The organism is Nitrincola tapanii (genome assembly GCF_008368715.1).
GTDB classification, from domain to species: Bacteria; Pseudomonadota; Gammaproteobacteria; order Pseudomonadales; family Balneatricaceae; genus Nitrincola; species Nitrincola tapanii.
In genome coordinates this window covers 1-57,671 of record NZ_SMRS01000004.1, presented here as the reverse complement: position 1 = coordinate 57,671, position 57,671 = coordinate 1, and the positions used below count along the sequence as shown (strand labels likewise).

At 51.2% G+C, this 57,671-nt stretch carries 51 protein-coding genes (1 of these 51 running past the window's edge); 23 read left to right on the top strand and 28 right to left on the bottom strand.

From position 1 onward, the window contains the following. A protein-coding gene (thrS, locus tag E1H14_RS06110) for a threonine--tRNA ligase (RefSeq protein WP_149390574.1) crosses the window boundary here: on the bottom strand, positions 1-1,311 show its 5' portion. It extends 606 nt beyond the left edge of the window; 1,311 of the gene's 1,917 nt are visible here — the first part of the coding sequence; the start codon lies at positions 1,309-1,311; its stop codon lies beyond the left edge, outside the window. Between the two features lie 146 nt (positions 1,312-1,457). Then, on the bottom strand, positions 1,458-1,928 hold the full coding sequence (locus tag E1H14_RS06105) for an Lrp/AsnC family transcriptional regulator (RefSeq protein WP_149390573.1): 471 nt from the start codon (positions 1,926-1,928) through the stop codon (positions 1,458-1,460). Between the two features lie 177 nt (positions 1,929-2,105). Between E1H14_RS06105 and leuA the strand changes: the two genes are divergently transcribed. Then, complete coding sequence (gene leuA / locus E1H14_RS06100; protein WP_200834047.1) at positions 2,106-3,779, top strand: 2-isopropylmalate synthase; 1,674 nt, start codon at positions 2,106-2,108, stop codon at positions 3,777-3,779. A 38-nt stretch (positions 3,780-3,817) separates the two neighbouring features. Here leuA and E1H14_RS06095 read toward each other — a convergent pair whose 3' ends face one another. Then, complete coding sequence (locus tag E1H14_RS06095; protein WP_149390571.1) at positions 3,818-4,555, bottom strand: FadR/GntR family transcriptional regulator; 738 nt, start codon at positions 4,553-4,555, stop codon at positions 3,818-3,820. Positions 4,556-4,667: 112 nt separating this feature from the next. Between E1H14_RS06095 and E1H14_RS06090 the strand changes: the two genes are divergently transcribed. The 3 genes from E1H14_RS06090 to E1H14_RS06080 are packed head-to-tail and all read left to right on the top strand — an operon-like array spanning position 4,668 to position 7,560. Beyond that, positions 4,668-5,459: a (Fe-S)-binding protein gene (locus E1H14_RS06090; protein ID WP_149390570.1), complete on the top strand. Its 792-nt coding sequence runs from the start codon at positions 4,668-4,670 to the stop codon at positions 5,457-5,459. A 23-nt stretch (positions 5,460-5,482) separates the two neighbouring features. Continuing rightward, on the top strand, positions 5,483-6,901 hold the full coding sequence (locus tag E1H14_RS06085; protein WP_149390569.1) for a LutB/LldF family L-lactate oxidation iron-sulfur protein: 1,419 nt from the start codon (positions 5,483-5,485) through the stop codon (positions 6,899-6,901). Continuing rightward, on the top strand, positions 6,898-7,560 hold the full coding sequence (locus E1H14_RS06080; RefSeq protein WP_149390568.1) for a LutC/YkgG family protein: 663 nt from the start codon (positions 6,898-6,900) through the stop codon (positions 7,558-7,560). The genes E1H14_RS06085 and E1H14_RS06080 overlap by 4 nt, the downstream gene beginning before the upstream one ends. On the opposite strand, the gene E1H14_RS06075 is transcribed toward E1H14_RS06080, so the two are convergent. The 10 genes from E1H14_RS06075 to E1H14_RS06030 form a co-directional block, all read right to left on the bottom strand. Then, entirely contained in the window at positions 7,557-9,881 is a 2,325-nt protein-coding gene (locus tag E1H14_RS06075; protein ID WP_149390567.1) for a DNA polymerase II, read from the bottom strand. The two genes, E1H14_RS06080 and E1H14_RS06075, sit on opposite strands and share 4 nt — an antisense overlap. Next, positions 9,871-10,866 carry a diphosphomevalonate decarboxylase gene (gene mvaD / locus E1H14_RS06070; protein WP_149390566.1) on the bottom strand — a complete coding sequence of 332 codons (996 nt, stop codon included), beginning with the start codon at positions 10,864-10,866 and terminating at the stop codon, positions 9,871-9,873. Before mvaD ends, E1H14_RS06075 begins: the two co-directional genes overlap by 11 nt. After that, on the bottom strand, positions 10,853-11,806 hold the full coding sequence (locus E1H14_RS06065; RefSeq protein ID WP_235017401.1) for a mevalonate kinase family protein: 954 nt from the start codon (positions 11,804-11,806) through the stop codon (positions 10,853-10,855). Before E1H14_RS06065 ends, mvaD begins: the two co-directional genes overlap by 14 nt. Further along, positions 11,784-12,776 carry a mevalonate kinase family protein gene (locus E1H14_RS06060; RefSeq protein WP_149390565.1) on the bottom strand — a complete coding sequence of 331 codons (993 nt, stop codon included), beginning with the start codon at positions 12,774-12,776 and terminating at the stop codon, positions 11,784-11,786. Before E1H14_RS06060 ends, E1H14_RS06065 begins: the two co-directional genes overlap by 23 nt. Then, positions 12,776-13,942 (bottom strand): hydroxymethylglutaryl-CoA synthase, encoded by a 1,167-nt coding sequence (locus E1H14_RS06055; protein WP_149390564.1) that lies wholly within the window; start codon positions 13,940-13,942, stop codon positions 12,776-12,778. The genes E1H14_RS06060 and E1H14_RS06055 overlap by 1 nt, the downstream gene beginning before the upstream one ends. A gap of 15 nt (positions 13,943-13,957) precedes the next feature. Then, the gene (gene fni, locus E1H14_RS06050; RefSeq protein WP_200834046.1) at positions 13,958-14,989 is read right to left on the bottom strand and encodes a type 2 isopentenyl-diphosphate Delta-isomerase; all 1,032 of its coding nucleotides are present in this window, start codon (positions 14,987-14,989) and stop codon (positions 13,958-13,960) included. Then, positions 14,986-16,026, bottom strand: a complete 1,041-nt coding sequence (locus E1H14_RS06045; protein ID WP_149390563.1) for a hydroxymethylglutaryl-CoA reductase — start codon at positions 16,024-16,026, stop codon at positions 14,986-14,988. The genes fni and E1H14_RS06045 overlap by 4 nt, the downstream gene beginning before the upstream one ends. Before the next feature lie 47 nt (positions 16,027-16,073). Continuing rightward, complete coding sequence (locus E1H14_RS06040; protein ID WP_149390562.1) at positions 16,074-17,648, bottom strand: tetratricopeptide repeat protein; 1,575 nt, start codon at positions 17,646-17,648, stop codon at positions 16,074-16,076. Positions 17,649-17,703: 55 nt separating this feature from the next. Further along, positions 17,704-18,927, bottom strand: coding sequence for an argininosuccinate synthase (locus tag E1H14_RS06035; RefSeq protein ID WP_149390561.1), 1,224 nt, complete (start codon positions 18,925-18,927; stop codon positions 17,704-17,706). Between the two features lie 100 nt (positions 18,928-19,027). Further along, the gene (locus tag E1H14_RS06030) at positions 19,028-19,894 is read right to left on the bottom strand and encodes a flagellar protein MotY (RefSeq protein ID WP_235017400.1); all 867 of its coding nucleotides are present in this window, start codon (positions 19,892-19,894) and stop codon (positions 19,028-19,030) included. Positions 19,895-20,072: 178 nt separating this feature from the next. Here E1H14_RS06030 and rnt point away from each other — a divergent pair, with 178 nt between their 5' ends. After that, complete coding sequence (gene rnt / locus E1H14_RS06025; RefSeq protein ID WP_235017410.1) at positions 20,073-20,690, top strand: ribonuclease T; 618 nt, start codon at positions 20,073-20,075, stop codon at positions 20,688-20,690. A 48-nt stretch (positions 20,691-20,738) separates the two neighbouring features. On the opposite strand, the gene grxD is transcribed toward rnt, so the two are convergent. Then, complete coding sequence (grxD, locus tag E1H14_RS06020) at positions 20,739-21,077, bottom strand: Grx4 family monothiol glutaredoxin (RefSeq protein ID WP_149390559.1); 339 nt, start codon at positions 21,075-21,077, stop codon at positions 20,739-20,741. Between the two features lie 49 nt (positions 21,078-21,126). Next, positions 21,127-21,381 (bottom strand): hypothetical protein, encoded by a 255-nt coding sequence (locus E1H14_RS06015; protein WP_149390558.1) that lies wholly within the window; start codon positions 21,379-21,381, stop codon positions 21,127-21,129. Between E1H14_RS06015 and E1H14_RS06010 the strand changes: the two genes are divergently transcribed. From E1H14_RS06010 to E1H14_RS05990, 5 genes are all read left to right on the top strand, one after another. Continuing rightward, on the top strand, positions 21,380-22,573 hold the full coding sequence (locus E1H14_RS06010) for an aspartate aminotransferase family protein (protein WP_149390557.1): 1,194 nt from the start codon (positions 21,380-21,382) through the stop codon (positions 22,571-22,573). The two genes, E1H14_RS06015 and E1H14_RS06010, sit on opposite strands and share 2 nt — an antisense overlap. A gap of 64 nt (positions 22,574-22,637) precedes the next feature. Then, a complete protein-coding gene (argF, locus tag E1H14_RS06005) occupies positions 22,638-23,558 on the top strand; it encodes an ornithine carbamoyltransferase (protein WP_149390556.1) in 921 nt (306 codons plus the stop codon). 102 nt (positions 23,559-23,660) lie between these two features. Then, a complete protein-coding gene (locus tag E1H14_RS06000) occupies positions 23,661-24,575 on the top strand; it encodes a LysR family transcriptional regulator (protein WP_149390555.1) in 915 nt (304 codons plus the stop codon). A gap of 66 nt (positions 24,576-24,641) precedes the next feature. Continuing rightward, positions 24,642-25,991 carry a class II 3-deoxy-7-phosphoheptulonate synthase gene (locus E1H14_RS05995; protein ID WP_149390554.1) on the top strand — a complete coding sequence of 450 codons (1,350 nt, stop codon included), beginning with the start codon at positions 24,642-24,644 and terminating at the stop codon, positions 25,989-25,991. A 2-nt stretch (positions 25,992-25,993) separates the two neighbouring features. Further along, the gene (locus tag E1H14_RS05990; RefSeq protein ID WP_149390553.1) at positions 25,994-27,022 is read left to right on the top strand and encodes a DUF3549 family protein; all 1,029 of its coding nucleotides are present in this window, start codon (positions 25,994-25,996) and stop codon (positions 27,020-27,022) included. On the opposite strand, the gene E1H14_RS05985 is transcribed toward E1H14_RS05990, so the two are convergent. From E1H14_RS05985 to purU, 4 genes are all read right to left on the bottom strand, one after another. Next, a complete protein-coding gene (locus E1H14_RS05985) occupies positions 27,011-27,679 on the bottom strand; it encodes a replication protein P (RefSeq protein ID WP_149390552.1) in 669 nt (222 codons plus the stop codon). The genes E1H14_RS05990 and E1H14_RS05985 overlap by 12 nt on opposite strands. A 67-nt stretch (positions 27,680-27,746) precedes the next feature. Continuing rightward, positions 27,747-28,583 (bottom strand): DnaT-like ssDNA-binding domain-containing protein, encoded by an 837-nt coding sequence (locus E1H14_RS05980; protein ID WP_149390551.1) that lies wholly within the window; start codon positions 28,581-28,583, stop codon positions 27,747-27,749. 48 nt (positions 28,584-28,631) lie between these two features. Next, a complete protein-coding gene (locus E1H14_RS05975) occupies positions 28,632-29,045 on the bottom strand; it encodes a CBS domain-containing protein (protein ID WP_149390550.1) in 414 nt (137 codons plus the stop codon). 124 nt (positions 29,046-29,169) lie between these two features. Further along, the gene (gene purU, locus E1H14_RS05970) at positions 29,170-30,024 is read right to left on the bottom strand and encodes a formyltetrahydrofolate deformylase (RefSeq protein ID WP_149390549.1); all 855 of its coding nucleotides are present in this window, start codon (positions 30,022-30,024) and stop codon (positions 29,170-29,172) included. Positions 30,025-30,226: 202 nt separating this feature from the next. Between purU and E1H14_RS05965 the strand changes: the two genes are divergently transcribed. From E1H14_RS05965 to nfsA, 3 genes are read left to right on the top strand one after another with little or no spacing between them, the layout of a single operon-like run. Further along, the gene (locus E1H14_RS05965) at positions 30,227-31,771 is read left to right on the top strand and encodes a thymidine phosphorylase family protein (protein WP_149390548.1); all 1,545 of its coding nucleotides are present in this window, start codon (positions 30,227-30,229) and stop codon (positions 31,769-31,771) included. Further along, positions 31,768-32,649 carry a ribose-phosphate pyrophosphokinase gene (locus E1H14_RS05960; RefSeq protein WP_149390547.1) on the top strand — a complete coding sequence of 294 codons (882 nt, stop codon included), beginning with the start codon at positions 31,768-31,770 and terminating at the stop codon, positions 32,647-32,649. The genes E1H14_RS05965 and E1H14_RS05960 overlap by 4 nt, the downstream gene beginning before the upstream one ends. A 17-nt stretch (positions 32,650-32,666) precedes the next feature. Continuing rightward, positions 32,667-33,404 carry an oxygen-insensitive NADPH nitroreductase gene (nfsA, locus tag E1H14_RS05955; RefSeq protein WP_149390546.1) on the top strand — a complete coding sequence of 246 codons (738 nt, stop codon included), beginning with the start codon at positions 32,667-32,669 and terminating at the stop codon, positions 33,402-33,404. Positions 33,405-33,439: 35 nt separating this feature from the next. Here nfsA and E1H14_RS05950 read toward each other — a convergent pair whose 3' ends face one another. Then, positions 33,440-33,892, bottom strand: a complete 453-nt coding sequence (locus tag E1H14_RS05950; RefSeq protein ID WP_149390545.1) for a flavodoxin — start codon at positions 33,890-33,892, stop codon at positions 33,440-33,442. A gap of 160 nt (positions 33,893-34,052) precedes the next feature. Between E1H14_RS05950 and E1H14_RS05945 the strand changes: the two genes are divergently transcribed. Further along, the gene (locus tag E1H14_RS05945; RefSeq protein ID WP_149390544.1) at positions 34,053-35,162 is read left to right on the top strand and encodes a CobW family GTP-binding protein; all 1,110 of its coding nucleotides are present in this window, start codon (positions 34,053-34,055) and stop codon (positions 35,160-35,162) included. Positions 35,163-35,260: 98 nt separating this feature from the next. Here E1H14_RS05945 and E1H14_RS05940 read toward each other — a convergent pair whose 3' ends face one another. Then, positions 35,261-35,470: a cold-shock protein gene (locus tag E1H14_RS05940; protein WP_149390543.1), complete on the bottom strand. Its 210-nt coding sequence runs from the start codon at positions 35,468-35,470 to the stop codon at positions 35,261-35,263. A 533-nt stretch (positions 35,471-36,003) separates the two neighbouring features. Continuing rightward, a complete protein-coding gene (locus tag E1H14_RS05935) occupies positions 36,004-38,238 on the bottom strand; it encodes a YgiQ family radical SAM protein (RefSeq protein WP_149390769.1) in 2,235 nt (744 codons plus the stop codon). A gap of 285 nt (positions 38,239-38,523) precedes the next feature. Here E1H14_RS05935 and E1H14_RS05930 point away from each other — a divergent pair, with 285 nt between their 5' ends. The 6 genes from E1H14_RS05930 (at position 38,524) to E1H14_RS05905 (ending at position 45,110) form a co-directional block, all read left to right on the top strand. Beyond that, positions 38,524-38,748 (top strand): DUF2061 domain-containing protein, encoded by a 225-nt coding sequence (locus tag E1H14_RS05930; protein WP_149390542.1) that lies wholly within the window; start codon positions 38,524-38,526, stop codon positions 38,746-38,748. A 138-nt stretch (positions 38,749-38,886) separates the two neighbouring features. Continuing rightward, positions 38,887-39,993, top strand: coding sequence for an efflux RND transporter periplasmic adaptor subunit (locus E1H14_RS05925; protein WP_149390541.1), 1,107 nt, complete (start codon positions 38,887-38,889; stop codon positions 39,991-39,993). After that, a complete protein-coding gene (locus E1H14_RS05920; RefSeq protein WP_149390540.1) occupies positions 39,993-43,043 on the top strand; it encodes an efflux RND transporter permease subunit in 3,051 nt (1,016 codons plus the stop codon). Before E1H14_RS05925 ends, E1H14_RS05920 begins: the two co-directional genes overlap by 1 nt. Positions 43,044-43,113: 70 nt before the next feature. Then, a complete protein-coding gene (locus E1H14_RS05915) occupies positions 43,114-43,551 on the top strand; it encodes an OsmC family protein (RefSeq protein WP_149390539.1) in 438 nt (145 codons plus the stop codon). A 243-nt stretch (positions 43,552-43,794) separates the two neighbouring features. After that, entirely contained in the window at positions 43,795-44,628 is an 834-nt protein-coding gene (locus tag E1H14_RS05910; RefSeq protein ID WP_149390538.1) for an ion transporter, read from the top strand. A gap of 68 nt (positions 44,629-44,696) precedes the next feature. Next, on the top strand, positions 44,697-45,110 hold the full coding sequence (locus tag E1H14_RS05905) for a DUF3429 domain-containing protein (RefSeq protein ID WP_149390537.1): 414 nt from the start codon (positions 44,697-44,699) through the stop codon (positions 45,108-45,110). 78 nt (positions 45,111-45,188) lie between these two features. Here E1H14_RS05905 and E1H14_RS05900 read toward each other — a convergent pair whose 3' ends face one another. The 4 genes from E1H14_RS05900 to E1H14_RS05885 are packed head-to-tail and all read right to left on the bottom strand — an operon-like array spanning position 45,189 to position 51,650. Beyond that, positions 45,189-46,502, bottom strand: a complete 1,314-nt coding sequence (locus tag E1H14_RS05900) for a DUF1329 domain-containing protein (RefSeq protein ID WP_149390536.1) — start codon at positions 46,500-46,502, stop codon at positions 45,189-45,191. 26 nt (positions 46,503-46,528) lie between these two features. Continuing rightward, positions 46,529-48,205 carry a DUF1302 family protein gene (locus E1H14_RS05895; protein WP_149390535.1) on the bottom strand — a complete coding sequence of 559 codons (1,677 nt, stop codon included), beginning with the start codon at positions 48,203-48,205 and terminating at the stop codon, positions 46,529-46,531. Positions 48,206-48,224: 19 nt separating this feature from the next. Then, positions 48,225-50,660: an efflux RND transporter permease subunit gene (locus E1H14_RS05890; RefSeq protein ID WP_149390534.1), complete on the bottom strand. Its 2,436-nt coding sequence runs from the start codon at positions 50,658-50,660 to the stop codon at positions 48,225-48,227. 21 nt (positions 50,661-50,681) lie between these two features. Beyond that, entirely contained in the window at positions 50,682-51,650 is a 969-nt protein-coding gene (locus tag E1H14_RS05885; RefSeq protein ID WP_149390533.1) for a YCF48-related protein, read from the bottom strand. Positions 51,651-52,020: 370 nt separating this feature from the next. On the opposite strand from E1H14_RS05885, the gene E1H14_RS05880 reads away from it, so the two are divergent. The 3 genes from E1H14_RS05880 to E1H14_RS05870 all read left to right on the top strand — a co-directional run bounded on the left by E1H14_RS05880 (position 52,021) and on the right by E1H14_RS05870 (position 55,358). Then, positions 52,021-53,733, top strand: coding sequence for a sigma-54-dependent Fis family transcriptional regulator (locus E1H14_RS05880; protein WP_235017398.1), 1,713 nt, complete (start codon positions 52,021-52,023; stop codon positions 53,731-53,733). Positions 53,734-53,931: 198 nt separating this feature from the next. Then, positions 53,932-54,777: an alpha/beta fold hydrolase gene (locus E1H14_RS05875; RefSeq protein ID WP_149390531.1), complete on the top strand. Its 846-nt coding sequence runs from the start codon at positions 53,932-53,934 to the stop codon at positions 54,775-54,777. 8 nt (positions 54,778-54,785) lie between these two features. After that, a complete protein-coding gene (locus E1H14_RS05870) occupies positions 54,786-55,358 on the top strand; it encodes an antibiotic biosynthesis monooxygenase (RefSeq protein ID WP_149390530.1) in 573 nt (190 codons plus the stop codon). 81 nt (positions 55,359-55,439) lie between these two features. On the opposite strand, the gene E1H14_RS05865 is transcribed toward E1H14_RS05870, so the two are convergent. Both E1H14_RS05865 and E1H14_RS05860 read right to left on the bottom strand, forming a co-directional pair. Then, positions 55,440-56,996, bottom strand: coding sequence for a methyl-accepting chemotaxis protein (locus E1H14_RS05865; protein ID WP_160142029.1), 1,557 nt, complete (start codon positions 56,994-56,996; stop codon positions 55,440-55,442). Positions 56,997-57,238: 242 nt separating this feature from the next. Further along, on the bottom strand, positions 57,239-57,430 hold the full coding sequence (locus E1H14_RS05860; protein WP_149390505.1) for a 2-hydroxymuconate tautomerase: 192 nt from the start codon (positions 57,428-57,430) through the stop codon (positions 57,239-57,241). Positions 57,431-57,671 lie beyond the last annotated feature (241 nt).

The following is a 57,671-nucleotide window of genomic DNA, read 5'->3' as shown; positions in this document are numbered from 1 at the left end:
TTCCGCTTTATCCCAGCTTTCATCGGAACCTACACGCTTTTCCGGGCGCGTAGAAAGCTTGTAGATGACGTTATCAAAACCAAAATCACGGTAGACTTCATGCAAGAAATCGATAAAGTCGGCAACTTCCTGCTGAATAGAGGCTTCGGCACAGAAGATATGCGCATCATCCTGAACAAAACCACGCACACGCATGATGCCATGCAGGGCGCCCGAAGGTTCATTACGGTGACACGAACCGAACTCCGCCAAACGCAAAGGCAGATCACGATAAGAGCGCAAACCTTGGTTAAAGACCTGCACATGGCAAGGGCAGTTCATCGGCTTCACCGCAAAATCGCGACTTTCTGAATTCGTCGTAAACATTTCGTCATGGAATTTATCCCAATGACCGGATTTCTCCCAAAGTGTGCGCTCGACCACCATCGGAGTTTTAATCTCTTGATATCCATGCGTACGCTGTTTACCGCGCATGTACTGCTCAATCTGCTGATACACTGTCCAACCATTCGGATGCCAAAACACCATACCCGGTGCTTCTTCCTGCATATGGAACAGATGTAAAGCCTTACCCAGCTTACGATGGTCACGCTTTTCCGCTTCTTCCAAACGGAACAGATATTCCTTTAAATCCTTCTTATCGCCCCAAGCAGTTCCGTAGATGCGCTGCAACATCTCATTCTCTGAGTTGCCACGCCAGTAAGCGCCCGCCACCTTCATCAACTTAAACGCTTTGATATGGCCTGTAGAGGGGACGTGCGGGCCTCGGCAGAGATCAATAAACTCGCCCTGCTGGTAGAAAGAAAGCGGTTGATCACTCGGGATATCACTGATGATCTCGACCTTGTAAGACTCACCCATCTCTTCAAAGAGTGCGATCGCTTCATCGCGACTCATCACTGAACGTTGCACAGGCAGATTCTGCTTGGACAACTCATTCATGCGCGCTTCGATCTTTTCCAAATCTTCCGGGGTAAAGGGACGCTCATAGGCAAAATCATAGTAGAACCCATTTTCTATCACGGGCCCGATGGTCACCTGAGCACCCGGAAACAGATCCTGTACAGCCATTGCCATCAAGTGCGCGCAAGAGTGACGAATCACCTCTATGCCCTCTTCATCACGCGCCGTGATAATCGATAACTGAGCGTCTTCATCCAGGATATAACTGGTGTCCACCAACTGACCATTCACTTTACCGGCTAGAGCGGCTTTCGCCAGTCCAGTCCCTATGTCGGCCGCGACATCGAATACACTCACGGCATGATCAAATTGACGAACGCTACCGTCTGGAAGGGTAATTACAGGCATGCTGAATCCTTATCTTAGTGGTGGCCCCTACGACAGGCCACATAAGCATTATATGAATGCTGGAAAAGAAAAAGCCGTACAAACCAAGTACAGCGGATCGCAGATTATACAGACCCTTGCACCGTTTCGCCAATTGCAAGGCATAGCTAACCCAAGGGTACCGCCGTCGTATCCACCACCTTGCGCATAATAAAAGAGGATTTAACCCCCGAGACACCACTAATACGCGTAATTTTGCCTAACAGAATCTCTTGATAGGCATCCATATCTCGGACGGCGACTTTTAACTGATAATCCGCATCGTGCCCGGTGATTAAATAACACTCCATCACTTCCGGTATATTCGCGATCGCGGCTTCAAACGTTTCAAAACGTTCGGGTATATGTTTATCCATACTAATATGCAGCATCGCAATCAGATTTAACCCAACCTTGCGCTCATTCACGCGTGCGACATAACGATCGATCACCCCGGCCTCTTCCAGATGCTTCACACGTCTTGAGCAGGGTGCCGGTGTCAAACCAATACGATCAGCTAACTCCTGATTGGAGAGGGAGGCATCCTGCTGCAAGGCCTGCAAAATCCGCATATCATATCGATCTAATTCAACACCCATTTCACCCCCCGAACATTTTCCGCAATATTTATAAAGAAAATTTCAATTAACCTTTACTTTAATTGCTAAATTAAGCATTTAAATGCATAACTCGCAAGCCTATTGCGCACACTTTCTCCTAGACTTATCTCAAGCAAATCGCCGTCATGGTCGCCCCCAATTGAGTAGGATTTCATCATGTTTGATCATCGCAAGTATCGACCCTTTACTCCGATACGTTTAACTGACCGCACTTGGCCCGATCAACAGATCACGCAAGCGCCTCTCTGGTGCAGCGTAGATCTGCGTGACGGCAACCAGGCCTTGATCAACCCCATGAATGTTGAACAAAAAACACGCATGTTCAGTTTATTGGTGAAGATGGGCTTCAAGGAGATCGAAGTCGGTTTCCCCTCGGCCTCACAGCCCGACTTCGATTTTGTGCGCAAATTGATCACAGAAGAGTTGATTCCAGAGGATGTCACCATCCAGATTCTGACGCAGGCGCGCGAAGAGTTGATTGCACGTTCTTATGAAGCCTTAGAGGGTGCTAAAAAAGCGATTGTGCATGTCTATAACTCCACCTCCAAAGTCCAACGTGAGCAGGTATTTGGCTTAGACCGTGACGGCATCAAAGCCATAGCGGTTCAGGGTGCCAAGTGGGTACGAGAGTATGCAGAAGCCTATCCCCAAACAGAATGGGGCTTCCAGTACTCGCCTGAAAGCTTCACCGGCACCGAGATGGAGTATGCCGTGGAGGTCTGTGATGCCGTCATCGCAGAATGGCAACCGGAAACAGGGCGTCGGGTCATCATCAATTTACCGGCCACGGTCGAGATGTCGACACCCAATGTGTTTGCGGATCAGGTGGAGTATTTTTGTCGCAATCTGCGCCAGCGCTCGGATGTGATTATCAGCCTACATACACACAATGATCGAGGTTGTGGCGTGGCCGCAGCCGAACTGGGCTTGATGGCCGGTGCAGATCGTTTAGAAGGGACTTTATTGGGAAATGGTGAGCGTACGGGCAACATGGATATCGTTACCGCCGGAATGAATCTCTACTCCCAGGGCATCGATCCTAAATTGGACTTTTCGAATATCAAAGAGATTATCGAAGTCGTGGAGTACTGCACGGAATTACCGGTTGCCGCACGGCACCCTTGGGCCGGAGAACTGGTCTATACCGCTTTTTCCGGTAGCCATCAGGATGCCATTCGCAAATCCATCAGCTACCACGAACAGCATCACTTAAACCATTGGGAAGTGGCCTATCTACCGATTGATCCGCGTGATATTGGGCGTGAGTATGAAGCGGTTGTGCGCATCAACAGCCAGAGCGGAAAAGGCGGTGTGGCCTTAATTTTGGAACGCGACTATGGCATCTGCTTACCCAAATGGATGCAGAGTGAAGTCAGCCGTGTCGTGCAAAAAGCTTCAGAGAAGAGTGGCAGTGAAATCACTTCATTGCAGATTAAAGCCTTGTTTGATCAACATTTCAGTCATTTGGCCGAAGCCTGGCAGTTACAAGCGTATGATCTGCATACCGAGGCAGGTTGTGTTCAAGGCGTGTTCAAGGTTGCCGGGCAGTTACCTCCTTTGCAAGGCCAGGGCACAGGGGCCGTTGAGGCCTTAGTGCATGCGCTGGAGAAACGCTACGCGGTGTCGATACAAGTCATTCATTTTGATGAAAGCGCCTTGACGCAAGGCACCGATGCTCAAGCGCAAGCCTGTATTGCTCTGCAAATCCAGGACGAGAATTATGCCGCAATCACTCGAGCAGAAGACACCTCGGCCGCAGCACTGCAAGCCGTTCTCAGCGCTTTCTCGCGTTACGTCCAACAGGCCCCCGCGCAAGATTTAAGCGCCTAGTACCTGAGATCTAAAACCCAGGGTCGAGAGCCTAGCACTCATTGCGGCCCGGCTTTTAAAGCCGCTTCGATTAACCCGCGAGTATAGAGAATATGCTCGCGGGCCACTTCACGTGCGATCTGAGCCTCTCCCTGCTGAATTGCCCGGTGGATTTTTTCATGCTGCGCGGCGATCCCATCGGGATAACGCCCATAACGCTTCAGGGTGATCGACAAGGTGGCATGAATCAGACTGAAAAACTGTTCATAGAACAACTGGCTAAAAGAGATAATCAACAGATGATGGCTGGCATTCGCGATCATCAGATGAAAACGCAGATCGGCCTTGGCCTTAGCCAGAGTCGATTGTCCCTGGCTACGCTCACGCATCGCTTCATACTCCAGAGCCAAGGCCTGACGCTCTTCAGGTGTCGCCCGCAAGGCGGCGTAATAAGCACTCTCGCCCTCCAAAAAAGCACGCACTTCTAACATCTGCAAGGTGGACTGAGCACTTGAACCCATCCCACTACGCCCCAACTGCCAGGATTGGCTGAGTAGATTATTCACCTGACTGCGCCCACCCGGGCGCGTCGTAATCACTCCCTGCTGTTCCAGCTGCTGCAAGGCTTCACGCACACTCGCTCGCGAGATCTGCAGCGCAGCGGAGAGGTGGCGCTGTGACGGCAATAATTCGCCCGGCACTAGATGACCGAACAGGATCTGTTGCTGCAGGAATTGGGTTAAGGCTTGGCTTAACCCCTGATCCTGGGGGGAGAAGTTTGCAAAATTCAGCGGCATCTTGGTCAGACCAGTTTTACGGTTTTATTTATTTTAGTCGGATTCTTACCTATCTTGATGCTATTCACCTGTGTCATGCAGGTTTTATTGACTCTTTTTTCAGGATAGCACTGTGAAAGAACCCAGCACTCAGCCCCTTGTCGGCTTTTTTGTTACCTGCCTGGCCGATCTGTATCGTCCAGAAGTCGCTTTTGCCAGTATCAAACTTCTAGAGCTCGCGGGTTGCCGTGTCGAAGTCCCTTCACAACAAACCTGCTGCGGCCAACCTGCATTTAACTCAGGTGACAACAAAAATGCGGCGGCACTCGCCAAGCAAACCATTGCCGCTTTTGCGGATTACGAATATGTTGTAGGGCCTTCCGGTTCCTGTATCGGCATGTTGCATCACTACCCTGAACTCTTCGAGGAGAGGGATCCTTGGAAGCAACGCGCCTTGGACTTAAAGGCACGTGCATTTGAAATCACCAGCTTTCTGGTAGATGTACGCGACTTCACTCAGATCCAAAGTCGCTTTCAGGGACAGGTGACCTATCACGACTCTTGCTCGGGTTTACGTGAACTGAAAATCAAGCAGCAACCCCGTCAACTCCTGGCACAGATTCCAGGCCTGACACTGACGGAAATGGAGGATGCCGAAACCTGTTGCGGTTTTGGTGGCACCTTCTGTGTGAAGTACCCAGATATTTCCAATCGCATGGTCAGCAATAAGGCCGAGTCCGTCCACCAAACGGGTGCTGAGCTCCTGCTCGGAGGCGACCTCGGTTGTTTATTAAATATGGCCGGTAAACTATCTCGTGAAGGGCGTCGGGTTGCCGTTCGCCATGTTGTCGAAATTCTAGCCGATGAGTTCGCGCAACCTGCCCTAGGGCAAGCCGCGGATGCCTCCCTGGCTTATCCAGCCTGAATGCCAGATTGAGAGGAGTTTTCATGCAAATTCGTAGTCCTGAATTCAAACAAAATGCTCGCATCGCGTTAACCGATGTCGGCCTACAAAAAGCACTAGGCAATGTGAAAACCGGTTTTCCAGACAAGCGTGCGAAAGCCGTCGCGCGTATGCCGGAATTTGATGCCTTACGTGATCAGGCCCGTGATCTGAAAAATCATATTTTGCAGCATCTCGATCTCTATTTAGAAATCTTTGAAGCCAATGTGATTAAACAAGGCGGGCAGGTCCACTGGTGCCGCACTGCCGAAGACGCACGCCAAACCATCCTGCGACTCTGCCAAGAAGCCGGTGCCAAAACGGTGACCAAGGGCAAGTCCATGGTCAGCGAAGAGATCAATCTCAACGCACACCTTGAAGCCCATGGCATTCAACCGGTGGAAACAGATTTAGGGGAGTACATTTTACAGCTGCGCGGTGATCATCCCAGCCATATCATTGCTCCAGCGATCCATCTCAATCTGGAAGATGTTTCCGAAACCTTCCATCAGCATCATCACAAGCCGAAATCCATGGATGCCGCCGTCTTGATGCAAGAAGCACGTGAGACACTGCGCGAGAAGTTTGTGGTCGCCGATGTCGGCATCACGGGCGCGAATTTCCTCGTCGCCGAAACAGGGTCTACTCTGATCGTGACGAACGAAGGCAATGGTGACCTCACGCAAACCCTGCCCAAGACACACATTGTTGTCAGCTCCATCGAGAAGGTCGTGCCGACACTGGAAGATATGTCGTTGTTTCTGCGCTTATTGGCACGTTCGGCAACCGGGCAAGAATTCACTGTCTATAACACCCTTTCCAGCGGCACCAAGCGCCTAGGCGATCAGGATGGCCCTGAAGCCTTCCATGTAGTGCTGGTGGATAATGGTCGCAGTGACATGCTCGGTGGTGAATTACAAGAGATGCTGCGCTGTATTCGCTGTGCCGCATGTATGAATCACTGCCCAGTGTATGGCGCGATCGGGGGCCATGCCTATGGCTGGGTCTATCCAGGACCGATGGGCTCAGTTCTCACGCCACAAATGATTGGTATTGAACAGGCTGCTCTCCTACCCAACGCTTCAACCTTCTGTGGCAAATGTGAAGAAGTCTGCCCCGTGCGAATTCCTCTGCCTAAACTCATGCGTCATTGGCGTAAAAATGAGTTTGAGCGCCACCTAACCCCACAAGCCGCTCGCTGGGGCCTAGGTATTTGGGCCTTTTTTGCTAAACGTCCGAGCCTTTACCGCCTGCTCAGTCGCATCAGCAACCTCAGCCTGCGCTCACTCGCGGGCAAAAAGCAGCGTATTGAAAAACTGCCATTCGGCCAGGCTTGGACACAGATGCGTGATATGCCAGCCCCCAGTGGTAAAACCTTTATGCAACAGTGGCAGGCCCGCAACAAAACAGGACATAACTCATGAGTCGAGCTGATATTTTTGCCAGCATCCAACGTGGTTTAGGACGCCGCCAAGCCTCCGCCGCTGAGCGCGCCGCCGTGGAACAGCGTCTGAACGCCAAAGCACCCAACTTAATTCCTGCGCGCGGCCAGCTGTCGGGGGAAGCCTTACAACAACTCTTTATCAGCATGGCTCAGGAAGCCTCTGCTGAAATTATCGAGTTGACACGGATCCAGGAAGTGCCGCAAGCCGCAGCCCTGTGGTTACAGGAAAAAGGGATTGAGGAGCTGGTACTGGCCAGCGATCCTGAGCTGCAAGCACTGGATTGGTCAAGCACGCAAGGCGTTTTGCGCCGTGAAGGTGTGGCTCAAGCCGGTGATCTCGCCAGCCTGACCTTGGCGTTTGCCGGTATCGCCGAAACCGGCACACTGATGCTTTACTCACACCCAGACAGTCCAACTTCATTAAACTTCCTGCCTGACAATCATCTCCTGATTCTGCGCCGTGTCGACCTGGTCGGGGTTTATGAAGAAGCATGGAATAAGCTGCGTACACAGGTCGGTGAAAACTGGCCACGGACAGTGAATATGATTACCGGCCCTTCACGAAGTGCGGATATCGAGCAGAAACTGCAAATGGGCGCTCATGGTCCCAGACGTCTCGTCATTTTCCTGATCGACTAAAACAGGCTCAACTGCGGCTGGATACACTCATCAAATGAAGTGCCCAAAAACGGCAAGAGTGTATCCGCCACCGGCCTGAGTTGTTTATCCAAATAGTGTTGATAATCGATGGGAGACTGCCTGAGCTCGGCAGGTTCAGCGCCCTGCAAGGTAATCAAATAACCGATCGAATCACCTTGAGTTAAAAGCGGCCAACCTTGGCTTTGATAGTAGGCATTTAAGCAGCGTGCAGCACGCACATGAGGCGGACGACTTTTGACATAGGCTTCAGGCGGGCGGCGTAACCGACGTTGATAAATCAACAGCGCATCGCTTTCACCAGAAAGCAGCTGCATCACCGTCTCTTGTAACCATTCCAACCAGGGTTGATCGGTAAATACGCGCTCAAACAGCGTTTGTTGAAACTGGCGCGCCAAGGGTGTCCAATCACTCCGCACCTGCTCCAATCCTTTAAACACCAGGTGTTTCTGCCCCGAAGCTGAGACCTTTAAACCGGCATAGCGTTTTTTGCTGCCCTGTTCAGAATGACGCATTTTAGGCATTAAAAAGCGTTCATAATGCGCTTCATACTCCAACTCTAATGCCGAATTCAGTCCCCACTGCTGCAATAACCTAGCTTGCCACCATTGCGTTAGACGCTCAGCTAAAGACCGCCCCAAGGCTTCTGCCTCCTCAGCCTCCAATGTCTGTTGTAACCAAACAAAAACAGAATCCGTGTCACCATAAATCACCGGATAGCCCAAGGTATCCTGTAAATAATCCGCTGTTTCGGTAAGGATTTGATGACCCCGTAAGGTGATGGAGGCGGACAAGCGTTGATCAAAAAAACGACATAGATGCGATCCCAACACCCCATAACAGGCATTCATCTGTATCTTGATCGCTTGCGACAGGGCCGACTTATTCTGACGCTTAGCCTCATCACGTGCTTGCCAGAGACGCTCGATCAACTGCGGCAATAGATGCCCCTGACGTGCAAACTGAGCCCCTAAAAAACCGGGAACCGGATCTTCAGCCCCCTCCTCGGCCAAACACAGCCCTAAAGGATCGATCAAAAAGGTACGAATGATACTCGGATACAGGCTTTTAAAATCTAGAACCAATATATGTTGATAGAGTCCTGGCCGCGACTCCATCACAAACCCGCCGGGCACCTGCTCAGTGTGCAAACCGGAAGCATACTCAGGCGCAACATATCCCGAACGATGCAAAGAGGGTAGATAAAGATTATCAAACGCTTGGGCCGAACCTCCCATCTTATCCAAAGGCAAGCCGGTCAAACCGCTGCGCTCAATCAAAAAATCGATCAGTTCCGTCTGGGCAAAAATATCGCTGACTAAACGGGTATCTTCCAGGTTATAGGCTACCAACGCATCTGGGTCTTCTTCATACAGACGCTGAATTTCACGCCCTCTCTCCTGCTTAACCTGAATCGCTTTACCGCGCCCAAGCAAGGCTTGCGCCACAGATTCAAGGCTAAAGCTTGCAAACTGCCAGGTGGCCGATTTCAGCAACGCAATACCATCCAGTGCCACCCGTCCAGAAAGACGTGCAAACGCGCGCCCTGACTCGGCTAACTCTAGGCGCAAGGCTTGCTCATCACGACCTAAACGCAGCGTCACTCCGCACTTTTTAGCACGCGCTAGCAGGACTTTGAGATCAAACTCAATGAGGTTCCAACCGATAATCAAATCTGGATCCAAATGTTGAATCCAAGCTTGCAGGCTCAGCAGAAGTGCTTTCTCATCGGCACAATGCTCAACATAAGGCAAAGTGGAGATACGCCCCTGTAGCAGCACTTTCTCCAGGTCGGGTGTATGCAAGGCGATCGACAACACCTCTTGGCTGTGCAAGCGCGTTTCGATATCGAGCGAGACATAACGAAACTTAGGTCGAAAAGGGATCGCACGCAGGCCCAAGCCTTGTGGGGTCTGCACCGCCTGCGCACCGGAAAAAATAAAGCGCTCCGTCAGATAACGATCAACGGGACGAATATCCTCTTCCATCATCGCAATACCGGCCAGCTGCAATCGTTCACGCGCGGCGCGCCAGGTTTTTAAACTACGGCTATACAGACCGGCCACCGGACGTGCACGCAGATCCTTGAGCGCCAGCGGCTTGAGATAATAATCAGGCAGGCCTTGTAACAGCGTCTGGATCGTCTCTAGATCTTTTTGACACACAAAAAACACCGCTTCCTGAGCCGGAATCTGTACCGCAAATGCCTGCTCAATACCGGCTAGCCAGTAGGTCAGCTCAATGCCCTGGGGCGTATCACGCTGCTGGCGTGTCAGCGGAAATCCGATACGATCAGATCTCATCCACAAAAGGCTGCAAAATCTCTAAATCGGGAAAAGCTGCTTCCACCTGCTGACGATTCTGCGCTTCGAATAACAGCTTAAGATTAGGCCCCGCATCCATGGTGAAGAAAAGCGGTAATCCCTGCTGACGTAACTGCCAAACTTTCTGCATTGCCTGCAAAGAATCCGGCTGCCAATAGAGCAGCGGTGGCCAGGAGGCGATCATAGTGGCATGCATCGACAAGGCATTATGTTCAGCACGTGCACCGAGCAGGGCAAAATCCTGCTCGGCGATGGCCTGACGCAAGGCTTGTAGATCCGCAGCCGCTTGTGCAGGCCAACTCTGGTAGAGATGTGCCGTCTCCAAAGTCCTTTGCATGCCACTGCGCGAATCCACCGCCTTCACCGAAGCATCTACTTTTAACAACCCGATACAGAGTTGTGGCCAGGTGTGCGGCCAAGGGATGGCATGGGAATCCAGACCATCACTGCGCTGCCCCATCTGCCACTCCACAAAACCATGAAAGATCGAACGACAAGCACTGCCACTTCCCAAGCGCGCGAGCACCGAAAGCCGCGCGTCTGACAACTGCAATTGAAAACTTTCGTTTAAAGCGCGTGCCAAGGCAGCAAAACCGGACGCGGAGGACGCCAACCCCGCTGCCGTTGGAATGCTGTTATGCGTGTCGATACGTAATTTGGGTTCTTCAGGGAAACGCAAGCGCTCCAAGAGCCTGAGCAAACGTGTGCTGAACTGGCTACTCGGCGCTTGCGGTACCCCATTGAGCCAAACTTCATCCGCGGCAGCATCGATGGGTGTCAGCTGCGTTTGAGTACCCAGATGTCCAAGCGATACCGACAAAGAGGGGTTGATCGGCAGGTTTAAGGCGGCATCACGTTTACCCCAGTATTTGCAGAGCGCAATATTACTCGGCGCAAAATGTGAACCCGAGGCTAAGACACCCGGACTTTGCGTTTGACCACTGAGTTGTTCACGCAGATGCATCGACTTCTCCTACTTCAGTTCCACGTGGCGATACACGCACAGATAGTTGACTATAGGGTGCCAGCACCTGAGGGGCTAACTCACCCAACAGCAGGACACAATCTCCCAGCCCGGAGCCGGAGATCTTAGCACCGAGGATCGCGGGCAAAGCACGCGCACGATAGATAATTTCAGACAGGGTCGCATCATTCACTCCCAAAGCATCCATCAAGCCTTGATAGGTGTTCATCAACTGGCCCAGTGTTATCCAGTCCTCTTGACGTAAGGCGTCAGCCATCGCTTCACTGGTCTGCCCCATCAAACGATAAAGTGCCGCCAGTAGATCAGGCTGAGTCTGCCAACGCTTCTCCACCCAACGCAGAACATCAGGCGTTTTCATTTTGTATCCAGAAAAGACCAAGCTCAACGGTATCTGTCCTGCAAGCCTCTCGATCTGACGCGGTTGCATACGATAGGCCACCAGCCCTCCATACAGACTGGCCGCCAAATCACTGCCAGATCCGCGCCCTGCCTGCACTTGGTGAATGGTTTTTAAGCCTTGCTCGAAAGCGCGATCTAAGGCGATTTCTTCACCCAAAAAAACCTGCAGACCCAGCTGCATCGCCGCCACCACGGCCGCCGAAGAGCCCAATCCCTGCTCATGTGAGAACTCTGACGCTATCTGTAAGTCCAGGCCACAGGGCAGTTCCGACAAACGTGCAGTGAGCGCAGCCAGCACAAAACTTAATGCCGGCTCAGGCGGCAAAGCATCCAAAGAGCCTTGATACTCAGCTAATGCACTATGAATATGAATTTGACGATCACCACGTACCGTCCAATGCAGATGTATACGCGCATCTACAGCGGCGACAAGTGCCAATTCACCCTGTAAGACAGCATGTTCACCACTCAGCATCAAGCTGCCCGGTGCGGATATTTTAAAGGTTGAAGGCCTGCGCACCCTGCGTCTCCTGTTGTAAAACACCCCAGCGATATTCAGAGGGTAGGTTAAGATCAGCCGGAGTGTGCTCAGGCATCCAGGCAAGAAGCAGACCCGCGGCGTCACCGCGTATACTGCCTGCACCGGAGATCTTTGCCGCCCCCCCCAAAGCTTCAATTTTACGCACCCAAACCCTGACGGCTTCCGGCACGACCTGCAAAGCTTCGAGCAGACGCTGGTTTTGCCGTACGCCTTCAGCGAGAGCCTGGGGTTGCGCACAAGCAAGATCTTCAGCCACCTGTTGAAAAGCTTGCCAGATCTCTGAATGGGCGTGGGTTAAGCGCACCTGCTCTACACACTCCCCCGTCGTGGCCTCAGGCACTCCGGTAAAAATCCAATACCAGTGGGCATCCAATAATGGCCCCTGGACGCTCTGAATCGCTTGACCACACACTCGACTCCAGCCGCCCTGGCACACACTCGCCGCATCGGTATAACTACCACGACCGTGCTGTAAACGCTCACACTGATAGACCAATTCAATACGCTCAGAGAGCGGCAGTTTAGGTGCCAACAGACAGCTGGCAGCAGCAATTAAAGCCGCCGAGGAGCCCATACCCGCACCTAAAGGAAGATCGGAATGAATACGCAGCGATCCGCCTAAACGGGTCAAGTCGGCCGCCTCAGCAGCCCGTGCCAGACTATAAGCAAGAAGTTGATGTGGATGGGTTAAAACCTGCTGAATCGGCAAACGCCCTGCCGAAAAGTCGGCATAACGCTGATCGAGTTGCGCGCTTAAGCGACGTAATTGTTCCAAGGAATAGCGGCAGGCTGAGTGCTGCAGATGCGTCCAGTTCAGCGAGCTGTCCGGCATCTCTAACCACAGCATACGCACATGCAAATCTACCGCCGTGGCCAGTGCGGGAACGCCATAGACCACGGCATGCTCACCCGAAAAAATAATTTTGCCGGGCGCCTGAGCGACACGCATCAGCAGATCACATATTCACGCTTATGGTGGGAGATGGCCGCCAGTCGAAAACGTCCCGGCGTAGTATGCGGAATCATCAGGCTTTCGCCCTGCTGTGGATCAGGGTGATGCCAGAGTTGCAAATACTCATCGTAACTCACCGCCTGGCGGGCTTCGAGCAGCTGTGCATGGCGTTGGCGATGTAGGGCCTGCTGGTAGCCAGGCATGACACGCCCGCTAAAAAACTCCGCAACACAGCCTGAGCCATAACTGAAGAAACCTATCTTTTGTTCAGACAGATTTTCTTGGCAATGCTCCAATAAAGAACACAAACCAATATACATAGATGCCGTATAGCTGTTACCGATGATCTGGTTGTAACGCAGGGTATCTTCTATCTGCTGCTCAATTTCCACAGGTGTGAGTTCGGTGTGGTTGAGCTTGGCCAGATGCTGATGCGCCTTCTGCGCCATGCGGCTAAAAGGCAGATGGTAACAGAAACGCCCAAAATCAGTGAAACTTGCCGAAGTCGCCTGAACAAAATGTTCCCAGGCCTTTTTCAAAGCTTTTAAATAGATTTTGGTGGAGTATTTACCATCTACGAGTGCGGTTGCACGATAGTTCGGACGCCAGAAATCCATCACATCGTCTGTAAAGTTACCCACCTCTGGGTAGATCTCCAAGAGGCGCGGGGCGGCACTGATCAGCATGGCCACCGCACCGCATCCTTGAGTGGCTTCACCGGGTGTCCCCAGCTCATAGCGTGCGATATCGGACGCGATCACCAGCACCTTGCGTTCAGGTTGACGCTCTACTAAAGCACAGGCCATCTGCAAAGCTGCCGTGGCACTGTAACAGGCTTGTTTCAATTCAACGACACGACAATTAGAGTGCAAACCCAGCAAACGATGTACATACACACCAGCTGATTTGGATTGATCAATACCCGTTTCAGTGGCAAATAGCAGCGTGGAAATGGTATCAGACCCAATACGTTCAATAATGGGTAGAGCGGCATTCGCAGCCATGGTGACGATATCTTCGTCGGGCGCAGGCATGCCCATTTTTTCCTGGCCTATGCCGGTATAGTACTTCTCAGGGTCTGTCTGCTGTTGCTGCGCTAGCGTTCTCAGGTCCAGATAATAGTTGGACGTATAAAAGCTGATTTCGTCGATACCCACTGACATATCCGGCTTACTTCCTCAACGCTCTTCTAGGATAAGCGCTTTGTTCCTGAACAAACCGGCTACATTCTGTGTACCCAGCAGAAACATCGCAGTAATAAATTCTCGGCGCAAGCGCTCAATGGCGTCTACAACGGCCTCAACCGATTCCATGGCTGGGCGTAACAAGGGGGCCGCCACCCCGCAAAGCGAGGCGCCGAGTATAACAGATTTGGCCATGTCTATCCCATCTCTGATACCGCCACTGGCGATAAACACAGCTTCATCCATCCAGGGTTCAGCGAGACGCAGTGCAAGGGGCGTCGGAATTCCCCAATCTTGGAAGGTCAAACCCAGATCACCTGAAGCTTCGGTGCGACGGTGATGTTCGATGCGACTCCAAGAGGTACCTCCACTACCGGCCAGATCAAAGAAACGGATCCCCTGAGCAAAACCTAGTGCAATATCCGCTGGCGACAAACCTGACCCCACCTCTTTCAAAATGAGAGGACGCTGTAAACGGCTTTGCAGCAAACCCAACTTTTCGGCTAAATGACGAAAATCGGTATCGCCTTCTGGCTGCACAGCCTCTTGGAGCGGGTTCAGATGCATAAAGAGCGCATCTGCGTCTAACACATCAATGGCAGCTTGGAGTGCATCTTCGCCCAAACCATAATTCAGCTGCACAGCCCCAATATTGCCAATCAACACCGCATCCGGTGCCCACTGGCGTAATGCAAAACTTGCCTCGGCTTGAGGATGGGTAAACATGACGCGCTGTGAACCCACCCCCATCGCTACACGACAGATCTGTGCAGCTTCCGCTAAATTGCGATTGATCTGACGCACCAGCTCATGATCGCCTCCGGTCATGGATGAGATCAGTAAGGGAAAGCTCAACCGCTTCCCAAGAAACTCAACTTCGGGATCGATCTCATCTAAGGCAAGCTGTGGTAAGGCCCGATGCAGCAGATGTATGGACTGGAAATAACGAGCGTTACGATCGGTTTCAGCATCCCGTTCTATCACACGGATGTGTTCAATTTTACGCTCATTGGTCAAATCCATCATGAGCGCTCCAATCTCAGATGTGCATCCATCAATTCACCCGGATTGGTCTGCGCTGCCAACAAGGATAACTCGCCACAGAGCACGGTAGCGCCACAGATGGCCGCTAAGCGTCGGGCATTGGCGCCCGGCTCACGGGCGTCTAAGCATCCAAGGCGGCGGAGATTTTCTTCCACAAAAGCAATGCCTTTACCATTCCCTACACTCCCCACAATCAGGTTCGGCAGCGTACAGGAGAAATAAAGATCATCACCGCGCACCTCGGCATGCACCACGCCTTGTGAACCTTCGATAATATTGGCAGCATCCTGGCCCGTGGCCAGATAAAAGGCGAGCAACATATTGGCATAGTGCGCATTCGCACTGCGCACCCCACCGGCCAAAAGGGTGCCGATCAAATTCTTTTTAATATTGAGATCAACCACCTTCTCCGGCGTTGTATTGAGCTTACGCGCACAGAGATCACGCGACAATGTCAGCTCACTGATCACATATTTTCCGCGTCCGAGAATGCCATTGACCGCCGTCGCCTTTTTATCGGAGCAATAATTAGCTGAGATGGAGGAGTAACGCAGCTGTGGATACTGCTCTAGTATCCAAGGCAAAAGCCGATCGGCCGCATGAGTCACCATGTTGTGCCCCGATGCGTCGCCGGTTGTGAATTCCAGACGCAAATAGATCAGATTGGCCACAATTTGGCTGTGCATGTCGATCAAACGCGCAAAACGACTACTGGCCGCGACCACCTGATTCAACTCCGGCAAACGTGCTTTAATCGCTTCCACCGCTTGATGTGCCGCCCAGGCGTCTTCAGCTTCCAGCAACACCGAGCGGGTCATACGCTCATCAATCACCTGAGTGACGATCCCTTTTTCTGTCAGTGCCGAGACACGCGCTCCGCGTCCGACTGAATGCCACAAGGGTGTTTCGTAGGTAGCCAAAGGCACACTGATTTTCTCACTCAGTGTTTGACCAGTAATATGCAGAGGTCCGACCCAACGCATGGGTATCGGAGCCTGAAGAATCTTGTGAGATTTCATAGGGTCCTGAGCCGCGAAAACGCGAAATTTTAGCCACCTGCCAAGGCTTATGCAATCTCGGCGGGGCTTACCAATTCGTTGAAACGCTGGTAAAGCACTTGATAGCGCTGCTGTTGCCGCCGACTCATCACGCCATATTGCGTCGATGTAATCACTTCTGCACAACGCCGCAGCAAAACCGAATTGTCGGGCTCACGGCGCAAAAGCTCAACGCCGGCTTGCAATAAATTCAACCCAACCCCCGGATTTCCCGGTTCCGCTAACCAAGCCAATTCAAACTGCCGAAAAGCCTCATCCACATCTTTTTTGCGAAAAGACAACATGCCTTTCAGATTTTCACGGCCCCACTCCACACTCGACATCTGTTTGGACACAGACTCGCGCCAGTTCAACGCTTGATCGGCCATCACGCTCGCATCTAAACCATCGACCAACAGATCCAAAAGTGTAAGCTGCGCATCCAAATTTAAACGCGAAAACTGATCAATTGCATCACGTGCCGCAAAATCGGCTTTTTTCTCTTCCGCATGCGCACGATAAATTTCAGATGCCATAAGACGCGAGCGAAAACGAATTTGCGGATCATCAAGAAAGTCATGTACGGCACTCTCTAATGCCCTCACCGCTTCCTCTACCAAGGCCGGTTGCTGACCTGAGTTCTGCACCATCTGTTGCTGTAAAACACGCACCCAACCAAAATAATAATCGGGGTGTTGAAAGGCCGAGTAACGCGCATAGTTGACCGCTTGGCGAAACCCCTCCATCGCCAAGCGTAACTCATTCGACATCGCGGCACGGTTAGCCAGCTCGGCATGCAACAAGGGCACTGTCGGTTGCAACATCACCGCTTTACGTAAAAGTGTGATCGCTTGATTACGTTCACCGAGAATCCAATGCAAACGCGCCAACCAGGTGAAGGCTTCTGTACACACCTGTTGTTCATCAATCACCTGGGTAAATTCACGCCGCGCACGCGGATAATCCGCCAGATGGTAACTGGCAATTCCAATCGCCACCCTCACCCAGGGTTTATCTTGAACTCTGGCAATCTGCTCAAATAGATCCCGCGCCTCAGCAAAACTCTCCAGCTCCAGTAAAATCAAGCCACGTAAACGCATCAGCATCACATTCAAGGCGGGAAACTGCTGCTGAATACGCTGACATTGATCCAAGGCCTCTTGCCAACGGCGCTCATCGATTAAACGTTCAACCGGAGAGAGTACCTGCTTAAGACGCTGGAGCTTTTCCAACTGGGTTCGTAATCGAGCTTGATCATAAGGCTTGGAGATATAGGCATCTGGCGCATGTTCGGGCGAACCCAAGAGTAGACGTGAGCGTTCTGGATCAACCACCAGCAAAAAACTAGTCGAATATAAACGCCGCCCAGCGGCACGCAGTTCCTGCATCACCTGCAGACCATTTTTATCCTGCGGACCTAAATCATAAACCAGAAAACAGAGATCGACCGAAATCTCTTGTAAGAGGCTGACCGCCATATTGACTGAAGAGGCGACCTGGATGGAGGTAAAACCCAGAGCATTCAACATCTGCCGGAGCAGATCCAGATCCTCTAGGTTTTTTTCAACAATCAGTACCGACAGCTCTGAGAATTGGCTCGCCATAATCCGGTCTTATGAGGCAGAGGAGACCCTCTGCCGGTGACTGCAACGCCAGTGATCAATCGATCAGCTTGCGCCCTTTGCTGGCTGCAATGCGCATGCGTAGAGCATTCAATTTGATGAAGCCCTCGGCATCCTTCTGATTGTATGAACCTGCATCATCTTCGAAGGTTGCAATACTTTCATCAAACAGGCTATTACTGGAGCGACGACCCACAAGGATCACATTGCCTTTGTACAGCTTCAGACGCACTTCACCATTTACATGGCGCTGGCTGAAATCGATCATCTGCTGCAACATTTTACGCTCTTCTGACCACCAGAAGCCGTTATAAATCAGCTTAGCATAGCGTGGCATCAACTCATCTTTTAGATGCGCCACTTCACGGTCTAAGGTGATGGATTCAATCGCACGATGCGCACGCAACATGATGGTTCCGCCCGGGGTTTCATAACAACCGCGTGACTTCATGCCGACAAAACGGTTCTCAACGATATCCAAACGACCAATACCGTTTTCGCCACCCAACTTATTCAGGGTCTCCAGCACCGTCGCTGGGCTCATGCGCTCACCATTGATCGCAACGATATCACCCTTCTCGTAGGTCAGCTCGATGTAAGTGGCCTGATCGGGTGCCTGCTCAGGGCTGACACTCCAACGCCACATATCCTCTTCAGCTTCCGCCCAAGGCTCTTCCAACACACCGCCTTCATAGGAGATATGCAGCAGGTTGGCATCCATAGAATAAGGGGATTTCTTTTTCTTGTTGCTGAAATCCACTGGAATATTGCGCTCTTCGCAATACTGCATCAGTTTCTCACGTGACGTCAGATCCCACTCACGCCAAGGTGCAATCACTTTCACACCGGGTTTTAAAGCATAGGCACCCAACTCAAAGCGTACCTGATCATTACCCTTACCGGTGGCACCATGAGAAATCGCATCAGCGCCCGTTTCATTGGCAATTTCGATCAAACGCTTGGCAATCAAAGGACGTGCAATCGAGGTTCCCAGCAAATACTCACCTTCATAGATGGTGTTAGCACGGAACATCGGGAAAACGAAGTCACGGACAAACTCTTCACGTAGATCTTCGATATAAATCTCTTTGACACCGAGGGCTTCAGCCTTAGCGCGGGCAGGCTCCACCTCTTCACCCTGACCGATATCGGCGGTAAAGGTGACCACTTCACACTGATAGGTATCTTGTAACCAACGAACAATGACAGAGGTATCGAGGCCGCCGGAATAGGCCAGCACGACCTTTTTAATTTCGGACATTTCATGCTCCAGATGACTGAAACCGGCTACCCACCGCGGGCAGCGGCACACAGGCTAAAAAACCAAGGGCGAAAGTTTAGCAGAAACGCATACCCGGCGGCTATTCACGCTCTAAACGAATCGTCACACGACGATTTCGAGTACGATTTTCTGCCGTGTTGTTCGGTACCACCGGATAACGATCACCATGATAACGAGTCACGATCATCTCTTCATCTATCCCTAAGGACACCAGATAACGAGTGACTTCCTCAGCTCGTCGCATAGAGAGATCACGATTTAACAAACGACGCCCGACATTATCCGAATGACCGTCTACAAAAATCTGTTGGACTGACTCATCAGTTTTGACATACAAGGCGATCAAATCCAGACGCTCACGCGTGGCATCGGACAGTCGATATTCAGCAGAAGGGAAAAGTACCGCTGTACGTGCCACCTGACGGTAATTCACTGGCAGCAGCTGCGCCACACAGGCGAGATAATCTTCATAGGCCGATTGAAAGTTGACCGACGAAATACTAATACTCAGCGCTTCGGGGGTGCCAAACCAACGCCCCGCACTAAACGTGGGAAGTAAGCCTTTTTGTAACGCCGCCAGCATCTGGATCGCTTGCGCACTCGGCACTTCAACCTGACCGGATTGACTACGGACTTCACCGATGACCTGAGGCGCGCGCCCAGGTTGCCAGGGTGCAGCCTCCGCCACCAGCAACAAAGGACCACTTAACTGCTGGCTATGCGTGGGCAGAAGGTGAAATGCCAAAGGCTCACCTGCTTCGTGATGAAACACAGCTTCACCAAAGCGCGGGATCGTTTGACTCAGCCGACAGATAAACGGTGACATCTCTGTATCCCAACGTGACTGATCGATTTCAGCACGAAAAACAACCGCTGCAACCGACAGAGATAGACTCTGTAGCAACACACAGGGTAAAAGAAGTCGAAGAAAAAGATGTTTTATCAAGCGCGTCAGACATCCTGAAGACTAAGTACTTAAAGCCTATCGGCCAGAAACCGTTTCGCTTGAGTGCGGCAGATCAAACGCCCCACGTTTGCTTCAAAGACCGTCACTGATAGAATAACGGTAGGTTTTCACCCTAGAGTAAGGATTTTTTTTGTCACAGTCATCAGCTAAAACTCTCATGGCGGAACGTTTTCGAGGTTATCTACCGGTTGTCGTGGATGTCGAAACGGCCGGCTTTAACCCTCACACCGATGCACTTTTGGAAATTGCCGCCGTTACCCTGGTGATGGATGAGGAAGGTTATCTACACACAGATCAAACCTTCAGCGCCAATATCCTGCCCTTTGAAGGCGCTAATCTTGAGAAATCAGCACTGGCTTTTACCGGGATAGATCCTTGGAACCCTTTACGTGCCGCGCAAGATGAAACCACGGCACTGGAAAGTATTTTTAAACCTATCCGTAAAGCGATTAAAGCCAACGGCTGCAAACGCGCCATCCTAGTTGGACACAATGCCTCGTTCGATCACAGTTTTGTGTGTCAGGCAGCGGAACGCAATCAGATCAAGCGCAACCCCTTCCACCCCTTTTCCACCTTTGATACGGCGACCTTGGGTGGATTAGCCTGCGGCCAAACCGTTCTGGCCAAGGCCTGTGAAGTGGCAGGGATAGAGTTTGATGCGCGTCAGGCACACTCCGCGATCTACGATACCGAGAAGACAGCAGAACTCTTCTGCTTAGTGGTGAATCGCTGGAAGGATCTTGGCGGTTGGGATTGGATTATGGCGGCACGCTAGTGGGCAAAACACCTGGCAGCAGAGCTTGCCAGGTGTGTCGCGCCGGAATTACTCAGCGCCCGCCTCGCCCGCGGCAGCCGCCGCAGCTTTGATCAGGGTTTCCAGCTCACCGGTTGCCGCCATTTCACAGATAATGTCGCAACCACCCACCAGCTCTCCATTCACCCACAACTGTGGAAAAGTCGGCCAATTCGCATACTTAGGCAGTTCGGCACGAATATCCGGATGTTCCAAAATATTCACAAATGCAAAACGCTCACCACAGGCCATCAAAGCTTCAGTCGCGCGCGATGAAAAACCGCACTGTGGGAAACGCGGCGTACCTTTCATGTAGAGAAGAATGGGATTGGATTCAATCTGCTCTTTAATGACATCCACAACGCTCATTGAAGTACCTTTAGATTATTCGGGGTTGATAAAAAACGTGCGACGCAGTTTAACATACCCTAGCAAAAAGGTCAGATACCTGAAAACCTGAAAAATCTGCGAAAAACTTGAAAAGCTCCGCGCCAAAAGAAAAAGACAAACCGGCAAGCCACGGCCGTGCATCTGAACCACGCACCTGAGCCACGAACCCGACCTGCAAATGAGCCGTGAAGAAAGCATTGCCAAACCCACAGACAGTCCCTAGAATGACCCCTTTTCTGGCAGCTCTGGCTGCCTTTTTGCGTTGTAGGGAGAGAAGCAGCATGGCAATGCCACCTCTGATGAACACATATAATCGCCTCTCCGTAGCCTTTGCTTACGGTGAAGGTGCTTGGCTTTATGACACTGATGGCAACAGGTATCTGGATGCTCTCAGTGGTATTGCGGTGACAGGTTTAGGTCACGCTCATCCTACCGTGACACGCGCCATCTGCGAGCAGGCCGGCAAACTGATGCATTGCTCTAACCTCTATACCATTCCTCTGCAACAAGAACTGGCCGCCAAACTGCACGAAGTGTCCGGCATGGATAACAGCTTTATTTGCAACTCGGGTGCAGAAGCAAACGAAGCGGCAATCAAGCTCGCGAGACGTCATGGTCATAACCGTGGCATAGACAAACCGGCGATTATTGTGATGGAAAACTCCTTCCATGGTCGTACTCTGGCCACGCTGAGCGCCACCGGAAACCGTGCCATTCAGGCGGGTTTTGAACCTCTAGTCAGTGGTTTTGTGCGTGCACCCTTTGATGATCTTGAAGCCATCCGCCAGATCGCTGCCAACAACCCCGATATTGTTGCTATTTTTGTCGAACCGATTCAGGGTGAAGGCGGCATTCATGTACCCAAACCCGGTTACTTAGAAGCGTTACGTCAAATCTGTGACGAAAAAGGTTGGCTATTGATGCTGGATGAAGTACAAACCGGCAATGGTCGTACCGGTCGTTACTTTGCGTATCAGCACACTGATATCATGCCGGATGTTGTGACGACCGCAAAAGGCTTAGGCAATGGTTTCCCGATCGGAGCCTGTTTGGCCCGCGGTGTAGCAGCTGAAGTCTTTGGCCCGGGTAACCACGGCACAACTTTCGGAGGTAACCCTCTGGCATGCGCCACCGCTCTGGCCGTGATGAACACGTTAGAGCAGGATAAATTATGTGAACATGCGGCTTCATTAGGCCAGTACATCATGGACAGCTTCCGTATTCAGCTGGCCGATGTTGAGCTGGTCAAAGAAGTTCGCGGTCAAGGCTTGATGATTGGAATCGAGCTGCGTGAAGCAGGCACCGAACTGGCCGTTTTAGCCAAGGTAAAAGGTGTCCTGCTGAACATCACCGGAGGCGGTCGCGTGGTGCGTCTGTTACCTCCGCTAATCATGAGCCAGAACGAGGCCGACCTCATGGTTAACACGGTTTCCCGACTCATCCGGATCTATGCCGGTGTCGAACAGGATCAGTGATCCCGGAACACCCTCTGACAATTATTGACCTCTGGAACCGGCTGCTCTGCAGCCGGCTTAAATTATGAGTACAAGACATTTTCTGACGTTGTTGGATTTCACTCCGGCTGAACTTCAACAACTCTTGCAACGTGCAATTCAATTGAAAGCGATGCGCAATGCCGGTGAAGTCTACGAACCTTTTAAAAATCGTGTCATGGCCATGATTTTTGAAAAGGCGTCTACACGCACCCGCGTCTCCTTTGAAGCCGGTATGGCACAGTTTGGCGGTCACGCCATGTTTCTTTCTCCACGCGACACCCAGCTAGGGCGCGGGGAACCCATTGAAGACAGTGCACGCGTGATCTCTTCCATGGTTGACATCGTGATGATTCGCACCTTCAGCCATAGCACCGTGGAAACCTTTGCCGCTCACTCCAGCGTGCCCGTCATCAACGCCCTGACGGATGACTTTCACCCCTGCCAACTGTTAGCCGATATGCAGACCTTCCAAGAGCTGCGTGGCAGCATTCAGGGTAAAACGGTTGCTTGGGTCGGTGATGGTAACAATATGTGCCACTCCTACATCAACGCCGCGCGTCAGTTTGATTTCCGCCTCAACATCGCGTGCCCTGAAGGGTTTGAACCCCGCGCCGATCTGGTCGCGCGTAATGCCGATCGTGTCAGCCTGGTTGAAAGCCCGGAAGAAGCCGTGCGCCAGGCCGATCTGGTCGTGACGGATGTCTGGGCGTCTATGGGGCAGGAAAAAGAACAGCGCGAGCGTATTCGTGAATTCCGTGGCTACCAAGTCAGCCCCGCGCTGATGGACCTCGCCACCCAAGACGCTCTGTTTATGCATTGCCTGCCTGCACATCGTGGTGAAGAGGTCAGCGAAGATATGCTGGATGATCCACGTTGTGTTTGCTTCCCTGAAGCCGAAAACCGTTTACACGCACAGAAAGCGCTCATCGAGTTTTTACTGCAAGATCTGATCATTCGCCGCTAGAGCAAATGCCAAGCAGTCGTTATACTTCAGAGCGTTCCCAGTGTAACGCTCTGGGGTCATTGGCATGAACCGAGCCGACATACGCGCGCAACGGAGAGGTCTATGGTTGAACTTCGTCATTTAAAAACCCTAGCCGCCTTGCGTGATGCAGGCAGCTTGGTCGATGCCGCTGAACGTGTTCACCTGACACAATCAGCCCTCTCTCATCAGATCAAAGATCTGGAAGACCGCCTGAACTGCTCCTTATTTATTCGCAAAACCAAACCCATCTGTTTTACTAGCGCCGGTCAACGACTCTTGACGCTTGCCGATGAACTCCTACCAATGATCCGCAGTGCCGAGCGTGATATCGCCCGACTCGCTGGGGGTGAAGCCGGGCGTTTGAATATCTGTATTGAATGTCACAGCTGTTTTGATTGGCTGATGCCGACCATTGACCATTTTCGTCAGCACTGGCCTGAAGTGGAGATGGATCTTTCCACCGGCTTTAGCTTCCAACCCCTACCCGCACTGGCGCGCGGTGATCTGGATCTGGTCATCACCTCCGACCCCGAACCACGCAGTGGCATCGATTACATCCCTCTGTTTAGCTATGAATCCGTATTAGCCATGGGTCGCCAGCATCCACTGGTCGCACGTAAATTTGTTCAACCTCAAGATCTTAAACAAGAAACGTTGATCACCTATCCCGTCGAACAATCACGCCTGGATGTTTTCACCCGTTTTCTCGATCCCGTCGGCATAGAGCCGAAACAGATTCGCACCTCAGAACTCACGATGATGATCATGCAATTGGTGGCCAGTGGCCGTGGCGTTTCGGCCTTGCCCAATTGGGCAATTCACGAGTATTTAGAAAGGGACTACATTGCGGCACGCCCCCTCGGTGAGAAGGGGCTCTGGTGCACTCTCTATGCGGCGCTACGTGAAGAACAACGCCATGCCGAGTTCATGGTCGATTTTCTTAATACCGCCCGTGAAATCACCTTCCGCAATCTCTCCGGCATCAAGAGCGCCTGAAACCTTGTTTCTCTGAGTCGATGCCGTACACTCTGCTGTTTTGATTTCATAGACAGAAGATGAAGTATGCATAACTGGAGTCCAGAAAGCTGGCGGCAGAAAACCGCTTTGCAGCAACCCACCTACCCAGATCTTGAAGCTTTGGCCCATGTAGAGGCGCAACTTAAACAGATGCCACCCTTGGTCTTTGCCGGTGAAATTCGCGAACTCACTCAACAACTGGGACGCGTGGCTCAAGGCCAAGCCTTTCTACTCCAAGGCGGGGATTGTGCTGAAAGTTTTTTAGAGTTCAATGCCAACAAAATCCGTAACGCCTTTCAAGTGCTCCTGCAGATGGCGGTGGTCATGACCTTTGCAGGCCAAAGCCCTGTGGTCAAAATTGGTCGTATTGCCGGCCAATTTGCTAAACCCCGATCGGCAGGCACGGAAGTACAAAACGGTATTGAGCTACCGAGCTACCGTGGCGACATTATTAATGACATCGCTTTTACCGATGCGGCACGCCAGCCCGATCCCCAGCGTATGCTCAAGGCTTACCATCAATCTGCTGCCACTTTAAATTTGCTGCGTGCTTTTGCAGCCGGTGGTTTTGCAGATCTGCATCAGGTGCATCAGTGGAACCGGGGCTTCGTAGCCAAGAGCCCTCAGGGTGAAAAATATCAGCAGCTTGCCGATCAAATCGACCAGGCACTTGCTTTTATCGAAGCCTGTGGGATCAATGCCAGTAACACCCCGCAACTGCATGAAACCAGCCTATACACATCACATGAAGCGCTACTGCTGAACTACGAGGAGCCCTTAACACGCCAAGATAGCCTTACCGGGGATTGGTTCGATTGTTCTGCGCATATGCTTTGGATCGGCGATCGCACACGTGATCCCGAACACGCCCATGTCGAGTTTCTGCGTGGCGTACATAATCCGATCGGCATCAAGATTGGGCCAAGCGCCGAAATAGAGGCCCTACTGAAGCTGCTAGATCAGCTCAATCCAACCCGTATCCCAGGCCGCATCACACTGATTGCACGCATGGGCGCTGAAAAGGTAGGAGAGTACCTAGCACCTCTAGTGCGTGGCGTACAGGCCTCCGGCCACCCCGTGGTTTGGAGCTGTGATCCCATGCATGGCAATATCATCAAAGCCGCGAATGGCTATAAAACACGTAGTGTGGACGCCATTTTAAAAGAGATGAAAGGTTTCTTTGAGGTGCATAAAGCCGAAGGCACTTACGCTGGCGGTGTTCATTTTGAGATGACCGGCGATGCCGTGACCGAATGTATTGGTGGGGCTTTTTGCATCACGGAAGCTCATCTTGCGGATCGTTACCATACGCATTGCGACCCACGTCTGAACGCTGATCAAGCACTGGAGCTAGCCTTCCTCATCGCCGACACTCTGAAAGCAGCCAGGAGCTAAGAATGGAAAGATTGCTGACCGATCTGCTGCAACACCAAGATAATCGCTTACGCTTCTTTGATATGGGACGACGTGTGAGCAAGCTTTCGACCGACATTTTCCGTCAGGTTGAACAGCACCAATGCCCCTACCCCCTACCCTTTCTGCATCAAGCCTGGGTCGGCCTGCTCCTTTGGAATAGCAAAGATAAACAGCAAAGCATGATCTGGTTCTTGAAATTACCTCTGGATGAACAAGGCTACCTCATCCAGGCCGCTCGTGATGATCTGGTCAATCGTATCTTGCAAAATGCGCTGGCGGCTGAGGCGCAAGACGATGCTTTAAAAGACAACCCCTTTGCATTTACCCCTGATCCGGAAAAAATGGCGGCTTTTCATGCGCAAGCCACACGCATACTGGCCAACCCAGCATCCGTGTATTACGAAAGGGTAGAGGATTATTTAAGCGGCCAATTGCCTTTAGACACCTGGCCAGATCTGGGCCTGCAAGGCATCGCTGACTATCTTGCGCGACTAGATCAATCCAGCCATCTCGATCACCTCTGCCGAATTTTACCCCAGCTGCCAGCAGAGCCTTTGCAGATGCTGACACGCCAACTTGAGCATGTTGAGCCCGATTTTCAGCTCCTCCAAGCACTGGAACAGTGCTTGGATCAGCAGATGCAGGCGCATGCCTTACCCGAGGTGATTGCCGCTCTGTTACGAGGACTGTCTAACGCTCGCGAGCTGCCGCTCAAACAAAAGCTGATTGAAGCCGTGTTGCACTCAGACTATGCACTGGAGCCTGAGGTGATTCTGGCGCTGGGGACGCGCTGCACCCAAAGCCTGCAGGAACCCAGCACTCTCCAGTTGTTTCTGGAGCGCCTTGCCGCGGGCAAAGCCGGTCAGCTGGGCTTTAATCGAGTACTCACCGATCTCATGTTTCTGCCAAAGCTGCGCAGTTTAATTCTGGCCAGCTTTCGTGACCCGCAGCGCAGTCAAGTGCTGAGCAGTGCGATTGGTGCCTTTTTACAACCGACCTCAGCTCACTGAATCGACCTGCTTGGGTAAGAGCAACTTCAAACCCAGTGCCTCCGCCTGGGTTTGCGCCTGCTGATGCAAGCGTTCACGTACTCGACTCCCCAAGGGTTTAGTCAAGTAATACAATAAACTGGCCGCTACGTCATCGGCCAGACCATGGGTCTGCGCAAAGGCCTGAATAAAGCGCGCCACGGTGACTTCACGCTGATCAGGCAAGGCCTTTGGCAGGGGCATCTCAATCTCCTCTCCCTGCTGAACGCGCTGCACCAACAGTTGATACACATAATCAAACTGTGGAAACACCTGAGCCTCATCTTCACCGCGCAGCTCAAACCAGCCCGTTTCCTTACCCGCCAGATACACAATCGGGTGGCTCCAGCGATGCTGACTTGGATGCTCTGCATGTAAACACGCCTCACGATAGGCTTGGTGAGCACTCGGCAGGCCCAGCTCACCGCGCTGCTCACGCAATAACGCCAGGAACTCAGCAATACTTGGCATCCAAGCTAGGCTATCTTTACAGCGATTCACTGCGCTGACCAACTCAGCTTCACTAAAGCCCTCTAGGCTCAAAGCCCACTCCCGCTTAGCCAGACGCAATTCATCTTGCGTTTCAAAACAACTTTTAAACTTATGCCCATAAATTGCCATAAAGCGGGCAAAGATCATATTCACCAGCGTTTTGGTGGATTCGGAAAGGCCTTGAGATGAAGAACGGGGCTGCGCCGAATGCGCCTTACCAGTCGGTGTCCTTGATATCCATGATGGCCGCGGTAACCCGTTTTCGGTTTTCGCGAGTATCTCGTCGGGTGTTTTCATCCGTTTTACTCATCGTATTAGATGTTTCGAATCGCTGCTCTCGAGCTTCACGTGCTTGACGCTTTACCCACTCTCGTTTAACCCAACCGAGAAACTTCTGGTCCCAGTTGCTTTCACGCTTATCTTGATCCATCCAGTAGAGCACAAACTCATCCAGACATTCCCGCGCAAAACTTTCAGGGATCGCATGTCGAGGCAGGAGTTCAAAGAACATTGTAGAAGGCTGCCAACCTAGGTGCATGGCAAGCATACGTCGATTGCGCTGCTCATGCTCATCAAACAGAGCCTGCAACTCGTCCTTCTGATGACGCCAACCCGAATGCCCACCAAAAGTCGGAGCCGGCCCACGCGCAGATAGGGTTGCACTGGGTGTAGGGCGAGGCTCGGGTTGTAATGGCGGATGACGACTCGGTGGCGGTGCGGAGTAGACCGGTAAAGTCGCAGCCGTGGGTGTTGTGTCGGTAATAGGCCAAGACAAGAGTGTAAAACGCACCCGCCCTGAGTGCTGCTCAAGCCTTAAGACCTGTTGACGTACCAAGCTCTGCGCAATCGCCCAGTGCTTATTTTCATCCCAGAAATCCGCTAAAGCCCGCCACTGATTCAATGCCAATACGCATTCAGGCGGCTCTTGAGTGCCCAGCGCATGATAGCCGGCATACTGGTGTAACACTGAAAGCAACAACGCCTCGTCAGTTCCGAGGCGCCGTATTAAAGAGGGCAACACCTGGATAGGCATTTCAGGCCAGTCGTTCATGTTTTCACCTCAAACCGCCTGGCCATTTCTACCCATCTATCTTGCCGATTAACCATCTTTTGCAAAGTCTTCTACCGCTCTTAAAACATCACTACGGGTAATCATGCCCACCAACTTACCTGCTTTAACAACAGGCAGGCTGCGCCGCCCTCTTTCAATGAACATACTGGACACAGCAATAATATCGGCATCATGTGGAACTGTATCAACGTTTGCCGTCATAAAATCACCCACATGCCCCCCACTGCCCATTTCCTGTTCATGATAGGTCTGGCTCAATATGGCGCGCAAGCAATCCACCTCGGACAAGATTCCGACCAGAGAACCCTCATCGTCCACGACCGGCGTACCGGAAAGGTTATATTCGCGCAATGCATTAATCGCTACAAACAGATCGGTAGTGGGTTTAAAGGTCACCAGCTTGGTTGCCATATAATCCTGAGCTTTCACAGATCTCAGCATGGTCCTCTCCTTTGTTTGCCGTTTGAGCAGATCACTAAGCGCTGACTGCTCTTATTATTTTGGGTTCTTGCTTAGAGTGTAGCGTATTTTTTCCGCTGTCTAGACGCACCACCCGTATTTAGATTTAAGCAAAAACCACTGTTTTGTTGCCATGCACCAAAACACGATCTTCCAGATGCCAACGTAAGCCGCGCGCCAACACCGACTTTTCAACATCACGTCCTAAACGCACCATATCTTCAGGATGATCGCGATGACTAATACGTGTGACATCCTGATCAATAATCGGGCCGGCATCAAGATCCTGAGTAACATAGTGGCAAGTGGCACCAATCAATTTCACACCACGCTCATGAGCCTGATGATAGGGCTTGGCACCGGCAAAGGAGGGTAAGAAACTGTGATGTATATTAATGATGCGATGCGGATAGTGATCACACAATTTGGGCGGCAAAATCTGCATATAACGCGCCAACACAACTACATCGGCTTGATGCTCAGCAATCAGACTTTCCACCTGTTCAAAGTGCGGTTGTTTATTGGCAGGATCCACGGCCAGGTGGTAATAGGGAATGCCATGCCACTCCACCATACTGCGTAGCTTGTCATGGTTAGAGATCACACAAGGAATTTCACAGAATAACTCTTCACTGTGATAACGATAGAGAAGATCCGCTAAACAGTGCGACTCCCGGCTCGCCATCAAGATCACACGCTTAGGACGGTTGGAGTCTGTAATATCCCACTCCATCTGGAACGAATGACCAATCGGTGCAAAGGCTTCTTTCAGTTGATCTAAGGTAAAGGGTAGCGTCGCGGCACTGATTTCGACACGCATAAAAAAATAGCCTGAGCCAGGATCAGAATGCTGATTCGCATCCGCAATTGAGCCACCATGACTCGAAATAAAGTTACTGACCATCGACACGATGCCAACACGGTCGGGACAAGACAACACCAATCGGTAACGACGTTCCATAATTCTATTTTTTCCTGTCAGCAATCTCGGCTTTGCGCGATTCTAGCAGTTGGTTTGTGCAAAGGCACCCTCAGGGCTATCTAGGACGCGCCCGTAGATTCGGATGAATGATGTATAGGACTCGCCTCAAAGCGGAAGTTTCCTTAGACTAAAACTAAGATTAAAAAATAGAGACTTGCTGTCCAACGAGAGGATGCCCCTCATGATTTTCATTCCAGAACGCATGGCTCCGTTGCGTGCAAGGCGCTTAGGGATAGATACCCATCACGAACCGACCCTCTACCTGCGCGCCGACAGTCCAGTCTGCCGCTCCGAGGGCTTTGAAAGCCTGTCACGTATTCTGGCGACCAGTACCGATGACAAACATATCATTGCCTCCTTAAACATCATCACCAGTGATCTGTTGAAAGAAGATGAAGTCGGATTTTCCGAAGCTGCCTGGCTGCGCTTTGGTATCGAGACGGATGCGCCGATTTGGTTATCACATCCTAAACCCGTGCAATCCATGTCGCATGTGCGAGCAAAGGTCTTTGGGCATCACCTGAAGCCTGAAGCTTTTCAGGAGATCATTCATGATATTGTCGAAGGCCGCTATTCCGAAGTACAACTCGCCGCGTTTATTACCGCCTGCGGTGATGACAAGCTTGATGACGATGAGATCACCTCTTTAACCCAAGCCATGGTGGACTCCGGTAGCCGCATCGACTGGCAACTTCCGATCGTTTTAGATAAGCACTGTGTCGGTGGCTTACCCGGTAATCGCACGACCCCAATCGTGATTTCGATTCTCACCGCCTGTGGTTTGACCGTACCGAAAACCTCCTCAAGAGCGATCACCTCACCTGCTGGCACCGCCGACACTATGGAAACCTTAACGCAAGTGAGTCTTTCCTTAGATGAGATGCGCGACGTGGTCGGACGGGTCGGCGGCTGTCTCGCCTGGGGAGGATCAGTGAAACTCAGCCCAGCGGATGACTTGCTGATCCAAGTAGAACGCGCACTGGATATTGACAGCGAAGGCCAGCTCATCGCGTCCGTTCTATCTAAAAAAATTGCGGCCGGCGCAACCCATGTACTGATTGATATTCCGGTCGGCCCCACCGCCAAGGTCCGCAGCCAAGAAGCGGCGGACAAACTCAGCCGCAGTTTTTTATCGGTCGCCGAACGCTTAGGCCTTCATCTGCGCATCTTGTGTACCGATGGTCGCCAGCCGGTTGGCCGCGGCATTGGCCCGGCGCTGGAAGCCCGCGATCTGCTCAGTGTTTTACAAAACCACCCTGATGCGCCCGAGGATTTAAAGCAGCGTGCCGTGTGTTTAGCAGCGGCCATGTTAGAGATGGTACAACCCCTGAAACCCGGCGAAGGTAAAACCTTAGCCTTGAAGATGCTGGAATCTGGAGCCGCTTGGAACAAGTTTATGGCCATTTGTTCGGCACAAGGTGGATTAAAGACACCCCCTCTAGCCCCCTATCGTTATGCTTTGATCGCTCATCATCAAGGCCTGGTGGTGGAAATCGACAATCGCCAACTGGCTAAAATTGCCAAACTGGCCGGTGCACCAGCCGATCCTGCGGCAGGGGTTGAGATTCACGTTAAACTCGGCGATCGTGTCGAAGAGAGTATGCCACTCCTCACCATCCATGCCGAAAGTGCCGGGGAGTTGAACTATGCGGTTGATTTTCTGCAGGAACACCCTCATATCATCCGCATCCATGCCTGCAACCCTATTGAGGATAACGTCGAATGAAACCTCTGGTGTATAACCTCGACTCGGATAGCGCACTGGCCGCTCAATTGGCTCAGGCCTTAAATGCCGAGATTGGCAGCCTGGAAATACGCCACTTTCCGGATGGAGAAACCTACCTACGCGTGCTGGATGAACAGCTTGAGCGCCCCTGCATTCTCTTTTGCAATCTATTTCATCCAGATGAAAAGATCCTGCGCCTGTTGTTTCTCGCTGATACCTTAAAAGAGTTGGGTGCGACTCAAGTCATCCTAGTCACGCCCTATTTAGCTTATATGCGTCAGGATAAGCGTTTTCAAGCTGGAGAATGCGTCAGTTCACGTCCTTTTGCTCGCTTACTCTCTAGCCATGTGGATGCATTAGTCACGCTCGATCCGCATCTGCACCGTTATCACTCGTTATCCGAGATCTACTCCATCCCAACAGAGGTGGTCAGTGCGGCCCCCCTGATCGCGCACTGGATTCACACACACCTGAAGCAACCCTTGCTGATAGGCCCCGATAGTGAAAGTGAACAATGGGTCAGCGAAGTCGCACGTCTTGCGCAAGCACCCTATCAGATCCTGGAAAAACAGCGTCATGGTGATTACCAGGTCGATATCTCAACACCAGAATTGGAGGCCTATGCGGGCTATGATGCCGTCTTAGTGGATGACATTATCTCCAGTGGGCGCACACTGCTGGAAACCCTGACACACTTACAAGACCAAGGACTCAACTCAGCCACGGCGATCGGTGTCCATGGCCTGTTTGCCGGTGATGCCTATGAGCGTCTGAGTCAGCAAGCCCAAGTTCTGACCTCTGAATCCATCCCACATATCAGTAATGCCATTGAAATAGCTCCTGCACTGGCGCAGGCTGTCAAAAATTTGATGCGATGAAAACTCCAGGACCTCTGATGAATCCAATCATTGATTTATTGAAACAACACCGTTCCATTCGCAAATTCACCGCCGAGCCCCTACCCGCCGAGGTGATCAACACCCTGATAGAAGCGGGACAAGCCGCAGCAACCTCGAGTTTTATCCAGGCGTGCACGGTCATTCAAATCCAAAATCCAGACACCCGCGCACAACTGGCTGAATGTTCGGGTCATCAGGCCTATGTGGCCAGCGCTCCCGTTTTTCTGGTTTTTTGTGCCGATATGCATCGTCATCAATTAGCCTGTGATCTGCATCAAGCCGATATGCTCAGTGGTTTTACCGAGCAGTTTTTAACCGCATCACTCGATTGTGGCCTCTTTGCACAGAATCTAGTGATTGCCGCTGAATCACTCGGACTGGGGGCTGTTTATATCGGTGGCTTACGCAATCAGATTGAGCGTGTCAGTGAACTGCTGGAGCTGCCAGAACTGGTCTATCCTGTTTTTGGCCTCTGCTTGGGTTACCCCGACCAAAATCCAGAAGTGAAGCCACGCTTACCGGTTTCGGTTGTTCTCAAACAGGAACGTTATTCGGATCAAGACGATCGTGCGGCCATTCAGGCTTATGACGAAGAGGTGCGGACTTACTATCGCCAGCGCACAGGTAATAATAAAGAGATGAGCTGGAGTGAGCAGATCTCGGGCATGCTGGTGAAAGAAGCACGCCCACATATGCTGCCCTTTTTACAGAAGAAAGGCTTTCTGAGACGCTAAGACGCTAAGACGCTAAGGGTGTAGTCTCTACGCCCTTAAGCCTCCAGCTCGGCCATCCACTCTTTTAACCAAGCCAGCGCCTCCCCTTCAGGATCAGCCGTTTCACAGGCATCCACAAAGAGCGGCTCACCGATGCGACGCGCTTGCAACTCGGTGAGCAGCTCGTCCATCTGTTTACCAGCATCCGCAAAACGCTCATAAGAGCTGTCTCCCAAAGCAATCACTGCATAACGCCGCTCCGGCATCAGAGGAAACTCTTCGCGTAAAGCCTGGTAAAGCGGATAGATATTGTCCGGTAACTCACCATCACCTGTGGTTGAGGTACAGACCATCAATATGGCTTCTGGGTCGGATGCCAGATCTTGTAAGCTGGCGGTATTAAACACCTCAGCCGCATGTCCACGGCTGCGCAACCACTCTGAGCATTCCTCCGCAACCGAACTACTGTTGCCATAGACCGAACCAACCAGAAACAGAAAACGTGCCATCCTCTTTAACTCCATCTTATCGTTTGCGCCATGATAAAGGATCTCAAGATCCACAAACACTGCTCAGGTTTGCGGGTATTGAGCTAAATTTCCTTGATCACGACTTGCTTAAGGCTAGAGTGATACGTATAAATGTTATTTTATAACAAAGGATTAACTTGTGAAATCAGCGCCTCTAAAGCAGATCCCTACACATATCATCACCGGCTTTCTCGGCAGCGGCAAAACCACAGTCATGAACTCTTTATTGGCACAAAAACCTAAAGATGAACGCTGGGCACTGCTGATTAATGAGTTTGGTCAGATCGGCATTGATTCCGCTCTGATCGCAGATCAAGGTGATGATGTGCAGATTCGTGAGCTGGCAGGAGGATGTTTTTGCTGTGCACTCGGCCCCTCCTTGACCATTACCCTCGCAATGCTGTTACGCCGCGCCAAACCGGATCGACTGCTGATCGAACCCAGTGGATTTGGACATGCCGCAGGTTTAATAGAAGCCTTACAGAATGAAGCCTTTAAGGATGTCTTGGAGATTCGCAGCATTCTTTGCTTGCTGGATCCAGCGGTGCTGGAGGACACTCGCACGCTGCAGCATCCGACCTTTTTGGAGCAACTCCATGTAGCGGATGCGATTGTTCTCAATCGCTGTGACCTGAGCTCTGAAGCCCTCTGTGAAGAAGCCATGAGCCTATCGGAACAGATGTTCCCTCCCAAACAAGCAGTATTCAGAATTGAGCGAGGCCACCTCCCGTTAACCGCCTTAGATCTAGAAGCACAGCCCGAAAATTGTCACCCAAACACTTCAAGCGCGCACTCGCAACAGAGCTCTGCACAGGCCATCGCCGCTGCATTGGATGCCCTGGAAGGCTATATCCCTCAGCCCAGTTTATTTCGTCCATTAAAACAGGAAGCTACGCCTCAGCCACAGCAACCTCTCGCCAAACATGCGCAGACAACAGAGGTGTTTTCATATGGATGGATTTTTCACGCCGATGACCACTTTGACTACGAATGTTTGCAAGACTGCCTAGCGCAGTTAAATGCTGTGTATCGCGTTAAGGCTGCAATCAATTTAGGAGCAAGCTGGATCAGCTACAACCGGGTACGGGATCAGATCGAAGTAGAACCCCTACCTTGGCGCCGTGATTCACGCATTGAATGTTTAAGTGAACAAGCGCTAGATGCGCAAGCACTGGAAAAAGCCTTACTGGCTTGTCTGAAAAAAGCGTCAATAGAAGAAAAGGATGCCGAGCCATTAGTATCGCACTAAATAACGGGCTAGGAGCTATTGAGGAGGTATTCGGTAGGGTCTAGAAATAAACAGTGGGCGCAAGCGCCCACTGTTACTGTCTGCTGAATCTGCGCGAATCAGAGTACAGTTACGTTCTCAGCCTGAGGACCCTTCTGGCCCTGAGTCACTTCGAAAGTAACCTGCTGGTTTTCGTGCAGTGTACGACGACCATTGCCATTAATAGCACGGAAGTGTACGAAAACATCCGGTCCGTTTTCCTGCTGGATAAAACCAAATCCTTTTTCATCATTGAACCATTTAACGGTACCGGTAACGATCTGTGACATGTGTAGCCTCTTTCTTTTACTTGGTTGCCACTTTAGGTGGCTTTTTTCAAATGATCGGTAAATCCGATCGGTTTCTGTTCGTGTACCCACTAGGATACTGAACTCTGTTTTCAGCTTAGCCTACTTTGGCTAAACTGATAAATCTTTATTTGAGTATAGGCGCTAAATGCTGCAATTGCATGAAACAGGCACACTTAGCCAACGCATCCTGAAGTTTCCAAGAAGTTGTGTTCGAATGAAGGAAGGTCAAACGATAAAACTTGAAGGACATCAGTTTTGAACCGATGTTGGATTTTGCTGGGGTCTGGAAGTAGGTTTTCCAGAAGTTGGCAGACCGGAGTCTGTCGCTGTGTGTATGCATCAAATCTTCTATAACTCTCTCGACGAAACATCGTCGATATACCCGGTACTGATGTAATAACCTCAGCTACTACCACTTAACTAGATCAGACGCTGACCGGAACTCATCTGATGGATTCACTATACACCTGTTCCGCGTAATTACAATGTAAAAATCACAAAAGAAGTGGAAATCATCCACTTCGTTCTGTGCGTTTTTTATTTGGCCGAGACTTCGCGCCAGAATGAGGCACATTCTTGCCTAAGCGTTGAGTACTTGGAGGCAAGCCGGTGTGCTGAGTCAAAAGTTTACCCTTAGCCGTACGTGCCGCACCGGGTGTATTTTTACGACGATGACTGGTGTAAGTTCCCACCTCATCCGAACTGGGAATCAACTGCATTTCACCCTCACCGATTAAATCGGCTCGCCCCATCGTTTTTAAGGCCTCTCGTAACAACGGCCAGTTGGCCGGATCATGCCAACGCAAAAAAGCTTTGTGTAGGCGTCGTTGTTTTTCACCTTTGGCCGTTTCGACACGCTCCGCGGATTTTTTATAACTCAAGCGACGCAGTGGGTTACGCCCGCTGTAATACATAGCTGTTGCAGTCGCCATCGGGGAAGGATAAAAAGCCTGCACCTGATCCGCTTTATAACCGTTACGCTTTAACCAAAGCGCTAAATTCAACATATCTTCATCGCGTGTGCCAGGATGGGCCGCAATGAAATACGGGATTAAATACTGATCCTTACCCGCCTCTTTCGAGAAGCGCTCAAACATCTTCTTGAAATGATCATAGGTGCCCATACCGGGTTTCATCATCTTATCCAAAGGCCCCTGCTCGGTATGTTCAGGCGCAATCTTTAAATACCCTCCTACATGATGCGTCACCAATTCACGCACATAATCTGGATCCTGAACCGCTAGGTCATAACGCAAACCTGATGCGATCAAAATTTTCTTCACACCACGCAGTTTACGCGCATTGCGATAGAGGCGTGTTAAGGCAGAGTGATCGGTATTCAGATTCGGGCAGATGCCTGGGTAGACACAGGAAGGTTTCCGACAGGCGGCTTCGATTTCACGGGTTTTACAGGCGATACGATACATATTCGCGGTGGGGCCCCCCAGGTCGGAAATCACGCCAGTGAATCCAGGCACCTTGTCACGAATCTGCTCAATCTCTTTTAAAATCGACTCCTCCGAACGATTTTGAATAATCCGGCCTTCATGCTCGGTGATGGAACAGAACGTACACCCTCCAAAACAACCCCGCATGATATTCACAGAAAAACGGATCATTTTATACGCAGGTATTTCAGCCCCTTTATAGTTGGGGTGAGGCACGCGTGCATAAGGCAGATCAAACACATAATCCATCTCTTGCATACTTAAAGGAATCGGAGGCGGGTTCAACCACACCTCTTGATCACCATGCAGTTGCACCAGGGCACGCGCATTACCGGGATTGGTTTCCAAGTGCAGCACCCGACTGGCATGTGCATAGAGGACAGGATCTTTACTGACCTTTTCAAAAGAAGGGATACGTATAACCGTTTTGCTACGATCTAAACGGACACGGGATTCGATATGCAGGATCTGAACTTCATCCTCCGCTTCCATCTCGGCCGCTTCACCGCCACTGCGCTGTTCCAGCTCACACTCAGGCAGATCTCGAGTATTCACGTAAGGATTGATGATTTTATCTACCTTCCCTGGGCGATCGATCCGCGTAGAATCAATCTCCATCCAGTCTTCCGGTGTATCCTTACGGACAAAGGCCGTGCCACGCAGATCACGAATCTGATCGATGCTTTCACCCGCCGCTAAACGATGGGCTAACTCAACCACGGCACGTTCGGCGTTACCGTAAAGCAAAAGATCGGCACGAGCATCCAACAGGATTGAACGACGTACCTTATCTTGCCAGTAATCATAATGCGCAATACGCCGCAACGAAGCTTCAATCCCACCTAACACCAAAGGCACATCTTTATAGGCCTCGCGACAACGCTGGCTGTAGACAATACTGGCGCGATCTGGCCGTTTACCGGCGACATTCCCCGGTGTGTAGGCATCATCAGAGCGGATTTTTTTATCTGCGGTATAACGGTTAATCATGGAGTCCATGTTACCGGCTGCTATACCAAAGAAGAGACGAGGTTTACCCAGCGCCGTGAAGGCTTCAGATGAGTGCCAATCCGGTTGTGCCAGAATGCCTACACGAAAACCTTGTGCTTCGAGCAAGCGCCCTATGATCGCCATGCCAAAAGAAGGATGATCGACATAAGCATCCCCAGTCACAATAATAATATCGCAGGCATCCCAACCTAACTTTTGCATCTCCTGGCGCGACATAGGCAAAAAAGGCGCTGCCTTCTGCTCAGCACGGTACTTAGGGAAAGAAAAAATTGAGGGCGTCGCTTGCATCATTCTGGGGGCACTGCCTGAAGGGATTTATCGAAAAGCGCATTATAGCCTGATGGGCGTAAATCGTCTTGGTTAAATCTGACTTCTTTACTAGGATAAAGAGTGAGACAACCTGCCATCCATTCTTTAAATCTATCACATCCATTTTTTCAATTAATTTTTACTCTCAAAGATCCTCATGCATACTCAACTCAAGATTCAAGACTATAGAGTTGCAAAGACTGGATAGCTCACAAGACTTGATAGCACCCAAGACTTAAGGCTTTACATATGGAGAGCCCGATCATGAAAAAGACGATTTCTTTTGGCATCTTACACTTCATGGTTGCATTCGGTGTCACCTATGCTTTGACCGGTGATTTAATTATTGGCGGTGCCGTGGCTCTGATTGAACCGGCCTTAAACACGGTAGCCTTCCATTTCCATGAAAAAGTTTGGAAGCGCTATGAGCGTAAAGAAGCCCTTGAGCAAGCGGCCTTAAAAGCTGAACGAGAAAAGTGCGTGGCTTAAATCCATCCCATCCACGCGCCTAACCTAGGGCCTAATCACTCGCCCTAGGTGCAAGCTTGCTCGTGTAGAGGATGCGCAGTCGAGGTCTTTCCTGCTATGCTGCAACGCACTAAGCGTTACAGTCTAGGATGACCTCTTATGGCGACTTCAGATTCCAATTCGACCTCCTCCTCACCTAAAACTTCACGTTCTTTTTGGCTGGCGCTTGGACTCTCCCTTCTATTAATGGCCTGGATGCTAAGTGGTCGTATCGACTCTGCCGCGACTCAAGCGCCGCAGGCTCATTCCAGTGTCGAGACCGCCTTAGCGCAGGTCCAAACCCGTCGGCTAGAGGCACAAACGTTTCAGCCCAGTTTAATTTTGCAGGGCCAATTAGAGCCGATAAAGCATCTGCAGCTGCGGAGTCAAATCAGCGCCCGCATCGCGGAATTAGCCGCAGAACCCGGCCAAACACTGGCACAAGGTCAACTCATTCTGCGCTTTGATGTAGAGAATCGTCCCACCCAACTGGCACGTGCCGAGGCAGATTTACGCCTGCGTGAAGCCGAACTTCGTGCGGGGGAGCGCTTAAAGCAAAATCAACACCTGTCTGAAACCGATCTATTGCGCTTACGCTCAGCTTTGGCCAATGCACGTGCTGAACGCGATTTAATGCAGCAGCAACTGGCCTACACTGAGATAACCGCGCCTTTTGCAGGCTTACTCAATCGCCTACCGGTGGAGCCGGGTGAACTACGTCAGCCCGGCGATCTAGTGGCCGAACTCTTGGATATTTCGCAATTAAAGTTGATCGCTCAAGTTCCCCAACAACAGATCGCAGAACTCAGTGAAGGCTTAAAAGTGGAAGCGGTGTTGCTCAACCAGCAACGCTTAGCAGGCGAAATTCACTATCTATCCCATCTCGCGGAGTCCGATACCCGCAGCTTTCAGTTGGAAGCACGCCTGGAGAATCCTGAGTTACAACGCTTAGCGGGCAGCAGTGCACGCCTTGAAATCAAATTAGCTCCTCGCGCAGCACACTTTTTATCGCCCGCCTTATTGGCATTAGATGATCAGGGGCAAACCGGCTTATATACTGTGAATGCAGATCAGCGCGTTGAGTTTGTGGCCGTTGAACTACTCAGCCTGGGCACCGAAGGAGTTTGGGTGGGTGGAGCTCCTGAGCAATTGGAGCTGATTACTCTGGGCGCCGGTTTTGTCCAAGTTGGACAAAAAGTGGCCGTGGTCGCTGCGGAGGCACACTGATGCAGAGCCTGATTCAAGCGGCCTTAAATCGTAGCCGTGCTACGCTCATGTTGTTTGTATTTTTACTGATTGCAGGCTTGATGGCTTATCAAACCATTCCGAAAGAAGCCAATCCTGATGTTGTGATTCCGATGATGTATGTATCCATGGGGCTGGAAGGAATCAGCCCTGAGGATGCGGAGCGCTTGCTGGTACGCCCGATGGAGCAAGAGCTGCGCGCTTTGGAGGGAGTCAAGAAAATGACGGCAACGGCCAGTGAAGGCCACGCTTCAGTCATGCTGGAATTTGATGCCGGCTTTGATCCCAAACAAGCCTTGCAAGATGTGCGTGAAAAAGTCGATACCGCACGTTCTAAACTGCCGTCGGAAGCCGATGAGCCGCGTGTTCATGAAATTAACATCGCCCTCTTCCCCGTGATGACCCTGTCTTTGTCCGGTCCGGTGTCAGAAGCGGAGCTGGTCTTTTTAGCCCGACGCCTCAAAGATGCAATCGAAGGCATCCCCGAAGTACTGGAAGTGGATATTGCCGGTGATCGCGAAGATCTTCTTGAAATTCTGGTCGATCCCCAAATCCTCGATCAATATGGCATCGACTACACCCAACTATTTAACCTGGTTTCACGCAACAATCGGCTGGTTGCAGCCGGCAGCTTAGATACCGGTGCCGGTCGTTTAGCCATGAAAGTACCTGGGGTGATTGAATCCTTGGAAGATGTGATGAGCCTACCCGTCAAGGTCTCGGGAGATACGGTGGTCACTTTTGGTGACATCGCGGTGCTACGCCGTACCTTTAAGGATCCGACCGGTTTTGCTCGGATTAATGGCCAACCGGGTATTGTTTTAGAGGTTAAGAAACGTTCTGGGGCCAATATTATCGCCACCATCGAACAGGTACGCAGCTTGATTCAAGCGGCTGAAGCGCAGCTGCCAGCCGATATTCAAGTTGATTTCATCATGGATCAATCGATTGATGTGCGTAATCTACTTTCGGATTTACTCAATAATGTACTGACGGCCGTGGTGCTGGTTTTAATTTTGATCCTCGCCACACTGGGCTTACGCTCAGCACTCATGGTCGGCCTGACCATTCCCGGTGCCTTTTTAACCGGGATTTTGATGATCTGGGCGATAGGTTACACCCTGAACATCATCGTGCTCTTCTCATTGATTCTGGTCGCCGGAATGCTTGTGGATGGTGCAATAGTGGTCAGTGAGCTAGCGGATCGTTACCTACGTGAAGGCCATACACCTGCTCAAGCCTGGGTACAGGCCGCCAGTCGCATGAGCTGGCCGGTGATCGCCTCTACCGCAACGACGCTATCTGTCTTTCTGCCTCTGCTCTTCTGGCCCGGCGTGGTTGGGGAGTTTATGAAATACCTGCCGGCCACCGTCATTCTTTGCCTGCTGGCGTCCCTATTCATGGCCTTAGTTTTTCTACCGACCATGGGTGGCGTCCTTTCCAGTCGCGCTATAGTGCAAGAAAAAGCACCCGGCCCGGGGCTCGCGCTCTATCGACACTTACTGACACGCTTACTTAAGCACCCTTTACTCACCCTCCTAGGGATGCTGTCGTTAATCGCGCTGATCTACACGGCTTATGGACGCTTGAATCATGGCGTCGAGTTTTTTCCAAGCCTGGAGCCAGAAACACTGCAACTGCATGTACGCGCACGCGGCGATCTTTCTGTCTATGAAAAAGACGCGCTCTTGCAGGCGTTGGAGGCCCGCTTAAACCATCACCCAGAAGTTGAATCTCTCTATGCACGCAGCTTTGCTGCGCCCTCAACCCAGATGGGCAGTGATGTGATCGGCGTTTTACAATTCCGCCTGATCGAATGGCATCAACGTCGCAAAGCAGCCGAGATCATTGCGGATATGCGTGAGAAAACTGAGGATTTTGTCGGGATTGTCTTGGAGTTTCGCGAACAAGAGATGGGACCCGGCCAGGGTAAACCCGTCGAATTACAGATTAGTGCTCAATCCCCCGAACGCATGCTGCAAGCCGCTGATCAGATTCGTCAACGTATGCTAGAACTGGGGGGCTTTATTGATATTGAAGATGATCGTACCCTGCCCGGAATTGAATGGCGCTTAGGGGTCGATCGTGAAGCCGCCGCACGCATGGGTGCCGATGTGCTCAGTGTAGGCAATGCCGTGCAACTGGTCACGAATGGCCTCTTGTTGGCGAACTATCGTCCTGAAGATGCTAATGATGAAGTGGATATCCGTGTACGCTTACCGGGACATTGGCGCTCCCTCGACCAACTTGAACGCATGACCCTCAGCACCCATCGTGGCCAGGTGCCTTTAAGCGAATTTGTACGCCTCGAACCGGCTCCCAAAATCGGCACGTTGCATCGTGTGGATGGCATACGCACCCTCACCCTAAAAGCCGATCTTGCTGAAGGTTTCCGTTTAGATGAACGTTTACGTCAACTCGCCGATCTCTATCCGCAGCTACCCGAAGGGGTTGAGGTGAAGATCCGCGGTGAAGATGCCGATCAAAAAGAAGCCTCCACTTTTTTGATCACCGCTTTTATCTTGGCCATTTTATTAATGACTCTGATTCTGGTGATTCAATTTAATAGCCTCTATCAAACCCTTCTGGTGCTCTCAGCCATCCTGTTTTCTACTGCCGGTGTGCTCATGGGGCTGCTGATCAACGGTCAATCCTTTGGCATTGTGATGGTAGGTATGGGCATTATTGCCCTGGCCGGTATTGTCGTGAACAACAATATCATTTTGATTGATACCTACAATCTGCTGCGTACTGAAGGGATGGAAGCCTTTGAAGCTGCACTGGAGACGGGTTGTCTGCGTCTTCGCCCCGTCTTATTAACGGCCATTACCACGATCCTTGGCTTAATGCCGATGGTGTTAGGGGTGAATGTGAATCTCTTAGAACCCAGTTTAGGTTTGGGCGCGCCCTCCACGCAGTGGTGGACACAACTTTCCAGCGCGATTGCAGGCGGCTTAGCCTTCGCTACCCTGTTGACCCTACTCTTAACTCCATGCATGTTAGTTCTAGGGGCAAAATGGCTGAAACGTTGATCTGGATCGCTTTTAGACCTTGCCAGGAAGGGTTATATTAAGACTTCCTTATAAACCAATGAGTGTAACCATGAGCCAAACCAAAACTCTGAGTGTCAGTGCTGAAATGAACCAAGGCTTTGCGGTCACCAGTATCATTGATGGCCATCAAATGGTGATCGACCAACCTGTTACGGCCAAAGGCACAGGATTAGGGCCTACGCCTCTGCAGTATTTTCTCTTTGCCGTGGCAGGATGCATTGGCACCATTGCACGCATCGCCGCCTTCCAGAAAAAAATCGATCTCCGTAGCATGCAGATTCAAGTGGAAGGGGATTACAATCCCGCTGGACTCATGGGTAAAGCCTCTGAAGACCGTAACGGTTTTCAGCAGATACGTATCCTAGCCAGCATTGATGCCGATCTCAGTGAAACTGAAAAAAAAGCCTTTTTAGATGAAGTTTGCGAACGCTGCCCTTTGCATGACAACACTAAACTGGAAACTGAAGTCCTTCACAGTCTGGCCTAAACGCCCCGGCTTTAGGTTTTACCGCGAAGCGAGCGGATGGCTCTAGACGAGTCTTCTCAAGGCTTGTCTACAGCGACCTGTAGCGCCCGCTTCGCATCTCTTGCAAGACTTCGCCTCCCCTCCAGGCTTAGCCGCCTCAATCCTCTCTCCTTTTGTCATTCGAACAGCGTATAATCCGCGCGCAACCCGCCCGAGAGATCCGTACGGGCGTACTAACTGATACCCAGGGGAGTGATTGAGTGTATGCGTGTGTATTGGGATCAACTGCGTGATCGGCTAGAGCGTTTGCGCGCGAACAAGATCTTTGAAAGCTTTGTCATCTTTATCATTATTGTCTCCGCTCTGCTGATCGGTGCCAAAACCTATGAGGAAACCTCAAGGTTTGAACAGATCATGCGCTGGTTGGATCTAGGGATCACGCTCTTTTTCCTATTCGAGCTGATCATTCGCATCGCAGCCGAAAAACGCACGTTGAACTTCTTCAAAAAAGGTTGGAATCTGTTTGATTTTCTCATCGTCACCGCCAGCCTTATCCCGATCGATGATTCGGAAATGGTTTTGATCGCACGCCTCTTGCGTATCTTCCGCGTCCTACGTTTGGTATCGATGATTCCTGAGTTACGCATCCTCTTAGCGGCACTACTGAAATCCATCCCACGTATGGGCTATGTGGCCTTGCTGATGTTTATCATCTTCTACATCTACGCAGCGATCGGTAGCTTTCTGTTCGAATCGGTGGATGAACAGCTCTGGGGGAATATCGCCCTGGCGATGTTAACCCTTTTCCAAGTGGCGACCTTTGAAAGCTGGGCAACGGCTGTGCTCTATCCGACCATGGAACACTACCCTTACAGCTGGATCTATTTCCTGACCTTTATCTTCCTCAATGCTTTCATTTTCTTAAACATGATGATCGGGATCGTGCTGGATGTGATGCAAAAAGAAAGTGCAGCCGAGCAGCTGGAAACGGGGGAAGGAGAAGTTGCCGAAATTCATTGGATGCGTGAACATATGCAACTGATGAGTGAACAACTGGCTCGGATTGAAGCGCAGTTACAGGAGCAGAAAAAACTCTGATCTCTTTTTGATTGAACGCCTAAGCGTCTAGCCTCGTAAAAGCGAAGAAACCTTTACGAGGCTCTTTAATGCGCAGTCTACAACTTCTCGGTTATGCCGGTTTAATCCCCTTCGTCACCCTGCCCCTGGTCATCTGGCTCAATTGGCCATTTTCTGCGGCACAAGCCCTACTCGGCTTCCAACTCTACAGCTGCTTGATTCTAGGCTTTATGGCCGGGGTTCTCTGGCCTGCCCTACATGCTAAAGACACACCCACCCTCTGGGCTTACCTAGCCGTTAGCTTTCCAGTCCTGAGCTTTATAGCCTGGATGATCCTGCCGACCTGGGCTCTGTGGATTCAAGCCGCATTGTTTTTCCTCCTGCGCCTGACGGAGATCATCTCTCGTCTGGATCAAGCCTATCCGGCAGGCTATGCACGTTTACGTTGGCACTTAACCGGTGTGGTGGTCGCAGCGCACCTGTTGGTTGCGCTCTGGCGCTAATGTTTGGCGAGCGCGTATAAAAAAGCCCGGCTCTAAAGCCGGGCAATCACTAGGTATATGAAGATGAAGGTGGAGAGATTAACGGCCTGAAGCGCGCAGGTTCTGCACGTTCATTTTGCTTGGCGGTGTCAAGGAAGGATCAACGATGCCTTTGAACTGACCGGTGGTGCAGTGTTGAGCCTGAACATCGATCATGGTGAACGCATCATCAATTGCCACACCCGATCCTTTATTAATGGGCAGATGATGATCGGGATGCGCCTGGCCTATCACCCAAGCTTTCCAGAGATTACCGGAACGGTCATACACATTGGTGCGTGGAATGGTGAAGGTCTGAGCATCCATATAGTGAACACGACGGCTCACCGGATGGTTTTCATCCACAGGCTTAGCTTCCACCTCATAGACTTTACGCAGCTGCCAGGTGATTTTCGGGAAACAACCGCCCTGACCGGTAAAATCGACAAACTGATAGCCATCACTTTCTGCCGGCATATCGGTCGCCAGTTCCAGATCATTATGATTAAAGAAAGGCATCAACATATAACGGGTGCCTTTATAATCCCAGTTCATATCACTGATGCGGCCGTTATAACCCTCGAAGTCCTCAATCATAATATCGGAACCCAAGAAAGCATCCGTGACCTGACCGGTCGACAAACGACGCACTCGACGCTGGAAGCCTAAATAGAGATAGGCGTTATCCAGTTTGGAATCATCCTCAAAGCGCTGAATCAACAACTGAGTATCGCGCACATCGGCAGGCTCCAAGGCTTGCACATAGGTTGCACGGAACAACTCAGATGGATTCGGTTCAATCGCCGGTTTCGGCTCCTGATTCACACGGCGAGTGAAGTTGAGGAAGTGGAAGTTAAATTTGATGGTGCGTTCCACCTGTCCAGTCGCCATATTCCGGTACTTCCAGTAGAAAGGCATGATCGCTGCCGAATCTCCCCAGTTGTAACCGTACTTGTAGTTCCAAGCTAACTTTTCCCCTGCACGCGGATCTTGTGCAGAAGGCTCCGCAGGGAAAGGACGCCCAGCGCTGGTTCCAGAGATCTCTCCGGGTTTAGCACCCAACTGCGCCTGGCTCGCTTGTTCACGCGTCGCTTGGATATAGTTAGGGTGCAGATCAAATGACGTGGTTTCACCGACACGTATCTCATAATTACCCAGTTTAACCTGCTCCAACATTGCCGGATCCAGAACCTCTTTTGCCACTTCCCAGTTGGACTGGTTGATCACCATCCCCACTTGAATCCCCGCCGCCGCAGGCAGCGAACTCTTATAGGGGAAGAAAGAGTTTTCAATGTCCTGTTCGCTCACGGCCAGGACACTGGTACTGGTCAGCAATCCACTGATGGCGATCGAAATTAAGGCTTTTTTAAACATCGCTTTTATCCTTATTGTTGTCTAAATCAGAAGTTGTAACGCACAGTGAACTGAATTTCGTTTTCCTTGTTCGCCACCCCGATCGGGCCATTGGTGAAGCGTGCCAGAGGCTCTGTCTGACCCGAAGAATCCCCAGCCAACCCCTCCGCTACACTCCAAGGGAAACGTTCTTTACCACCCCGTTTGATATTCGCACCCAGAGTAAATTTGAGCTGATCATTGGCCAGCCACTCGACGGAGGGTGCAAACACTGAGGCATCCGCACGGAAGTCATGTGCCATCACGATCTGTGGACTGAGACGGTCATTCATCCACCAGCCTTTAAACAACAGTGTACCGGTCCAGTTGTCCTTAAAGTTCGGCATATCGGATTCATGATCCAGAATATGCTCACCAAAGACCTGCGCTGAAATCAGGAAGGCACGACGTGGGTTCAACCAGGGGATCATCTGGTTTTTGTCGACACCCAGCACATAACGGAACATATCGGTTTCTTTATGCCCATTCTGATCACGCGGCAGCTCTTCACCCTTGGTATAGGTGGTTTCCAAACGCAAAATCGAATCTATCCCTGCCGCATAGTAGTCCACCGAACCGCCGACCAGATTCACACGTGGGAATTTGATATCAAACACCCCATCTGTCGCAGGTAGCGGCACACCAGGAGCCAACTCACGGAAATGCAGAGAAGGTAACTGCTGACGGTAGGTCAAAGCATTCAGAGAGAAGGTCAAATCCTTATAAACCCCTTCCCACTTCACCCCTAACTGGGTATTTTTCAGTGCCCAAGAAGGCTCATCAACGCTATGAATAATGGGCACACCCGAAGCCGAATAAGGATTCGTGCCACCAAATGCTGCCCCCGGAATCTGATCTAGTCCCATGACACGCGAGCTAAAGAAACAGCCCGCATCCAGAATACGATAAGACTGACCACAGGTTCCCAGATTGTTCGGGCGGAACTTATCCACGTTCCACACCAGAGATAAGTTAGAGTCATCAAACACCGAGGTGGGCCCCATACGCCATTCAGCATTGATCATCCACTGTGGGATACGAATATCTTCCAGCTCGTCATAGATGTTATGGCGAGAGTAATCGACTGGGTTGAGGACATCCAAGACACGGAACAGATCGGTTTTACCCCAGACCACCTGCTGACGACCGACTCGGAACGCTAGCTGACCGCCTGAATCCAGATCCTTCACCGCATCGACATAGAATTCGCGGAGAAAATCCGCTTTGCTATTAAATTCCGGGAACTTAGCATCGCGCTCTTTATGATCCATATAACCGTCCAGATTACGGCATAGGGTTGGATCATTTTCGCAAGGGAAAGGCACCCCCGGTGCTAAAATAGCCGTGGAGGTATCCTGCCCATGCCAATTAGCCCCTAGATAAGATTCTTGAGCGTTTTTACCAAACTCGCCTTTATTGAGGTCATAGACCCCATCATAGCTACCACGCAAGACACCGCGCATGGAGAGATTCCAATCGCCTTGTGAATCAAAATCCTTGCTAAAAGTCGCCTGTGCCGTATTGCGGAATTTTGATAACCCTGTGCCTTCACGATGGTAGGTTGCGTTTTCTACATAACCGTTCCAGCGCATCTCATTGGCCTGCGCAGACGATGCCATGCCGATCACGGCGGCTGCGACCGCCAGTGAAAGTGCGGTGCCTGTCGTTGTTATTTTTTTAGACATACGGAGTGAGCCCCTTAAGTTAAGCTTTGGTGGTAATCAACTGCGCCGCCTCTTCCTCTTCGAGATCAGCGTGAATCACACCGTCCTCATCGATGTAGGCGTTACAGATGAATTTGGGTTTGAATACCAGTACCCAGCTAGGCACCAGTAACATGGCGGCTGCGCCATTGAGCAGAATCATCACGATCAACAGCAAAGCGGCTTCGGCCTGAAAACGCAGATCGGAAAGCAGCACCCACATGACAATCCCTGCCATCAGGGTGATCGCGGTGAAACTGATCGCCAAACCTGTGGTACTGATGGCACGCTTCACGGCATGGCTGAGATCACCTGATAACGCCATCTCAGCCCGGATGCGGTCCATCATATAGATTGAGTAATCGATCCCCACTCCAACACCTACCGCGATGATGGGCACGGTGTTGATGTTGATACCCATCCCGACCAATCCCATGTAGGCATAGGTGAGTGTGGTGGCAAATAGCATCACCCCAAACATCATCAAACCGGCCATGAAAGAGGTATAGAAGAAGGCCACAAAGGCAAAAATGAGCAGGAAAACCAGCGGTAAAACAATCAGATTAGTTTCATACGCGGCTTCATTCATGGCGGCGGTCACGCCGATGGTGCCACCGGCCAAGCGGATGCTTAAGCCTTCCACCTTGCCTTCATTTTCTTCGATCCACTGGCGTGCGGTATGGATGGCACGACGGATCGTTTCCCCTTGATGATCCTTGTAGTAAAACACCAGATTTGCGATACGCTCATCGGTATCGACAAACTCATTCAAGGCACCTGGAATCGGACTGGACATCATGTAGGTGAACATCAAACCACCCACATACAGTTCATCATCCGGGATCTGTGCCCAACGTGGATCGTTGCTATGCAGGAGTCGATTCACCTGACGGATCAGATCCGGAATCCCTTTGGAGCCACCGACTTCTGGATCCAGAAGCATATGACGCTGTAGATCTGCCAAGGCATGCAGCACCTCGGGTCGTTTAATTCCTCCTGGGGCATCCATTTCCGCGACGATATACAGCTCTTCCGACCCAGGGAAACTGTCGTTAATCGCTTTTGAGGACTGGTTGTAATCATGGTCAGCATACAAAATCGGAGAGCCGGGTTCTGACTCACCAATGACGACTTTCGAAGACAGGTAAAAACCCGCCGCCAATAAGAGTGCCGCCACCAGCAAAGCACGTTTGGCCGCCTTTTCACCGCTGATCAACTCCGCACAAATAAACCCGACCTGACGGAAAAGATTATGACGGATACGGATATTGCGCGGTTTAGGGAGAATCGAGAGCAATAGCGGCACCGCCAAAAGTACGGTGATAATGATGCTGAGCGCCCAGAGTGATGCAAAATGGGCCAGCTTGGTATTCAGCGGAATCGAGCCGATAGCGATCAACAACAAACCCACCGCATCCGACACCACACCCAGACTGCCTGGGCGGAACAGGCTCTCAAAGGTCAAACGTGCCGACAGATGATGATCTTCATGCTCATTTAACTCCTGATAATAACGCTCCACCAACTGGATACCGTGTGACATCGCACGCGCCGAGATGAGGAAGGGAATCACCAAACTCAAAGGATCTAGGTTGTAACCAAACAGGGAGATGATGCCCAATCCCCAGATCGAGGAGACAATCACGCCCGCGAGAGGAATCAGTACGCCGTAGGCCTTACGGAAATAGAAAATCAGCAGCGCAATCATAATCAGCGCGGTAAAGAGGAAGATTTCAATAATCTGCGACAGATATTGATAGGCCCAACCCACTAACATCGGCTGCCCGGTGACGTGAATAATCACCCCTTCCGCGGCTTCGTTCGCACGCATCTCCTGGATCGCAGCAAAGGTCGCAGCATAATCCAGCTGCCCCTCATACAACTGGGCTTTGACCAGCGCCATATGCCGATCAGGGCTCACCAATGGCCCATAAATACGCGGATCCGAGCTGACATCCTGGCGTATTTGATCAAGTTGCTCTGCGCTCAGCTGTGTTCTTTCCGGGTTGTAATAGGCCTCGGAGTTAACATTCCCTTCCGGCGTTAGCCAGACTTTGCGTGAGTTACGATGCGTCACGCTGGTCACTAGGTTGTGGTTGACACCGGGTAAACTGTCAACAGCCTGAGTAATACGATGAATGCGTGCCAAGGCTTCATTGTCGAAGATGTCATGTTCAGTAAATTCAACCCCGACAATGATGACATTCGCGCCGCCAAAAGAGCCTTTGATCTCGTTATGCAGTTCAATATAGGGATGGGTTTGTGGCAAAAGATCCGCAAAATCTGAATACATCTTCACGCCAGGAATACGCGAAGCGAAGAAAATTGTAATGATTAAAATCAGACTCAATAGAATCTTGGGATGGTTAAAAAGCTTCTGATCGAGATTATGCAACCAGTGCGTAGCCTTATGGGCAGACGCCGAGAATTTATCCATGATCGTTCCTGCGTATTGTTGTTATTGAATCGACAGGCTAAAAAGTGAGCCCTGCCCACCCGCAATCAGAACCTGATCGGCTTGTGTGCGCAGAGCAGAGCGCAGATAGGCGGGTGTGGCACTGGGTAAAGTTACTTGCACCCAACGCTCGCCTTCTCGCTGTAACACCACACCCCGATCGCCTAGAGCCAATTGCACTTCGGCATCGGCATACAAGCCATACAAGGGGGCTTGCACTGGAGTCGGCTCAACACGCCAGGTTTCACCGCCGTCTTGAGTGTGTAAGATCATGCCGTCCAGACCGGAAACCCACGCGGTTTCGGCATCCAGAAAGGCACTGCTCAGGGGGTAAAAATCCCCCGGCATGGGTTCCAGCAACTGCCAGCTGGCTCCGGCATCATCACTGCGCGCGACCATGCCGTATTCACCCGTGACAAAGGCGGTCGAAGTATCCACAAACTCCAGGGTATTGAGCATGGCATCTTCATCCAGAGACTGTTCATCCCAAGACTGGCCAAGATCCTCAGAAACCATGAGTGTGGAATAACTGCCCACTGCCCAAACACGGTTATCGGGCGCACAGGTCAGGGCCAGAAGATTTTCTTCGGTGGGAATCGGATGGCTCTGCCAACTCAGCGCGTCATCCTGACTGAACCAGAGCTGACGTTCGGCACTCAGAGCCACCAGCGTATTATCTGGACAAAGTGCCAGACTAATCAGCGCTGGGGCACCGGGTAAAACCTGGCGACTCCAGGCATCCCCCTCACGCTGGCGAGCGCGGGTTAACACCACACCATAGTCACCCACGGCGACATAGGTCTGATGACTGGCGGCCAGAGCATGCAGTTGATCGGTGCGCCGGATAGGTTTTTGTAACTCCTCTTCCACACCGGATAACACCAGTGGAGCCTCACAGCCACCCAAGGAAAGGAGCAAAGGAAGCGAAAGCCATACAGCTTTGCTGGGTCGAGATTTCTGATAGCTACTCATCGTTATTTTTCTTGTAGATGAATGAATGTGTGCCACTTCAGTGGTCTAGACGCTCTACAGCAAAGCCTGTGCCAAGAACAGAAATGAAATTATTTATTAATTTAAAATCAGTTATTTAGAATTAAATTGTTGGTCTAAAAATCGATTTAAGACCCTCATCACACCACAGCCTAGGGTTAGGGACTTTATGATTTGATCAACTCATTAGGCTGAAATGTGTGATTTGATGAAAAAGAGCCGATTGCACTCGATAAGATGTGCTGAGTGCGGAGGGAAAGGATTGCTGAAGCTAGGCAGACAGGTTAGCCTTATAGACGCTCAAACCCATGTCCAGATCATAATAAATACAAATCTCCGACAGGAACGCACCGTGTCTGAAGTCCATTTGCAATACCCTGATCTATCGCATTTGATTGACCGCCTGCATTTTAAGCCCACTGAGGGGAAAATTTGGTTAGCCGAGCAGCGCTCTATCTTAATGGGCCTAGGCGCACTCTCCAGCTTTCGTAAAGAGATCATCAGCACCCTCGGGCAGGAGCGTGGCAAAGGCTTTTTTATGCGCCTGGGTTACTATTCCGGTATGCGCGATGCCGAACTGGCACGTAAACTCAACCCAGATGCCTCACCGGAAAAAGCGTTCCTCTTTGGCCCACAAATGCACGCCCTGCGCGGCATGGTTAAGGTTATCCCGTTAAAACTGGACTTTTGCCTCGACACCCCTCATTTCTATGCAGAATTTGAATGGATTGACTCTTTTGAAGTCGAAATCTGCCGCAATGCACTGGGTCAACTCAATGAACCGGCCTGCTGGATGCTTCTGGGTTATGCCTGTGCCTATTCCAGCCACTTTACGGGTCTGGACATTCAATTTCGTGAAGTGACCTGTCGTGGCCAAGGCGATGCACATTGCCTCATTATCGGTAAATTAGCGCAAGAATGGCCCGATCATGAAGAGTTCAGTCAATTGTTTCGTGAAGCGCCTCTGATCGATGAACTCTATGAGTTGCAATCGCGCATCGCTGACCTGGAATTAAGCATTCAATATCCAGAAGATGTTCCCAGAGCGCTCGGTGAAGCACCGCCCTTTACCAGTGCGTTAACCATGATCGACCGGGGGGCTAACTCCGATGTCACCATGCTGTTAATCGGTGAAACCGGAACCGGAAAAGAGGTGCTGGCACGCCGTGTTCATAGCATGTCAGCCCGCAGCCAAGGCCCTTTTGTTGCCGTCAACTGCGCGGCGATTCCCCCTGAGCTGATCGAGTCTGAACTCTTTGGTGTAGAGAAAGGCGCCTATACCGGTGCCATGCAATCCCGGCCAGGTCGTTTTGAGCGAGCCGATGGTGGCACTATTTTTCTGGATGAGATCATCGAGCTGTCACCACGTGCACAAGCCGCCTTGTTACGCGTGATTCAGGAAGGTGAACTGGAGCGTGTCGGAGATACTCGAACGCGTAAGGTGAATGTCCGTATCGTCGCCGCTACCAACGAAGACCTGGCGGCAGCCGTGAAAGCAGGCCGCTTTCGGGCGGATCTCTTTTATCGCATCAATGCCTATATGGTGGTGATTCCTCCTTTGCGGGAAAGGCGCAATGACATCGCGCTCCTCGCAGAACATTTTCGTCAGCGTTATGAAAAACAATATCGCAAAAAAACGCTCGGCTTGAGTGATCGCGCGATGGAGGCGCTGAATCGCCACGACTGGCCTGGCAATATTCGTGAGCTGGAAAATGCCGTGGAGCGTGGCATCATCCTGACAGATGAACACAGTTCAATTACCGAAGAGAATCTGTTTAGTATCCGTCCCAAACGTGAACTCTCAGACGATCTACGTAAACTGAACCAAAGCTCAGGTCAGTTGGAAAAACCCGATCATCAACAACTCTTTCGTGAAACCCTGGCGGAACAGGTCTTAGCTAACCAAATCGGCATCAATGACCTGGAGACACTGCTGATCGATAAAGCAATGGAGAAATCAGAACAGAATGTTTCGGCTGCGGCACGCCTTCTCGGTTTAAGTCGCGCAGCTTTAGCCTATCGCCTCAAGCGTCGTGACGATCACACAGAGAGTGACGAAGCTTAACGCCTGTCACCCCTACCTTTTCATCATTTGCTGAAATCGGATAGAAGATTTCAGCAAATGGTGCATCAAAATTCTTTTCTGGCTAGCGGTCTCCCGCCAAAAAACCTAGACTTAAGTCGCAAATTAATTCTTTCCTAGCCATGGCACAAGCCTTGCTAACTCCTTATTCCAATAAGCACAATAAGGAATAAAAACCCCATGTCTCACGCTGAAAATCCTGAAATTGCGCAGCAGATCCGCGCAGCAGGCTTTACCACCAATCTGCATGACCTAGGTGAAGGCTTTCCCTTGATGATGATTCATGGTTCGGGCCCGGGTGTCACCGCTTGGGCTAATTGGCGCTTAGTCATGCCCAGCCTAGCCCTTTCACGTCGAGTTATTGCGCCCGATATGCTAGGGTTTGGTTATTCTGAGCGCCCCGCCAACATCCAGTATGAGCGCGATCTCTGGGTTCAACACGCACTCGGAGTGCTGGATGCGTTGGGTCTGGAACAGGTGGATCTTTTGGGGAACTCCTTTGGCGGTGGCATCGCCCTGGCCTTGGCTTTAGCACATCCACAGCGAGTACGCCGTTTAATTTTGATGGGCAGCACCGGTGTCTCTTTTCCTCTGACCCCTGGTTTAGATGCGGTGTGGGGCTATACCCCGTCTTTTGAAACCATGCGTCGTTTGATGGATACCTTTGCTTATGACCGCAGCCGTGTCACCGATGAGCTGGCCGAGCTTCGCTATCAAGCCAGTATTCGCCCCGGCTTTCAGGAGTCCTTTGCACAGATGTTTCCCGCTCCACGCCAACGCTGGGTAGATGGATTAGCCAGCCCTGAAGAGCAGATACGTCAACTCCCCCACGAAACCCTGATTTTGCATGGCCGTGAAGACGAAGTGATTCCTCTGAGTGCGTCCCTGACTCTGCATGATTGGATCCCCAACTCACAGCTGCATGTTTTTGGGCACTGTGGGCACTGGACACAGATCGAACATTCCGAACGTTTTATCCGCCTGGTCAATGACTTCCTCAGTGAAGCCGAGCCTCTCAAGTCCTAGGAGAAACTATGTCCCACAACCTGGCACAGGAACCTGTCACCGTTGTTATCTCACGCCGGGTCAAACCCGGCTGTGAGACCGAATTCGAACAACTCAGCACCGAAATGACCGAAACGGCTGCACAATTTCCCGGTTATCTTGGAGCGAATCTATTTCGTCCCGCTTCCAAAGATGATCCCGAGTACCGTATCGTCTTTAAATTCCGCTCTCAGGCTGAACTCAGCCAATGGCAGGAAGCACCAAAACGCTTAGCACTTTTAGATAAGTTTGAAGATCTACTCATCGAACCGAGTAAAGTAGAGATCACTTCCGGCATCATCACCTGGTTTACCCTCCCGGCACAAAACCCTGTGCAACCCCCAGCGAAGTGGAAGATGACCTTTGTCAGCTGGTTGGCCCTCTATCCAACGGTCACACTGATTTTTTTTCTGATCGCAGATCTGCTGGCCCCCCTTCCCTTACCGCTACGCACGATGATTATCACCGCGATTGTCATGGTGTTGATGTCTTATGTCCTGATGCCACGTTTTACGCGTTGGTTTGCTTTCTGGCTATTTCCGAAAAAACGTGATCTGCGTTAAGACCCACTTCCGCAATCCATGAGAATGAAATAGGGGGCGAAATACAGCCCCCTTAATCACTTCACAAACTCAAGCCTTAACTTAAGCTTGTGCTAAGGCGCGCACCAGAAAACGTTGGCGCTCGGCCTGTTGCGCCGACTGATGATTCAATTCCAGTGTCTTACTGGCTTCGGCGACCGTATTCTGTCCTTGCAGATGCAGATCCTGTAAACGATGGCTGACTTCTGAGGTCACTGCGGTCTGCTGCTCACTGGCTGTTGCCAATTGATGCGTCATCGTGCTGATCTGATCCACCGCTTGTAAAATCTGATGTAAACGCTCACCGGTTTGCTCTATGCGTGCCACACTGGCATCCGACAAACTACGTTTATTGGCCATGGCTTCGACGATGCGTTCGGTTTCTTGTTGTAGACTGACAATCATGCCATCAATTTCACCTGTCGCACTTTGTGTGCGCTGCGCTAATTGGCGCACCTCATCCGCGACCACGGCAAAACCACGGCCATTTTCACCCGCGCGTGCCGCTTCAATCGCCGCATTCAATGCCAAGAGATTGGTTTGTTCGGAAATGGCACGGATCACATTCACAATATTCCCTATCTGAGCACTGACATCCGCTAAAGAGGTCACGGCCTGTTCTGTGTCACGAATCGAGCTGGCAAGATGTCGGATCGATTGCACACTGGCCGAAACCGCACCACACCCTTCCTGTGCCTGTTTTTGTGCGCCACTGGCTTGATCTGCCACTTCATTGGTATTGCCGCTCATCGCATCAACCGTTTGTGCAATCTCTTCGATCGCCGTCGCCACCTGTGTCAGTACATCCTGTTGACGGAAAAGATCTTCACAGGTGCCACGCATCACCTCAACGGTTTGATCCGCACTTAAGCGCACATCGTCGGCGGAATAGCGCATACGGCAGAGAATCGCTGCCAATTGATTGTGTTGCAGTTGCATTGCCAATTGTAACTGTCCAACCTCATCCACACGCCCGGTATAAATTAATTGCTTAACCGGATGACTGACACGCTGCCGACTCTCGGCAACCAGCTTTTGCAAAGGACGTGTTAAAGAAAAAATGCCTATTCCCGCGAACACAGCAGACGCTAAGCTCAATAATAACGCCGGCCACCCAGGCGTCCACAGCGCTAGACCCAGCCAAAGCGGCAGCATCGCCAGAAATATAAGCAAAGATAAACGTTGGCCTAAACTGATACTGGGCAAGCGTAATGACCAAGGCATCTTCCCCTGTTTACGCAACTGATACACCTGATGGGCACGTGTTTCCACGTCCTGAGACGCGGGTTGCAAAATCAGATGCAGTTCAACCAATTTTTCATGATCGACCACGGGCAACACATAGGCATCCACCCAGAGCGGATGTTGATCCTGTTTTGCCAGTGACAAGATTCCCATCCAGGGTTTACCACTGCGTACCGTTTTCCATAAATCGGTAAAGGGGCCCTCTGGCATATCCGCATGTTTGAGCTGGCTCAGATTCCAGCCGAGCAGTGCCTCTTGGGCATAACCTGAGTGAATATGAAACTGTGTTGAACTCTGTATGATTTTTCCCTCGGGATCACAAACAAGCAACATAGGTTCCTGGCGCGACAATCGATTATTTTTATTATGGGTCATGAGGATCTCGATTTTTAACAAGACGATTAGGAAACAAAGCATAAAAAAAGGATATAAGTAGCCGCATTCACTACTTATATCCAAACGCAGATTTGGACTCTGCGAGCCTGTCTGAAATGAGAAAACCTGTTTAGAGTAAGCAGGCATCGCGATCGGTACTATCCGCTGCGCGTGTTTGCCTATCCTTTTTCTACCTATCTTTTTTCTAACGCTCTTTGCTCTAGCGAATTTGAAGCGGCGTTTTAACGCCCCAGTTTTTTCGCTGACTGTCCCCCGATCCCAAAATGCTGCTTCGGCATCTCGGTCAGGATCACGCGTACACTCGCTTCCGGAGCGTCGAGCGCCTGGGCGATCGCTTCCGTCACCTTGGCGATCAACTGCTCTTTCTGCGCATCACTGCGCCCCTCCAGTAGATGGATCTGTGCCACCGGCATCGCCTTCTCCTTGATCAAGACCCTCCTGCACCGCGCACAAGGGTCGTTTTTTATGAGTCTAGACGCTTATGGGTTGAGAGCACCGCGTCCAGACGGATCGGCTCAAGCCCCCTTACACGAACTTAGCGGTGATGCTGCCCAGATCCTGGTAACGGATGTTGATCGAGTCGCCCTTCTTCACGCTGACCGCCGCTGTGATGCCGCCGGTCATGATAAAGGTGCCCGCCGGGATCTCTTCGCC

Excerpts from the sequence above, each read along its gene's own strand:
- E1H14_RS05890 (WP_149390534.1), bottom strand. The coding sequence starts at position 50,660 with ATGGATAAATTCTCGGCGTCTGCCCATAAGGCTACGCACTGGTTGCAT.
- argF (WP_149390556.1), top strand. The coding sequence starts at position 22,638 with ATGAGTACAAGACATTTTCTGACGTTGTTGGATTTCACTCCGGCTGAA.
- E1H14_RS05980 (WP_149390551.1), bottom strand. The coding sequence starts at position 28,583 with ATGAACGACTGGCCTGAAATGCCTATCCAGGTGTTGCCCTCTTTAATA.
- E1H14_RS05975 (WP_149390550.1), bottom strand. The coding sequence starts at position 29,045 with ATGCTGAGATCTGTGAAAGCTCAGGATTATATGGCAACCAAGCTGGTG.
- purU (WP_149390549.1), bottom strand. The coding sequence starts at position 30,024 with ATGGAACGTCGTTACCGATTGGTGTTGTCTTGTCCCGACCGTGTTGGC.
- E1H14_RS06060 (WP_149390565.1), bottom strand. The coding sequence starts at position 12,776 with ATGCGTGTCGCTCAGGCGCCCGGCAAAATTATTTTTTCGGGTGAGCAT.
- E1H14_RS06010 (WP_149390557.1), top strand. The coding sequence starts at position 21,380 with ATGGCAATGCCACCTCTGATGAACACATATAATCGCCTCTCCGTAGCC.
- E1H14_RS05885 (WP_149390533.1), bottom strand. The coding sequence starts at position 51,650 with ATGAGTAGCTATCAGAAATCTCGACCCAGCAAAGCTGTATGGCTTTCG.
- E1H14_RS06080 (WP_149390568.1), top strand. The coding sequence starts at position 6,898 with ATGAGTCGAGCTGATATTTTTGCCAGCATCCAACGTGGTTTAGGACGC.
- E1H14_RS05875 (WP_149390531.1), top strand. The coding sequence starts at position 53,932 with ATGTCTCACGCTGAAAATCCTGAAATTGCGCAGCAGATCCGCGCAGCA.
- E1H14_RS06040 (WP_149390562.1), bottom strand. The coding sequence starts at position 17,648 with ATGGCGAGCCAATTCTCAGAGCTGTCGGTACTGATTGTTGAAAAAAAC.
- E1H14_RS05960 (WP_149390547.1), top strand. The coding sequence starts at position 31,768 with ATGAAACCTCTGGTGTATAACCTCGACTCGGATAGCGCACTGGCCGCT.
- rnt (WP_235017410.1), top strand. The coding sequence starts at position 20,073 with ATGGCGGAACGTTTTCGAGGTTATCTACCGGTTGTCGTGGATGTCGAA.
- E1H14_RS06015 (WP_149390558.1), bottom strand. The coding sequence starts at position 21,381 with ATGCTGCTTCTCTCCCTACAACGCAAAAAGGCAGCCAGAGCTGCCAGA.
- E1H14_RS06045 (WP_149390563.1), bottom strand. The coding sequence starts at position 16,026 with ATGAAATCTCACAAGATTCTTCAGGCTCCGATACCCATGCGTTGGGTC.
- E1H14_RS05860 (WP_149390505.1), bottom strand. The coding sequence starts at position 57,430 with ATGCCGGTGGCACAGATCCATCTACTGGAGGGGCGCAGTGATGCGCAG.
- E1H14_RS05990 (WP_149390553.1), top strand. The coding sequence starts at position 25,994 with ATGGAAAGATTGCTGACCGATCTGCTGCAACACCAAGATAATCGCTTA.
- E1H14_RS05905 (WP_149390537.1), top strand. The coding sequence starts at position 44,697 with ATGCGCAGTCTACAACTTCTCGGTTATGCCGGTTTAATCCCCTTCGTC.
- mvaD (WP_149390566.1), bottom strand. The coding sequence starts at position 10,866 with ATGCATCTGCGTGAACAACTCAGTGGTCAAACGCAAAGTCCGGGTGTC.
- E1H14_RS05995 (WP_149390554.1), top strand. The coding sequence starts at position 24,642 with ATGCATAACTGGAGTCCAGAAAGCTGGCGGCAGAAAACCGCTTTGCAG.
- E1H14_RS06055 (WP_149390564.1), bottom strand. The coding sequence starts at position 13,942 with ATGTCAGTGGGTATCGACGAAATCAGCTTTTATACGTCCAACTATTAT.
- E1H14_RS05915 (WP_149390539.1), top strand. The coding sequence starts at position 43,114 with ATGAGCCAAACCAAAACTCTGAGTGTCAGTGCTGAAATGAACCAAGGC.
- E1H14_RS06000 (WP_149390555.1), top strand. The coding sequence starts at position 23,661 with ATGGTTGAACTTCGTCATTTAAAAACCCTAGCCGCCTTGCGTGATGCA.
- grxD (WP_149390559.1), bottom strand. The coding sequence starts at position 21,077 with ATGAGCGTTGTGGATGTCATTAAAGAGCAGATTGAATCCAATCCCATT.
- E1H14_RS05940 (WP_149390543.1), bottom strand. The coding sequence starts at position 35,470 with ATGTCACAGATCGTTACCGGTACCGTTAAATGGTTCAATGATGAAAAA.
- E1H14_RS05985 (WP_149390552.1), bottom strand. The coding sequence starts at position 27,679 with ATGATCTTTGCCCGCTTTATGGCAATTTATGGGCATAAGTTTAAAAGT.
- E1H14_RS05965 (WP_149390548.1), top strand. The coding sequence starts at position 30,227 with ATGATTTTCATTCCAGAACGCATGGCTCCGTTGCGTGCAAGGCGCTTA.
- E1H14_RS05870 (WP_149390530.1), top strand. The coding sequence starts at position 54,786 with ATGTCCCACAACCTGGCACAGGAACCTGTCACCGTTGTTATCTCACGC.
- E1H14_RS05895 (WP_149390535.1), bottom strand. The coding sequence starts at position 48,205 with ATGTCTAAAAAAATAACAACGACAGGCACCGCACTTTCACTGGCGGTC.
- leuA (WP_200834047.1), top strand. The coding sequence starts at position 2,106 with ATGTTTGATCATCGCAAGTATCGACCCTTTACTCCGATACGTTTAACT.
- nfsA (WP_149390546.1), top strand. The coding sequence starts at position 32,667 with ATGAATCCAATCATTGATTTATTGAAACAACACCGTTCCATTCGCAAA.
- E1H14_RS05925 (WP_149390541.1), top strand. The coding sequence starts at position 38,887 with ATGGCGACTTCAGATTCCAATTCGACCTCCTCCTCACCTAAAACTTCA.
- E1H14_RS06035 (WP_149390561.1), bottom strand. The coding sequence starts at position 18,927 with ATGTCCGAAATTAAAAAGGTCGTGCTGGCCTATTCCGGCGGCCTCGAT.
- E1H14_RS06085 (WP_149390569.1), top strand. The coding sequence starts at position 5,483 with ATGCAAATTCGTAGTCCTGAATTCAAACAAAATGCTCGCATCGCGTTA.
- E1H14_RS05865 (WP_160142029.1), bottom strand. The coding sequence starts at position 56,996 with ATGACCCATAATAAAAATAATCGATTGTCGCGCCAGGAACCTATGTTG.
- E1H14_RS06075 (WP_149390567.1), bottom strand. The coding sequence starts at position 9,881 with ATGAGATCTGATCGTATCGGATTTCCGCTGACACGCCAGCAGCGTGAT.
- E1H14_RS06095 (WP_149390571.1), bottom strand. The coding sequence starts at position 4,555 with ATGCCGCTGAATTTTGCAAACTTCTCCCCCCAGGATCAGGGGTTAAGC.
- E1H14_RS05900 (WP_149390536.1), bottom strand. The coding sequence starts at position 46,502 with ATGTTTAAAAAAGCCTTAATTTCGATCGCCATCAGTGGATTGCTGACC.
- E1H14_RS05950 (WP_149390545.1), bottom strand. The coding sequence starts at position 33,892 with ATGGCACGTTTTCTGTTTCTGGTTGGTTCGGTCTATGGCAACAGTAGT.
- E1H14_RS05910 (WP_149390538.1), top strand. The coding sequence starts at position 43,795 with ATGCGTGTGTATTGGGATCAACTGCGTGATCGGCTAGAGCGTTTGCGC.
- fni (WP_200834046.1), bottom strand. The coding sequence starts at position 14,989 with ATGATGGATTTGACCAATGAGCGTAAAATTGAACACATCCGTGTGATA.
- E1H14_RS06105 (WP_149390573.1), bottom strand. The coding sequence starts at position 1,928 with ATGGGTGTTGAATTAGATCGATATGATATGCGGATTTTGCAGGCCTTG.
- E1H14_RS05930 (WP_149390542.1), top strand. The coding sequence starts at position 38,524 with ATGAAAAAGACGATTTCTTTTGGCATCTTACACTTCATGGTTGCATTC.
- E1H14_RS05920 (WP_149390540.1), top strand. The coding sequence starts at position 39,993 with ATGCAGAGCCTGATTCAAGCGGCCTTAAATCGTAGCCGTGCTACGCTC.
- E1H14_RS05935 (WP_149390769.1), bottom strand. The coding sequence starts at position 38,238 with ATGCAAGCGACGCCCTCAATTTTTTCTTTCCCTAAGTACCGTGCTGAG.